Source organism: Methylobacterium sp. yr668, from assembly GCF_900116245.1.
GTDB lineage: Bacteria > Pseudomonadota > Alphaproteobacteria > Rhizobiales > Beijerinckiaceae > Methylobacterium.
The window spans coordinates 161,952-218,883 of record NZ_FOZY01000007.1; the positions used below are offsets into that span (position 1 = coordinate 161,952).

Here is a 56,932-nt window from a genome sequence, read left to right on the forward strand (position 1 = left end):
CCCGGACTACATGAACCTCGACCTGACCATGACGAAGAAATTCGGCTCCTGGCAGATCGGCGCGGTGGCCTTCGGGTCCACGGACCTTCCCACCGGCGTGGCGAGCTACCGTCCGCAGGGCCAGATCGCGGTGGGCGGTCTCGTCGGCTACAATTTCGGGCCCGTGAACCTGCAGGCCTACCTCACGCACGACGTGGTCGAGCGCAATTACGGCGGCCGCGAGGTTCGCGGCTGGCTACGCGCGATCGTGCCGCTGTATCAGGACAAGAACGAAGTCGAGCCGGGCCGCACCCTCGTGACGCGGCGGCAGGCCGAGTAGCCGAGCCGGCTGAAACTGTCGGGGCCGGTGTCATCCCGGGCATAGGCCGCGGAGCCGGGCGGGGGCCTTACGAAAGGGGCCTCCGAGATCGTCGCATCTCGGAGGCCCCTTCGTGCGTTCAGGACGGCGCCGCCGATCCGGCGCGGATCCGCGCCCCGACTGACGGGGCGCGGCGGAAGCCTCAGCCGTGCACCAGCACGTTGCGGAACTGCCAGGGATCGCTGGTGTCGATGTCCTCCGGGAACAGGCCCGGGCGGTCGGTGAGCGGCGTCCAGTCCGTGTACACGCCCACGACCGGGCCGAGATACGGGGTCTGGACCTCCAGGCAGCGGCGGAAGTCCATCTCGTCGGCCTCGACGATGCCGGCCTCCGGGTTCTCCAGGGCCCAGACCATGCCGGCGAGCACCGCCGAGGTCACCTGCAGGCCGGTGGCGTTCTGGTAAGGGGCGACCCGGCGGGTCTCCTCGATGGAGAGCTGCGAGCCGTACCAGTAGGCGTTCTTCGCGTGGCCGTAGACGAGCACGCCGAGCTCGTCGATGCCGTCGACGATCTCGGTCTCGTCGAGGATGTGGTGCTGCTCCTGCACCTGCGCCGCCTTGCCGAACATCTCGTGGAGCGACAGCACGGCGTCGTCGGCCGGGTGGTAGGCGTAGTGGCAGGTCGGCCGGAAGACCGGCTTATCGCCCTCGCGCACCGTGTAGTAGTCGGAGATGGAGATCGCCTCGTTGTGGGTGACGAGGAAGCCGAACTGCGACCCGGCGGTCGGCACCCAGGTGCGCACCCGCGTGTCGGCGCCCGGCTGCAGCAGGTAGATCGCGCAGCGCGACCCCTTCTCCTGCTCGCGGGCGTTGGCGGGCTTCCAGGTCTCGTGCGTCCCCCAGCCCAGCTCGGCCGGCTGGTTGCCCTCGGAGACGAAGCCCTCGACCGACCACGTGTTCACGAAGACGCCCCGCGGCTTCGGATTCTTGGCGCGCTGCGTGTCCCGCTCGGCGATGTGGACGCCCTTCACGCCCAGATCCTTCATCAGGGCGGCCCACTCGGCCTTGGTCTTCGGCTCGGGCCGCTGCAGGCCGGTATCCTGGGCGATGTTCAGGAGCGCCTGCTTGACGAACCACGAGACCATGCCGGGATTGGCGCCGCAGCACGACACGGCCGTGGTGCCGCCGGGCTTCTGCGCGCGGGCGTCGAGGATGTTCTCGCGGAGCGCGTAGTTGGTGCGGTCGCCCTGGCTCTTGGTCTTGTCGAAGTAGAAGCCCGGCCAGGGCTCGGCCACGGTGTCGATGTAGAGGGCGCCGAGCTCGCGGCAGAGCTCCATGATGGCGCGCGAGGAGGTGTCGACCGACAGGTTGACGCAGAAGCCTTGGCCGCCGCCCTCGGTGAGGAGCGGGGTGAGCACGTCGCGGTAGTTCTCCGGCGTCAGGGCCACCTTCTCGAAGCGCAGTCCGTGCTTCTCGGCGAGGGACCGATGCGTGTCGACCGGGTCGATCACGGTGAAGCGGGCGCGGTCGTACTCGAAATGGCGCTCGATGAGCGGCAGGGTGCCCCGGCCGATCGAGCCGAAGCCGATCATCACGATGGGGCCGGTGATGCGGCCATGGATCGGGTGACGCGTCGGCTGGTCGGTCATGCGGGATATCCTCGTCTGGCGGACGCCGGGCGCGTCCGCTCATCTGGCTCGCGGGCGGGTTATGGCGCGCGTGTGACAGTGCGGCGACAGGCCCGCGCCGCCGGAGCGGTGCCGGAGCGGTCCAGGGTCCGAGTCGCCGGAAACGCGCTCAATGGCGGCTTGCCCGTCGCCGGTCAACCGCGCCCGCGGAACCCTTCGTTAACGTCCCCTTACCCGAAAGTCGCGCGGAGTATGAACTCAGCGCATGCGTCCCCCATCATCTGTCCAGTGGCAAGCTCGGGACGCGGGCCTCATATTGCGATGCAGCAAGGTCGCGCAGAGGGCCGCAGAAACTTGGGGAGCTTGGAAACGCCCGGGACCTCGCACCTGGAGTCCGTCATGCTCGCGCTCATCACCGCCCGGATCCCCGGCCCCGCCGTCGAGACCGCCGATCGCGATCCCGGCTTCCTGACCCTCGTCTTCGCGGTCGCCCGCACGCTGCGCGTCGGCGCGGAGAGCGCCTTCGCCCGCCGCTGCGCGCTCGCGCGCTCGATCGGTGGCCCGAATCCTCTCTGAGACGCGCGCAACCCACCGGCGCCGCCTCCGGCGATTGCGTCGCCCCGGCTTGGGCATTAGGCGGCACTGCCGCCCAATGGCTCTCCGGGGGATCGTGATTCCATGTCGACATTTCGTGCGCTTCTGCGTCTCAGCCTGATCGCGACGTCGCTTGCGGCTGTCCCGAACCTGGCGGCGCGCGCGCAGGATGCCGAACCCGATGCCGCTCCGGCCGCCGAGGCGCCCGCGAAGCCGAAGCCCAAGCCGCGGCCGAAGCCGGCTCCCCACAAGGCGGTCAAGCCTACCGAGGCGGCGAAGCCTGAGGAGACCGCGACGCCGGCGGCCGCTGCGGCGCACGCCGTGTGGCCCGCCGGCGCCAGCACCGTCAGCGAGAGCTACGGCGACTGGACGATGACCTGCACGCGCCCGAGCGACAAGGTCACCTGCATCGTGGCCCAGTCCCAGGGCGATTCGCGGACCGGCCGGCGCAAGTTCGGCTTCGAACTGCAGACGCCCGCGAACGGTCGGGCCGAAGGGATCGTGCTGATGCCCTTCGGGCTCGCCATCGAGCCGGGCGTGACCTTCAAGCTCGACGAGCAGACCCTCGGCAAGGGCGCCCCCTACACGACCTGCAGCGCCGAGGGCTGCATCGTGGCGATCAGCTTCCCGACGCTCGCCCTCGACGGCATGCGCACCGCCAAGGCCCTCACCGTGACCGGCGAGAAGGCGGGCGGGACCGAGCCGGCCACCGTCACGGTGCCCCTGACGGGCTTCTCGCAGGCCTTCGATCGCGCCGTCGCCCTCGGCGGCTGAGCCGCGCGGCGGCCCGCGGCCTTTTCCGGTTACGGTTAAGCCAGCGTTAGCCGCGGTCGAGCAGGATCCCGCCGAGAAGTGGCGCCGCGCGCCGCGGTCCCTCGGGTGCCGCGCGCCGGGTTCGGATCGGCGAGGCGATGGGATCGGTGGGCGGGCGACCCCGGAACGGTCGAGGACGCGGCGCGCGGGTGCTGACCGCGGCGCTGGCGCTGCTCGCCCTTCTGGCAGGGATCGCGCCTGCGCTGGCCGCGCGGCTCGTCAGCACCAAGGGCAGCGAGGTCGGCACCGGGGCCGGCGGCTACGGCCGGATCGTGCTCACCTTCGACAAGCCGGTCGCGGTCAAGGCGAAGCTCGCCGGCGGCGTCCTGCTCCTGAGCTACGGCGAGCGGGTGGCGCCCGGGCCCGAGCACCTCACGGACGAGATGCCGGCCTTCATCGCCAGCGTCCGCCGCGATCCCGACGGCACGGGGCTCCGCCTCGCCCTGCAGCGCCCTTACCGGGCCAACGTCCAGTCGGCCGGCGAGCGCGTGTTCGTGGACCTGCTTCCGGAGGGTTGGTCCGGCCTCATGCCGCCGCTGCCGGCCGAGGTGATTGCCGACCTCGCCCGCCGGGCCCGGGCGGCCGAGGAGGCGCTCAGGGCGCGCACGCCGGAGCCGGTGCGCCGGGCGCTGTCGCTCGAGCTCGCGCTGCTTCCGACCCTGACGCGGCTGTCGCTGCGCCTCCCCGCGGAGGCCGTCTCCACGGTGACCGCCGAGGGACCCGTGACGCGCGTGCGGGTGATCGGCGCCTGGACGATCGATCCGAGCGGCACCCGCGGCCGTCCGCGCCCCGGAATCGCCAAGCTGGCGACGGAGACCGACGCGAACTCGGCGAGTCTGCTGATCACGCCCGAGGACGGGTTCAGGATCGGCACCGAGCGCGAGGACGGCGCCATGTACGTGGACGTGGTCCGCCCCAAGCCTCCGGAGCTGGCCGCGACCGCCGTCGACGTGCCGGGTCCCGCCGCCGCGAAGCAGGCGCCGCCGCTGCCGGTCGCGCCGCGCCCGGCCCAGGCCAGTGCGCCAGTCACTGCGCCCGTCGCTGCGCCAGTCACTGCGCCGGCGGTCGCGCCGCGCCCCCCCGAGCCGCCGCCGACGCGCCGGGCCGGCGGCGGCTTGCTCTTCCCGTTTCAGACCCTCCCGCCGGCGGTCCTGTTCGAGCGCGGCGGGATCGCGACGCTGGCCTTCGAGACCGCCGAGCCGGTGGTCGTCCCGCCGGCGAGCCAGGGCCTCGCGCCGATGGGCGCACCCACCCGGACGGGGCCGCTCACGGTCGTGCGGTTCCCGGTTCCGCCGGGTCGGCTCGTCGATCTCAACGCCGTCACCACCGGGACCGGCGTGGCCTGGGAACTCTCGGCGGGCAGTGCGCTCAGTCCGAGCGACACGATCGATCCCGTCCGCAAGCCCGATCCGTCCGGCCGCATCGCCGTCACCCTGACGCTGCCGCATCCCGGATCGGCGACGTGGCTCGCCCTCGACGATGAGCGGATCGCGGTGGTCACGTCGGCCGCGCAGCGCCCCGTCGGCAATCCGAAGAACCGTCGCTTCGTCGATTTCGAGATCCTGCCGAGCCGGCACGGCCTCGCGGTGCTCGCCGGCGCCGACGATCTGGCGGTGCGGCCCGAACTCGACGGCGTCTCGATCGGCCGCGAGGGCGGGCTCGCCGCGTCCATGGCGGCGCGCAAGCCGGACGTGGCGCTCGTCGATGCGGGGGCCCTCGCGATCGCGAAGGAGCCCTGGGAGCGCGCCAGGATGGGCAATGTCCGCGCGACCCTGCGCGGCCTCTTCGACGCGGCCGTCGCGGCGACGCCGACCGAGCGCGGTCCGGCCCGCTTGGCGCTGGCCCGCGCGGATCTCGCCAACGGCCTCGATTACGAGGGCCTCACCGCACTGGAGATCGCGGCCGCCGACGATCCGCTCCTGGCCATCCAGCGCGATACCGCCGTCCTGCGGGGCATCGCCCTGGTGCGGATCGGCCGGAGCGCGGAGGCGCTGAAGGCCCTCAGCGTCCCGCTCCTGAGCGACGATCGCGAGGCCGCCCTGTGGCGCGCGATGGCCTCGGCCGGGGCCGGCGACTGGAAGACGGCGGAAACGGGCTTCCTCAAGGTGCTGCCGCTGGCCGACGGCTATCCCGCGGACGTCGCGCAGACGATCCGGGCCCGGGCCGCCGAATCGGCGATCGAGAACGGCGATGCCGAGACCGCTGCCGCGCGCGCCGAGGCCGAGCGCGACCTGCCGCCCTGGATCCGTGACCGGCTGGCGATGGTCCGCGCCCGCGTGGCCGAGGCGACCGGCCAGACCGAGGCGGCCCTGGACGCCTACGCGCGCCTCGACAACTCGGCCGTCCGCCCGGTCTCGGTCGAGGCCGCGCTGAGAGGGGCACTCCTGGCGCAGGCCTCCGGCAAGCTCGCGCCCGACGCCGCCATCGAGCGGCTGGAGCGGCTCGCCCTGACCTGGCACGGGGGCCCGGTCGAGGACGGTATCACCGCCGGTCTCGCCCGCCTCTATCTCGCCGCCGGCCGGTGGCGCGACGCTTTCACGGTGGTGCGCCGGGCCAACGTCTTCGCGCCGAACGCCCCAGCGACCGCGGCGCTGGCGCGGGACGCGCAGACGGCCTTCGAGAACCTCTACCTCACCGACAAGGGCGACAAGCTCTCCGGGATCGAGGCCGTGTCGCTCTTCTTCGATTTCCGTGAGCTGAGCCCGATCGGGCGGCGCGGCGACGAGGTGGTGCGCCGTCTGGCCGACCGCCTCGTGACCCTCGACCTCCTCGATTCGGCCGCCGACCTGCTGCAGTACCAGATCGACAACCGCCTCACCGGCCCGGCGCGATCCGCGGTGGCGGCGCGCCTCGCGACGGTCCGGCTGATGGACGACAAGCCGATGGAGGCCCTGAAGGTCCTCGACGCCACCGAGCTGCCCGAGCTTCCGGGCGAACTCAAGCGCGCCCGCGGGCTGGTCCGCGCCAGGGCCCTGTCGGACCTGACCCGCACCGACCTCGCGCTGGAAACGATCGAGGACGAGAGCGGTCCGGATATCGAGCGTCTTCGCGCCGACATCTACTGGGGCGCGCGCCGCTGGCGCGAGGCCGGGGAGGCCCACGAGGCCCTGCTGGGCGATACGTGGCAGTCCGGCCAGCCGCTGGACGATCAGGCGCGCGCCGACATCGTGCGCGCCGCGATCGCCTACGATCTCGCGCACGAGGCCGTGGGCCTGGAGCGGCTGAAGGCGAAATTCTCTGAGGGGATGGCGGCGAGCCCGGACGCCCGCACCTTCGCGCTCCTGACCGGAACCGACCCGACCCGGGCACCGGGCTTCCGGGACATCGCGGCGCGCGCCACGAAGGTCCAGACGCTGTCGGCCTTCCTCGCCGAGTATCGCAAGCGCTATCCGGATGCCGCCGCGCCCGCGCGCGGTCGACCCGAGGCGCCGGGTGCGGGCGGCGAGGCGCCCGCCGCCGGTGCCCAGGGCGGACAGCAGCAGAGCAGCGCCGGGACACCCGGTGCGCCGCCCGGGTGAGCGCGGCGGTCGTCGTCGATCGTCCGTTCGAGCCGCCCTCGGCCGCGGAGGGCCGCGCGGCGCCGTCAGCCGCCGTAGCTCTGGACCAGGGAGCCGGCCACCAGGGTCCAGCCGTCGACCAGCACGAAGAAGATCAGCTTGAACGGCAGCGCGACCGTGGCCGGCGGGACCATCATCATGCCGACCGCCATCAGCACCGAGGCGACCACGAGGTCGATGATCAGGAACGGGATGAACAGCAGGAAGCCGATCTCGAAGGCGCGGCGCAGCTCCGAGATCATGAAGGCCGGCGTGACGATCTCCAGGCCGACATCCTCGGGGCCCTTCGGCGTCGGCACCTTGGCGAGGTCGAGGAACAGCTTCAGGTCCTTCTCGCGGACGTTGCGCAGCATGAAGGTCTTGAACGGCGCCGAGGCGCGCTCGAACGCCTGCGCCTGCGTGATCCGGCCGGCGATCAGCGGCTCGATACCGGCGCTGTAGGCGGCGCGGCCGGTCGGGGCCATCACGAAGGCGGTCAGGAACAGCGCGAGGCTGACGAGCACCGCTGTCGGCGGCGCCGTCTGGGTACCCAGCGCCGACCGCAGGATCGACAGCACGACGACGATGCGGGTGAAAGCCGTGGCCATCACCAGCACCGAGGGGGCCACCGCCAGGACGGTGATCAGCGCCACGAGCTGGAGGGCGCGCTCGGTGGTGCCGCCGGCACCGAGATCGAGGGTGACGCTCTGCGCGAGGGCCGGACCGGCGGCGAGCACTCCGCCGGCCAGCGCGACCAGTGCGGCGAGCGCGACCGGCGGCAGGCGCAGATTCGGGACCTGGCGCATCGGGCGTGTCGGCACGGGAAGGTCTCGGGTCACGGACGGTCGCAGGTGGGTGTGGCCGGGCGAACGCCGGCGCGGCGGGCCTCGAGATTCTGCCAGACGAGGAGGGCCGGCAGGCCGAGCACCACGTCGGGCACGCGGCGCGCGAGCGACAGGGCGAGGGCAGTCCCCGGGTCTATGCCGAACAGGCCGCAGACCAGCACCAGTCCGCCCTCCTGGACGCCGAGGCCGCTCGGGACCACGAAGGCGGCGGCCTTGATCGCCTGGCTCAGCGCCTCGATCACGAGAATGTCGGCCCAGCCGACATGGTCCACGCCGATGCAGGCGAGGACGACCGCGACCTCGACCGTGCCGAGCAGCCAGGCCAGGGCGTGGAGCGCGAACGACTGAGCGAGGTGGCCCCGGCGGCCCGGAGACCAGACCGTGTCGAGGGCGCCCTGGATCCGGCGGTTCGGCTCGGGGCGCGCCTCGGCGTCGCGCACGAAGCGCCGGCCGAGGGCGGCGAGGCGATCCTCAAGCACTCGCACGATGCCGGTCCGCTGGAAGGCGAAGAAGGCCGCCACCGCCAGCCCGGCCACGACGAGCGTCCGCAGCGTCCAGCTGGCGAGGGCGGCCGCCTCGGCGCCCTCGACCCGGCTCAGGAGGCCGGCGCCGAGGCCCGCGAACAGGGCGAGCGTTCCCACCTGAAACAGCATGTCGGCCAGCACGGAGGCGGCCGCCAGGGAGCCGGCGACGCCCCAGAAGGTGAGGAGGCGGGCGCCCAGCACGTCGCCGCCCACCGAGGCCACGGGCAGCAGCACGTTGATGCCTTCCCGGACGAAGCGCAGGATCATGCAGGCCGAAGCCGTCGCGGGCGCCAGCCCGTCGAGAATGCGCGCCCAGGCGAGGCCGCAGAGCAGGATCACCACGATCCGCACCAGCGTGACGCCGGCGAAGCCCGCCACGCCGATCCGTCCGAAGGCCGCGGCCACCGCGGCGAGATCGTTGGTCGCCACGAGCCAGACGGCGAGGCCGAGGCCGATCAGGGTGCCGAACAGCGGCAGGCGACGCAGCACGGCGTGGGCCGCCCGCCGCTTCCGGGAAACAGGGTCGCCGGTCACGGTGTGCGGGCCTCGCGTCGAGAGGCGGGCAAGAGCGCGCTCCAAGTTGTGCCAGTCAGCGGACCGGCGGCGATTCGTCGGGTGGTATCGCCGCTAGAGCGGTATTGGGGCCGAATTCGGGGACCCTGCGACGCGGCAGGACGGGCTTGAGCACCGCGGCGAGCGCCTCGGCGGGCCCGGCGGCGGGATCGAGCAGGACGACCCGGCCCTCGGCCAGGCTCGCGCCGGTCGCGACCGCCACGGCGCGCTTCGGACAGGGGCCGAGGCAGCCCGATTCCACGATGCACAACTTCCGCCGGCGTCCGCCGCCGTCGCGGGCGGCCCGCTTCCCGGCCTTCTTCAGCAGCGCGCGGAGGTCCCGCCCGCGCAGGCCCTGCCGCTTCGCGCATTTCGAGCAGACGACGACGATCTCGGAGAGTTTGGTCTTGGCCGTGCGGCCGGTCGGGCAGCCATCAGGGGAGCCATCCGGGGCCGCGGCACGCGGTTCTGTCATCATTCGGAGACTGTAGGACGCGATACCGGCCTCGGGCTACGGCGCCCGTCGCCGCGGTGCAGCAGCCGGGTGGCGGGCGGGCCGGGCGCCATAAAAAGGGCCTAAAAGAACGGGATTCCGGTAACCGCGCACGGGCCGCCCCTCGGCCGGCGCCGCGGCAGCGGAACCGGCGCAGACCCAGGAACAAAGAGCGGATGAGCTTCGACGACGTCAAGGACGACACGCGCGAAGGCGAGATCGTGACGTTCGCCGCTCCGACCATGACGGAGCTGCGGCGCAGCGCGGAGACGATCCGGCCGGTGCCGGAGAAGCGGACCGCCCGGGCCCTCGTGGCGACAGTGCGGCAGCGCCTCGACTGGAGCCGTTTGCCGGGCCTGCGTCCCCGCGAGGAGGACACTTCGACCTACGGCGCGCGGATCATCCGCCGCGTCGGTCTGTTCGTGCTCCTGCCGACCCTGGTGGTCGGCCTGTACCTGTTCGCGTTCGCGTCCAATCAGTACGTTGCGGAAGCCCAGTTCGCGGTCCGCGGCAACGTCGAGCCGATGGAGAACATCTCGCTCGGCCAGTACACGAACCTCATCCAGAAGCACAACAGCCAGGACAGCTTCATCGTCCGCGACTACATCAACAGCCAGACGCTGGTCGAGGCGCTCGAGAAGAGTATCGGCATCTCCAAGATGTTCTCGCGATCCGAGGCGGATTTCTGGGCTCGCTTCGACCCCAGTGATCCGATCGAGGACCTGACCAAATACTGGCGCAAGCACGTCGAGGCGCATATCGACTCGATCTCGGGTGTGATCCGTCTGTCCGTACGCGCCTTCACGCCCGAGGACGCCCTGACCATCGCCCAGGCGGTGGTGTCGCGCTCCGAGGCGCTGATCAACGACATCTCCAAGCGCGCCCAGGCCGACATGGTCGCCCAGGCCGAGGCCGACGCGAAGGTCGCCCAGGACCGGCTGCGCAAGGCGCACGTGGCGCTGCAGGCATTCCGCAATCAGTGGGGTGTGATCGATCCGATCAAGACCGCCGAGGGCACGCTGACCACGCTGACCCTGCTGCGGAAGGACAAGCTCAAGGCCGAGAACGACCTGCAGGTCCTGCGCGGCTCCAGCCTCGACGAGCGCTCGCGCTCGATCCAGACGCTGGTGGCCAACATCGCGGCCATCGACCAGCAGATGAAGTCGCTCCAGGACGAGCTGACGAGCGCCAACGCCGCCGCCGGCGGCCAGAACATGACCGAGGCGCTGCTCCAGTACGAGGGCCTGCTGGTCGAGCGGACCATCGCCGAGAAGCTGGAGGAATCGGCCCACAGCCTGCTCGACCGGGCGCGCATCTCGGCGAGCAAGCAGCACATCTTCCTGGCCACGTTCGTGCCGCCGGTCCTGCCGACAGACAGCCTCTATCCCGAGCGGGGCCACTCCCTCCTGGTGTCGTTCTTCTGCTTCCTGGTGATCTGGAGCTCGTCCGCGCTGCTGATCGCCGGCATCCGCGACCAGAGGATGTAGCGGCATCCGCGGCTCCCGGGATCTGGATCCCGGGCCGCGCGATCTGTAGAGGGAGGCGGCCCGGCCAACCGGGCGCACCTGGATGAGCGAAGTCTAACGGTCCATGTCGGATTTCTCCGATCTCGTCGCGAAGGCGATCCAGCCGTCGATGACCCGTGAGGAGCGCGAGGCGGTCTACACGGTCGTGCGGCAGGCCGTGCTCCGGCTGCAGGAGCGGGAGGCGTTCCCGCCGGACGACCCGCGGGTCGCCCTCCAGCGCCACCTCGTTGAGGAGACGATCCGCGACGTCGAGGGCGACGTCGCCCGCTACGAATCCCTGCGCAAGCTTGACGCGGCTTTCGCGGCCCAGGCCGAAGCCCACAAGGCGGCCCAGAGCGGGCGGCGCTAGGGCGTCACCGCCGGTCCGCCCCCGTTACGGCACGAGTACGCCCTGCCCTTCACATCCGTGACGTTCGCCGTCGTCCGGCGCGTCCGCGCCGGGGCCGCTCCGTGGATGCGCGTCAGCCGCAGGCGACGCTCGCCCGGACGCTGCCGGGCTCGGCCACGTCGAGGCCCGCCGACACGTACTCGTTGAGCTTGTTGCGCAGGGTCCGGATCGAGATGCCGAGGATCTTGGCCGCGTGGGTCCGATTACCGAGGCAGTGGTCCAGCGTGTCGAGGATCAGGTCGCACTCGACCTGCGCCACGGTCCGGCCCACCAGCCCGCGGGTGGCGGCCTCGGCGACCTGGGCGGCGCGCGCGGCCGGCCCCTCGACCGCGAAGGTCTCGCCCTCGGGCGACAGGATCGCCTCCGGGCCGATCGCGTCGCCCGAGGCGAGCAGCACCGCCCGGTGCAGGGTGTTCTCCAACTCGCGCACGTTGCCGCGCCACGGGTTCCGCAGCACGAGCGCCCGGGCCTCCGCGGAGAGCGGGCGGACCGGCATCCCGTTCACCGCGGCGTATTTCCGGGCGAAGTGGGTGGCGAGTTCGAGGATGTCGGCCGGGCGCTCGCGCAGCGGCGGGATCCGCAGGCCGACGACGTTGAGCCGGTAGAGCAGGTCCTCCCGGAACGTGCCCTTGCGGACCTCCTCGGCGAGGTTGCGGTTCGAGGTGGCGAGCACGCGGATGTCGACCCGCACCGGGGCGGTCCCGCCGACCCGGTCAATGACCCGCTCTTGCAGGGCGCGCAGCAGCTTCGCCTGCAGGCGCACGTCCATCTCGGAGATCTCGTCGAGGAGCAGCGTGCCGCCGTTGGCCTCCTCGAACCGGCCGATGCGCCGGGCGACCGCGCCGGTGAACGCGCCCTTCTCGTGGCCGAACAGCTCGGATTCGAGCAGGGCCTCGGGGATCGCCGCGCAGTTCACCGAGACGAAGGGCTTGCCCGCCCGGTTGGACTTCTGGTGAACGTGCCGGGCCAGCACCTCCTTGCCGGTGCCGCTCTCGCCGGTGATCAGCACCGAGGCCTCGGAGCGGGCGACCTGCTCGGCGAGCTTGACCACCCGCTCCATGGACGGATCGCGCCAGACGAAAGCGGCGCGGTCGGTGGCAACCGCCTCCAGCACCGCCGCGATCATCTCGGGATCGGGCGGGAGCGGGATGTACTCCTTGGCGCCCGCCCGGATCGCCGCCACGGCGGCCGAGGCGTCCGCCGAGACGCCGCAGGCGACCACCGGCGTGCGGATCCGCTCTCCCTCCAGCGCGGTGACGAGGTCGCGGATCGGCAGACCCACGTCGATCATGATGAGATCGGCGCCCCGCGCGCGCAGGACGGTGAGGCCCTGCGGCACGGCGTCGGCCTGCGTGACGGCGGCGCCGCGCTGCATCGCGATCTTCGAGGCGGTGATCAGCTCACCGTTGAGCCGCCCGATCATCAGGAGCCGCATGGTTCGTCCCTCTCAAAACCCGCGCGCGGACAGCACACCGGCGTCCGCGGCTGAAAATCACTCACCCTTGACGATCTCGGTCATGGTCACGCCGAGCCGGTCCTCGACGAGGACGACCTCGCCGCGGGCCACGAGCCGGTTGTTGACGAACACGTCGATCGCCTCGCCGACCTTCCGGTCGAGTTCGAGCACCGCGCCGGGCGCGAGCCGGAGCAGGTCGCCGATCGGCATCCGGGCGGAGCCGAGCACCGCCGAGACCATCACGGGCACGTCGAAGAGCTGCTCCAGGTCGGCCGCGGTCTTCGGGGTGGTGGGCGCGTCGCGGATCGAGCCCGCGGCGTAGTCGGTGTCGTGCTCGCCGAGCTGGGGCAGGCTGAAATCGTCGGACATCAGGATCTCCTCACGGGCCCGTCGGCAGGCCGAGGGCGTCGAGCACCGCCGCCTCGATGCGGGCGCGCTCCCGAACGATGCCGCCGTCCGCCCACTCGATGCGGGCGTCGCCCGCCGCCATGTCGGGGTCGCCCAGCACCACGAGCCGGCCCTCGTAGCCGCGCTCGCGCGCGAGGCGCTTCACCAGGGTCTCGGCCTCCTCGACCAGGCCGTCGTGCACCCGCACCACCAAGTGCGGCACGCCGCGCAGGTGCTGGAGCGCCGTCCGGGCCGCCTCGCCGATGCCGGCGAGCGGGGCGGCGTCGAGGGCGTCGCCCGCGACCTTGCGGGCGATCAGCATCGCCACCTCGACCGCCTGCGCCTCGCGCTCGGCGTCGCGCGCGTCGGCCTGGGCGATCAGGCCCGCGGCGGCGAGCGCCAGGCGGGTCATGGCGTCGGCGAGCCGGCCCTGGACCTGCGCCTCGGCCTGGACCCGGCCCTCCTGCATGCCGCGGGCATGGGCCTCGGCCTCGGAGCGGGCCGCGGTCTCGGCGGCGCGCAGGGCCTCGGCGCTGGGGCGGCCGCTGCGGAAGTCGGTCTCGAACAGGAACGGCTTCGCGCTCCGGGCGGATTGGGCGCTCAATAGACCAGCTCCTCCTCGGCGCTATTCTTGGCGATCATGATCTCGCCCTTCTCGGCGAGGTCCTTGGCGATCTCGGTCATCTTGGCCTGCGCCTCATCCACCTCCTTGAGGCGGACCGGCCCGAGCGAGGCCATCTCGTCCGTGAGGTTCTTGGCCGCGCGGGTCGACATCTGCCTCAGGAAGAAGCCGCGGGTCGGCTCGTTGGCGCCCTTGAGCGCGCGGCACAGGGTCTCGTTGTCGATGCTGCGCAGCAAGGTCTGGACGCTGCCCGGATCGAGTTTCAGCAGGTCCTCGAAGGTGAACATCAACTCGCGGATCCGCTTGGCCGAGCCGCGGTTCGCCTGGTCGAGGGCGGCGAGGAAGCGGCCCTCCGTCTGCCGGTCGAAGGCGTTGAACACGTCGGCCATCATCTCGTGGGCGTCGCGGCGCTGGGTCTGGGCGATGGTCGACACGAACTCGACCCGCAGCGTCTCCTCGATGTGGCGCAGCGCCTCCTTCTGCACCGTCTCCATGCGCAGCATCCGGTTGAGGACGTCGATGGCGAAGTCCTCCGGCAGGATGGTGAGCACCTTCGCCGCGTAGTCGGCGCGCACCCGCGACAGCACCACCGCCACGGTCTGCGGGTACTCGTTGCGCAGGAACGACGCGAGGATCTCCGGGTCGACCTGGGCGATCGAGGCCCAGACGCGCTTGCCCGACGCGCCCTTGATCTCCGCCATGATCAGCGAGACCTGATCGCTGGGGAAGATTTTGAGGAGCAGCGCCTCGGTCCGCTCGAAGTTCGACGAGATGCCGCCGCTGTTGCCGAGCTTGGTCACGAACTCGATGATCAGCTTCTCGACGGTCTGCGCCTCCAGCGTGCCGAGCTGGACCATGGCGGCGCTGACCTTCTTGATCTCCTCCTCCTCGAGCATCTGCCAGATCGGGGCGCCTTCCTCCTCCCCGAGCATCAGCAGGAGCGCGGCGGCGCGCTGCGGCCCGGGCATCGACGCGAACGAATCGCCGCCCGCCGTCGCCAGCGTGTTCGCCAGACCCAGTGCCGCACCTGCCGCCATCGTGTTGCCCTCGACGCCCTACGCTTCACTCTTCCTGGATCCAGGTGCGCAGCACCTCGACGGTCTCGGACGGGCTCGCCCGGACCATGTCGACCACGCGCTGGACCGTCTCGGCCTGGACCTGGCCGTTGATCTTGGCGAACTCCATCAGCCGCGCGGTCGGGTTGTCGCGGTCGATGACCGTCACGGTCTGGCCCGGACCCGCGACCGCCGCGGCGTCGCCGGGGAGCGCCATTCCGGACGCCGTCAGGACCGGGGCCTCTGGGACCGGCGCGAGCACCTGGCGCACCAGGGGGCGGACCACCGTGAGCAGGACGATGAGCGTCAGCAGCGCCAGGACGGCGAGCTCGGCCATGCGCAGCACGTCCTCCTTGGTGGGGGCGAGCAGCGACTGGATCAGCGTGGGCTCGGTGAATTGCGGCACGCTCGGCGCCTCCGCGAAGCGCAGGTTCACCACCTCGATCTGGTCGCCGCGGGCCTTGTCGAAGCCGACGGCGCCGCGCACCAGCGCGGTGATCCTCTCGATCTCGGCGGGCGTGCGCGGGCTGTAAGTCTGCTTGCCGTCGGGAGCGGTGGCGTAGACGCCGTCGAGCACCACGGCGACCGACAGGCGCTTGATCCGGCCGCTCTCGGCGATCTCGGTCTTGGTGACCCGGGAGATCTCGTAGTTGGTGGTTTCCTCGTTCTTGTTGGTCGCGTCCTTGGGCGTCGGCGTCTTGTCGCCGCCATTGGCGCCGGGCAACTCGTTGCCGACGCTGACCTGTCCCTCGGCATTGCCGGTGACCGCCGATTCGGTGCGGGTCTGGGCGGAGCGCACGACCCGGCTCTCGGGATCGAAGGTCTCGGAGCGGCTCTCGACCCGGTTGAGGTCCAGTTCCGCGTTGACCTGGACGCGGGCCCGGCCCGGGCCGACGATGCCGGCGACGACGTCCTCGATCTGGCCGCGCAGGCGCCGTTCGAGGCCGACCTGCCGGTCCTCGAACCCGCCGGCGACGTCGGCCGCGGCGTCCCGGGCGCCGTCGGCCAGAAGCCGGCCGCGCTCATCGACGATCGAGATCCGTTCGGGCTTGAGGCCCTCCACCGCGGAGGCCACGAGATGGCGGATCGCCCGGACCTGCCCGGAATCGAGATCGCCCATCAGCTTCAGCACGATCGCCGCGCTCGGGCTCTCCCGGTCCCGCTCGAACAGGCGGCGCTCCGGCAGCACGAGATGGACGCGGGCCGCCTGGACCCGCCCGATCGCCCGGATCGAGCGCGCCAGTTCGCCCTCCAGAGCACGCAGGTGGTTCACGTTCTGAACGAAGTTGGTGGACGAGAACGCGTCGCCCTTGTCGAAGATCTCGTAGCCGACGCCGCCCTGGGTCGGCAGGCCCTTGCCGGCGAGGTCCATGCGCAGCTTGGCGAGGTCCGGGCGGGGGGCCAGGATCGTCTGCCCGGCATCGCCCCGCGTCTCGTAGCGGATGCCGCGGCTGTCCAGCTCCCGGACCACGGAGGCCGAGTCCTGCATCGACAGGTCGGAGAACAGCACGCCCATGTCGGGGCGCGAGACCCGCAGGATGATGAAGGCGAAGAAGCCGATGAGCGTCAGCGTCACCGCCGCCATGGCGGCGATTCGGGCCGGTCCGAACTTCGTGACGAGATCGAGAACCGGCTTCACGGGAGGATTCGCTGCACTCTAACGCTGGCGGACCCCGGCGGCCCGCTCGGCAGAAATTGCCCAGGTCGTGGTTAGCGGGTCGTTAATGCGGGGGCATCCCGCGGGCTCGGATGCGGGCGCCGGAACGACCGAAGCCGCGCCCGGGGTCCGGACGCGGCTTCGTGAGTCCTCGGATACGACCGGGCCAGCCCCTCGGCGCCGTCTGAGGTCGTCGCTGCGGGCGGGTGGCCTTCGCGTCGGTCCGGGGCCGCGAAGCGGGTCCCTCGACCAGAGTCGCTGACGCGCCGGGTCCGGCACCCGCGGCCTCGATGAGACCCGGAAGCGCCGGCGGCGTCCCGGGATAGGGGCGCCCGGCACAGGCGCCGCGGATCAGTGACGGTAGTGCTGGATCCGGGTCGTCCGCAGGCCGGCGAGGCCGTGCTGGTCGATGGAGAACTGCCAGCTGAGGAATTCCTCTGTGGTCAGCGTGTAGCGCTTGCACGCCTCCTCCAGGCTGAGGAGACCGCCGCGCACCGCGGCCACGACCTCGGCCTTGCGCCGGATCACCCAGCGACGGGTGCTCGGGGGCGGAAGGTCCGCGATCGTCAGGGGGCTGCCGTCGGGCCCGATCACGTACTTCACTCTCGGGCGGCTCGGTTCGGTCATGATACGCTCTACACTCGACTGACCTGTCGAGCATTGAAGGTACTTGTGCCCGCTTAAGAGATGTTGAAGCGAGTCACTCGGATGTGATTCGTTAAGTGCCACTTGTGGACAACCCGATGGTCTGGACGCTGGACAGCGGCACGCGCTGCGAACCGATCACCAGCACCGGCGACGTTCCGCTGAGATCGACCTCGTCGACCGTGCCCGTGAGGCTCGTATCGACCGAAACGCTCGAGCCGGTGGCATCCGTGGCCGCCACCTTGATCGAGTAGTTCCCGTCGGGCGCGGTCAGGCCGGCCGAGGTCTTGCCGTTCCACGTGTAGGTCTGGCTGCCGGCATTGAGCGCGGTGGTCTGCGTGGCCACGACGTTGCTCTTCGAGTCCAGGACCGTGATCACCGCCTTCGAGGCGGCCCGGGCCGGGTTCAGCGTCCAGGAGGCGGAGCCGCCGGACAGCTGCGAGGCGCTGCCGTCGGCCGACACGGTCTTCCCGATGTAGCTCGTGGCCGAGGCCGAGCTCGCCGATTGCGAGGCGCTCAGGATGCTGTCGAGGCGGTCGTTGGTCTTGAGCTGCTGCTCGACGCCGGCGAACTGCACCAGCTGCTGCGTGAACTGGTTGGTGTCCATCGGGTCGAGGGGGTTCTGGTTCTTGAGCTGCGTGGTCAGCAGCGTCAGGAACTGCGTGAAGTTGCTGGCGATCTCGGTGGCGTTGCCGCTGCTGCTCGTGGACGAGCCCGTCGTGTTCGTCGTGCTCGTCAGGCTCGATATACCGCTCGTCATGCTGATCTCTCCTGTGCCGCGTCCTGGCGCAGGGGCCGGATGCGCGTCGTGTCTGTGTGGGTCCGCGATGCGGGCGCCGCGTGTACCGCCTAGATCCTCATGTCGAGGCCGCCGTAGCCGCGCAGGACGCGGATCGGGGCGACCTCGTGCGGGGCTTCCGCCTGATCGCGCGAACAGCCCGTGCCGCCCCCGCGCGGGGAATCGCCCGGCTGACCGCCGCTGCCGCCGCTCTGGGCGCTTCCGTCGCCCCGCAGCGACAGGTTGATCCCGCCGGCCGAGGGATCGAAGCCGGCCTGGGTCAGCGCCTGCTGCAGCTGGCCGGCGTCGCGCTGGAGCAGCGCGAGGGTCTCGGGCCGGTCGACCACCAAGTGGGTCATGACGCGGCCGTGCGCCTTGTCGATCTCCAGCTTGACGTCGATGCGCCCGAGCTCGGCCGGGTCGAGCCGGATCTGGAACTCGTTGGATCCGCGCAGCGACCTCAGGCCGATGGTCATCGGTACTTGGCCGATCGGGATGGGTGGGTCGGTCTGGAGCGACGCGGTCTGCGTCGGCGCGGCGGTCTCCTGGGCGGCGCGCGTCGTGTCCACGGCCTGGCCGGATGTCGCGGGCGGCGCCGGACCACCCTGCGCCGCCGCGGGCAGCGTCTGAAGCGGACCTGCGCCCTGGCCAACGTCGGTCAGGGCGGTGAGGAAATCCTGGGCCGCCGCATCGGACGTCGCGGCCGCCGCGCCGCCGGCCGTCAGGCTGTCGACCGGGACGCTGCCCGGTCCGACTTTGCCGGGTTCGTGACCGGCGCCCGCCAATGCCGGAGCGGTCCCGGCGATGCTGGGGACGGCCCCGGCCGCGCGGCCGCCGCCCTGAGCGTTCGTGCCGGAAGGGCCCGCGGCTGCGCCGGTTCCGGAGAGAGCCGCCGAGCCGTCCTGCGCTGGTGCCGTGCCGGTACCCGCATCCGTCTCAGCCTCGGCCTCGGTCTTGACCGTCCCGGTCGCGCCGCCCCCCTCGGACAGCGCGGCGATGAGGGCCAGAAGGGAGGCGGACGGCCCCGAGGCCGCGGGTTGCGCGGGGGCCTCGGCCTTCTGCGGCGGCACCGCCGCGTCGGCCTCGGGGCCTGCGGTGCCGGCCGCCTCGGCGGCCGGATCCTGCCCGGCCGCGACGGCCTCGGAATCCTGCTCCCCGGCGGCTCCCGTTCGGCCGGTCTCGGCGGTGCGCGCCGCGCCCGCCTTCGGAGCCTCGGCGCGCGCGCCCGCGGCGGAGGGCGGTCCCTCGGCCCGCGCGGCCGAGGCCGGCGCATCCGCCGGCTTGGCGAGGCTGACCCTCTTGTCCGCGACCCGGGCCTCGGTCTGAAGCGCCGCATCCCGGGCGCGGTCGCCGGCCAGCCGCGCGGCGTCGGCCTGATCGCGCAGGTCGGCCTGACGGGCGCGGGCCGAGGCGGCGACGTCGCGCTGATCGGCGGCGCTGGCCCGCGCCGTCGCGGCGTCGTCGCGGGCCTGGGCCGCGCTCAGGGCGGCGCCGAAGCGGTCCTGCGCGGAATTGCCGGCGCGGGCCGCCACGCCCGCGGCCTCCCAGCCCGAACGCTGCGCCTGCGCGTTCCGCGCGGACGGAATCCACGTGGTGACATCCAAACGATCCGCCGCGCCGCTCGCCATTCCGGACTCCTCTGGGCCGCACAGCAGCAAGGCGCGCGCCACCGTGCCGGCCGGATAAGTCTCTGAAAAATCTCGTTCTCTGCTTGCAGCACGTGGGTCGGACCTGATCGAAGCTGCCGCCCGCCCGGCAGGATCTGCCGAGTGTCCGATCTCGCTGCCCTGGAAAGCCGGGCGAAGTCCCGCTATAGACGGCCCGTGCAGCCAGGGAGCTTCCGGGCCGGCGGCTGCGGACCCTCGCGATGAACGCCCTCGATCTTCCCAAAGCCCCCCACGAGACGCGCGTCGTCGTCGCCATGTCGGGCGGCGTCGATTCCTCCGTGGTCGCGGGCCTGCTGAAGCGGCAGGGCTTCGACGTGGTCGGCGTCACGCTCCAGCTCTACGACCACGGCGCGGCGAGCCACCGCAAGGGCGCGTGCTGCGCCGGCCAGGACATCCACGACGCCCGGGCGGCGGCGGAGCATCTCGGCATCCCGCACTACGTCCTCGACTACGAGGATCGCTTCCGCGACGAAGTCATCGAGAAGTTCGCCGAGAGCTACCTCGCGGGCGAGACGCCGATCCCCTGTGTCGAGTGCAACCGCACGGTGAAGTTCCGCGACCTGCTGGGCCTCGCCCGCGACCTCGACGCCGACGCGCTCGCCACCGGCCACTACGTGGCCAGCCGGGCGCTCCCGGGCGGCGGCCGCGCGCTCCACCGCGCCCTCGATCCCGCCCGCGACCAGAGCTACTTCCTCTACGCGACCACGGCGGAGCAGCTGGACTTCCTGCGCTTCCCCCTGGGCGAAATGGAGAAGACCGAGACCCGCGCGCTCGCGAAGGATCTCGGCCTGTCCCTCGCCGAGAAGCCGGACAGCCAGGACATCTGCTTCGTGCCGCAGGGCCGCTACAGCGACGTGATCGCGCGTCTGCGCCCCGACGCGGCGCGGCCCGGCGAGATCGTCGACCTCGCCGGCCACGTCCTCGGCCGGCACGACGGGATCGTGCATTACACGGTGGGCCAGCGGAAGGGCCTCGGCCTGTCCGGGCCCGAGCCGCTCTACGTCGTGCGGCTGGAGCCGGACTCGGCCCGCGTTGTGGTCGGGCCGCGCACGGCGCTGGCCACGACCCGGATCCGCCTCTCGGACCTCAACTGGCTCGGCGAGGGGCCGGTGGCGGCCGTGCGCGACCTGCCGGTGGCGGTCCGCGTGCGCTCGACCCGTCCGCCGCGCCCGGCGACGCTGACGGTCGGGCCGGACGGCGCGGCCGAGGTCGTGCTCGCCGAGCCCGAGGACGGCGTGTCGCCGGGCCAGGCCTGCGCGATCTACGCGGATGACGGCCCCCGGGCCCGGGTCCTGGGCGGCGGCACCATCCGGCGTGTCGACGCGTTGTCGGCCCGGCCCCGCGAGGCCGCCTGATCTCAACCTCTGGAACCTTCGAACGATGCTGAGCGAGCCGCAGATGGCCGGGCCGAGCACGGCCCTGATGCGCAAGGCCTATGCCCGCTGGGCCCCCGTCTACGACGTGGTCTACGACAAGCTCACCGAGCCCGCGGCCCGCGCCGCCGTCGAGGCGGCGGCCGAGCACGGGCCGCGGATCCTGGAGGCCGGCGTCGGCACCGGGCTGGCGCTGGGCTACTATCCGAAGGCCAGCTTCGTCTGCGGCGTCGACCTCTCCGAGGACATGCTCAAGCGCGCCCGCGCCAAGGTCCGGCGCCGGAACCTGGCCCACGTGAAGGGCCTCCAGGTGATGGACGTCTGCCACCTCGGCTACGCCGACGCGAGCTTCGACGCCGTCGTGGCCCAGTTCCTGATCACCCTGGTGCCCGACCCCGAGGCCGCGATGTCGGAGTTCCTGCGGGTGGTGCGCCCGGGCGGCGGCATCGTCCTCGCCAACCATTTCGGCCAGAGCGACGGCCCTCTGGCCCGGGTCGAGGAGGTCGTGGCACCGCTCTGCACGAAGATCGGTTGGTCGTCGGACTTCAAGGCGACGCGGATCGAGGCCTGGGCGCGGCGCAACGGCGTCGAGGTCCTGGGATTGAAGCCGACCTTCCCGGGCGGGTTCTTCAAGATCCTGCGGATGCGCAAGCCCGGGTGAGCGAGACCGGCAACGCCCCCGTCGCCGAAGGCCGCGTCGAGAACCGCGAGGGGCGCTGGAAGCGCCTGCGGCGCTGGCTCCCGCTGGCGCTGCTCCTGACGGTGTCGGCGGTGGTCCTGGTCTCGGGAGCCGCGCAACTCCTCAGCCTCGACCGCCTGCTCGCGTCCCGCCTCTGGCTGCGCGGCTTCGTCGAGGCCGGGTATCTCCGCGCGCTGGTCGCGGCATACTGCCTCTATGTCGGGGCCGTCGTCGTGTCGGTACCGGCCACGCTGATCCTCACGATGGTCTGCGGCTTCCTGTTCGGCATCGTGCCGGGGGCGCTCACCGCGGTCTGTGCGGCCACGACCGGGGCGGCCATCGTGTTCGCGATCGGCCGCGGGCCCGGCGCCGACCTGCTGCGGCGCATGGGCGGCACGCGCCTCGCCGGGCTGGCCGAGGGCTTCCGGCGCGACGCCTTCGGCTACATCGCGGTGCTCCGCCTCCTGCCGCTGTTCCCGTTCTGGGTGACCAACCTCGCGCCCGCCGCCTTCGGGGTGAAGATGCGGGTCTTCGTGCTCGCGACGTTCCTGGGGCTGCTGCCGGGCGCGGTCGTGTACGCCACCACGGGCGCGGGCATCGAGGACGTCGTCGCCGCCCACGAGGCCGCCAGGGCCGCCTGCCTCGCGACGGGGGCGGGCGGCTGCGACCAGGCCCTGACCCTGCGCGCCCTGGTCACGCCCAAGATGGTTGCAGGTCTCGCGATGTTGGCCGTCTTCGCCCTGGTCAGCATGCTGCTGAGCCGCCGCGCCCGACGCGGCTGAGATGCGCCGCCGAGACGGGCGATCCGCCGCCGGCTGTGTTTTTCGGTGTCTGTGGGCGCGTGCAACCGCTTGGAGGGGGATGTCGTATAGTGCTCGCCGCCGGGAGCCTGTATTCCCGCCTGCGAATCTGTGGCTTGCGAACATGTATCCCGCGAAGGCCGAACCCGGCTCGAGCTTTCTCAATCCTCTCTCCGCCGATCCTCATCCGCGATGCCGGCGCGGAGCGTGACCGGCGTGTCCCTCGAGTCCCATCAGGCCGCGGCACCGGCGACGCCGGCGCCCGCACCGGCCCGCGACGTCCCCGAGCGGCGGACCGCGCGCCTCGGCCTGTCCGGGCGCCTGTTCCTCGTCACCGTCGCGTTCGTGGTGGTGGCCGAGGTGCTGACCTACGTGCCGGCGGTGGCCAATTACCGGATCGAATGGATGTCCGACCGCCTGGCGGCCGCGCAGGTCGCCGCTCTGGTGCTCGACGGGCGGACCGGCGAGCCGGTCTCCGAGCCGCTCGAGAGCCGGCTCCTGGCCGGCGTGAACGCCCGCGCCATCGCCGTCCGCGGCGGCGGCGCCCAGCGTCTGCTCGCTATCGAGCCCATGCCCGAGCAGGTCGCCGACACCGTCGACCTGCGCGACGTCACCGCCCTGTCGGCGATCCGGGGCGCGTGGCGCACCCTCGTGGCGCCGGTCCACGAGCCGATCCGCGTGGTCGGGGAGGGCGGCATCGGCTTCGACCGGGTCGAGATCCTGCTCGACGAGGCGCCGCTGCGCACCGCGATGATCGACTACGCGCTGCGCCTGCTGGTGTCCTCGCTGATCATCGCGGCGGCCGCCGCCGGTCTCGTCTTCGTGGTGCTGCAGGTGCTGATCGTGCGCCCCGTGCGGCGGCTCGCCACCAGCATCACGGCCTTCGCGGACGATCCGGAGGATGCCGGGCGGATCATCGCGCCGTCCCGCCGCAGCGACGAGATCGGCCAGGCCGAGCGAGCGCTCGGGCGGATGCAGCGCAGCCTCGCCGACCAGCTCCGGCAGAAGCGGCGACTCGCCGAACTGGGCTTGGCGGTCAGCAAGATCAGCCACGAACTGCGCAACCTGCTGACCGGCGCGCAGCTCCTGGGCGACCGCCTGGAGGGGACCGAGGATCCGACCGTGCAGCGCGTGGCCCCCCGCCTCGTCGGGACGCTGGCCCGCGCGATCCGCTTCTGCGAGGCGACCCTCGCCTACGGGCGTGTCTCCGAGCGGGCGCCGCTCCTCACCAGCACGCCGCTGGCACCGGTCTTCGCGGAGCTTCCGGATCTCGCCGCGCTGGCGGCGCATCCGGTCAGCGTCCAAGTCGCGGCGGGCGATCTCTCCGTTCAGGCCGATCCGGAGCAGCTCGGGCGGGCGCTGGCCAACCTCGTGCGCAATGCCGTTCAGGCGCTGGACGGGGCGGCCGTGCCGGAGGCCGCCGTGAGCGTGGTCGCCGCCCGCGCGGCACCGGGCCGGGTCACGATCCTGGTCGCCGATAACGGTCCCGGTCTCCCGGCGCGCGCGCGGGAGAACCTGTTCGCGCCGTTCCAGGGATCCATGCGGTCCGGTGGCACGGGCCTCGGGCTGCCGATCGCCGCCGAGCTGATCGGGATCAACGGCGGCACCCTCACCCTCGACGATTGCGAGGCCGAGGGGCTGAGCGGCGCGCGCTTCCGGATCGTGCTGCCGGAGGGTTGACGGGACCGGACCCGCGAGACGGTGCCCCGCTGCCGCTACTCGGCCGCGGCCCTGACGGGCTCCCCGACCCGGATGCCGAGATCGGCCAGCAGCGCCGCGTCGTCGTCCTGCCCGTTATTGGCGGTGGTGAGCAGCCGCTCGCCGTAGAAGATCGAGTTGGCGCCGGCGAGGAAGCACAGCACCTGGGCCTCGCGGGTGAGGCTCTTGCGGCCGGCGCTGAGCCGCACGCGGGAGCGCGGCATCACGATCCGCGCCGTGGCGCACATGCGCACCAGATCGAACGGGTCGACCGCCGGCTGGTCCTCCAGCGGGGTGCCGGGCACCGCCACGAGGGCGTTGATCGGCACGCTTTCCGGATGGGGGGCGTGGTTGGACAGAACCTGGAGCATCGCGGCGCGATCGGTGACACCTTCGCCCATCCCGACGATACCGCCGCAGCACACGCCGATCCCGGCCTCGCGGACGTTCGCGAGGGTCTGCAGGCGCTCATCGTAGGTGCGGGTGGAGATGATGTCCTCGTAGAAATCCGGCCCGGTATCGAGGTTGTGGTTGTAGGAGGTCAGCCCGGCCTCGGCGAGGCGTCCGGCCTGCGAGGGCGTGAGCATGCCGAGCGTCACGCAGGCCTCCATGCCGAGGCCGCGCACGCCGCGCACCATGGCGAGCACCGCGTCGAATTCGGGGCCGTCCTTCGGCTGGCGCCACGCGGCGCCCATGCAGAAGCGCTGGGCGCCGGCGGCCTTGGCGGCGGCCGCCTCGGTCAGCACCGTCTCCACGGGCATCAGCCGCTCGCGCGCGACGCCCGCGCCCTTGTGATGGGCCGATTGCGGGCAGTAGGCGCAATCCTCCGGGCAGCCGCCGGTCTTGATCGACAGGAGCGAGGCCCGCTGGATGTCGGCGGGGTCGTTGTGCCGGCGGTGCACCTGCGCGGCCCGGAACACGAGGTCCATCAGCGGCAGGTCGTGGATCGCGCGGATCTCCGCCACGCTCCAGTCGTGGCGGATGTCGCCGAGGTCGGGCTGCTGGGAACCGGGGAGGGAAGTCGCGCTCATGCGGTGTTTGAGCCGGATCGGCGGACAGAAATCAAGCGGGCCTCGCGCCCGAACCTCCCATCGAGGGGTCGGTCTGGACGATCATGCCGTACCAGCCCAGCCCGCGATAGGTCTCGTATCCCGGTGTCCGATGGAAGGCCGTGACCGTGCCCGACCGCGGATCCCGCACGACTCCGCTCGTCTCGCCGTCCATCCGGCAGGAGACCCGCTCGGTCAGGAGGCCGACCTGATCCGAGGCGGCCAGCACCCGGCCGCCGGCATCGACCAGCAGGGCGCGGGTGCGCCCTCGATCTTCCGGCGCGACCCGGATCCCCGAAACGATGGCGTGGGCCTGCGGTGCCCAGTCGAAGTGGATCGCCAGGACGCCGAGCGGTGCGCCGGTCGCCTGACCGCCCGCCCGCACGCTCGCCGCGTAGGTGGCGACCTGCGCGCCGCCCAGCACATCCTCCTGCCGCACGTCGGCGCAGACGAAGGCGTCGCCGCTCTCCAGGGCGAGCGCCTCCCGGAACCACGCTTCGCCCGCGACGCTCCGGCCCTGCAGTCCCAGGTAGCGGTCGGCGCGGCCGGTCGCGAGGATGCGGCCGTCCAGGCCGCAGATCCAGAGATCGAGATAGACCGTGTAGGCCGAGAGGATGATGCCGAGGCGGTCGCCCGCGAAGGCCGCCGCGGCCGGGCCGGAATCGGCCGCGCAGGCGACGACGGCGGCGTCGGTCGCCCACCAGCGCACGTCGCAGGTCCGCTCGTAGAGGTTGCGATCGATCAGTTCGACCGCGTTGAGCGCGAGATCGACCAGGCGTTCTCCCTGGACGCGGCCCGCCATCGTCTCGACGGTGCGCTGCAGCTCGACGATGCGGCCGGACAGGTGAAGCTCCAGCTCGCCGGCGATGACGTCCACGGATTCGCCGAGGGCGCGCACTTCCTGGGCGACGACCGCGAAGCCGCGTCCCTCATCTCCGGCCCGCGCGGCCTCGATGAGCGCGTTGAGGGCGAGGATCTTGGTCTGCGCCGTGATCCGCCGGATCCGGCCGGTCTTCTCCTGCGCTGCTTGCTTGACGGCATCGGCCAGGATCTCGATCGACCTGAGCGTCGGCGGCTCGGACTCCGATCCGGAGGTCCGGTCATTGGGGAAATCAGTTTTCGCAGTCATGCCGGGCCCGATCGACGAGGCGGGCATTTTACAGCTAGAATATAATACAGTCTTAACCGATTAAGACCGGCGATATAACTTACAATACTAAAATCAATTCATAATTCAATCGAAAGTATATAGGACCCGCCGGTCGCGGGTGCCGGGCGCTCGCCAATAGCGGTGATCTTGCTTGGACGCGGGGCCGCCGCCCGGGCTCGGGCGGCGGCCCCGACTGTCAGTGCGTCGGCTCGCCGGCCGAGACCTTGGCGGTCCAGTCGTCGAAGGCGATGACCTTCTGCCGCTGCTCGCCGAGCCGGTCGATGCGCAGGACCATCTCGTCTCCGGCCTTGAGGTAGCGCGGCGGCTTCATGCCGAGGCCGACGCCCGGCGGCGTGCCGGTGGTGATCACGTCGCCCGGCTCCAGCAGCATGAAGTGCGACGCGTAGGCGACGAGTTGGGGAACGTCGAAGATCATCGTGGCTGTCGAGCCGGTCTGACGGCGCTCGCCGTTCACGTCGAGGCTCATGGCGAGGTTCTTCAGGTCCGGAATCTCGTCGAGGGTCACCAGCCAGGGGCCGAGGGGGCCGAAGGTCGGCGCGCTCTTGCCCTTGGTCCAGGTCGGACCGCGGTTCATCTGCCACTCGCGCTCGGAGACGTCGTTGCAGATGCAGGCGCCCGCAACGTAGCTCAGCGCCTCGTTGGCGTGGACGTAGCTGGCGCGCCGCCCGATCACCACGGCGAGCTCCACCTCCCAGTCGGTGCTGTGCGATCCCTTGGGGATGATGACCGTGTCGTTCGGCCCGCACAGGCTGGACGGAGCCTTGTTGAAGATGATCGGCTCCGCGGGGATCGGCGAGCCGGTCTCTTCGGCGTGGTCGGCGAAGTTCAGGCCGATGGCGACGACGTTCCGGGTGCCGCCGACGCAGGGGCCGAGGCGCACGTCCGGGGGCAGCTTCGGCAGGGTCTCGGGATCCAGGGCGCGCAGCCGCGCCAGCGAGTCGGGCGCGAGGGCCGGCCCGGCGATGTCGCGCACGATGCCCGACAGGTCGCGCAGCCCCCCGCTGGCATCCACGAGGCCGGGCTTCTCGTCGCCGCTCGGGCCGTGCCGGAAGAGCTTCATGGCCGCACTCCTCATCCTTCCCTGAACCGGTCTGCGCCGGACGCCGGGACCATGGCCGGGCCTCGACCCGGGTGCAAGGCCGGCCGCGTCGGCGTGTCGGTCCGCCGGGTGTCGCCGCAGGGCAACAGGACGGCGGAAAAGTGCAGGGTCGGCGACGTTCGGATATATTGTTCCTGTCGCCATCTCGGTGTGACAGCTCGGATCAAGACTGAAAAATCTCGATCATCACGGGCTTTCGCTCGTGAAGGTGCCGTTTACCGCTCTTTATCTACTACTATTCCTCTCGGTGCCGAAAATGGTCGGGGTCATTGCGGTTCCGCACCCGAAACCGGCACCATGCATGGAAGGTCGCCGCATAACGGGTCTCGAACAATCGACGGCGCCCAGCAGAACGAAGGCTTGGGGGAAGAGATGGGCGGGACGGTTCGCGCTGCGATGCTGGCGGCGACGGCGGTGGTCCTCGGCGCCGGGCAGGTGCAGGCGGGGGCGTTCGGGATCCGGGAGCAGAGCACCGAGGCCCAGGGGCTGGCCTTCGCGGGCGCGGCGTCGGGGTCGGGCGGCGTCTCGTCGATGTTCTGGAACCCCGCGACGATCACGATGAACCCGGGCTTCGTCGCGGAGCAGAACTTCACCTATATCGGCCTCTCCTCGACGATCCGTCCGGATGCCGGCACCAATCCGGGCTTCGCGCGGCTGGGCGGCTCCGGCGATATCGGCCAGGGCGCCGTCGTGCCGGCGGGCGCGACCTCGTACCAGCTGAACGACCGCCTGTGGCTCGGCCTCTCGACCGGCGCCCCCTTCGGCCTCGTCACCAAGCCGCGGGACGTGTGGGCCGGCGAGGTCTACGGTCGCTCGTCGCGGATCTTCTCGCTGGCGATCAACCCGGTCATCGGCTTCAAGGTCAACGAGTGGCTCTCGATCGCGGCCGGCCCGAACATCGAGTATTTCCGCCTGACCCTGCGGCAGGCGCTGCCGATCCCCGGCATCCTGCCGACCTCGTATCCGAGCTCCTTCCTCAAGGGTGAGTCCTGGGGCGCGGGCTTCACCGCCGGCGCCACGCTCACGCCCCGCGACGGGACCGTGCTGGGCATCGGCTACCGCTCCTCGGTGCACCACGACATCGACGGCTCGATCGGCGTCCCGCTCGTCGCCCTGGCGCCGCTGGCCGGACAGGTCCGCGCCAAGCTGAACACGCCCGAGAAGCTGAGCGTCGGCCTGACCCAGGCGGTCTCGCCGGTGGCGCGGGTGAATCTCGGCTTCGAGTGGGACAACTGGTCGAGGCTCGGCACCATCGGCATCGTGTCGAAGACGATCGGCCTGCCGGTGAACAACCTGCCGCTCAACTACAAGGACGGGTTCACCTACGCGGTCGGCGCCGAGTACGACGCGTCGCCGAACCTGACGCTGCGGACCGGCTTCGCCTACGAGACCTCGCCCATCGACTTCCGGAACCGCTCGGTGCGCCTGCCGGACGGCGACCGGTACAACGTCTCGGTCGGCGCCAGCTACCGCTGGAGCCAGCAGCTGACGCTGAACCTCGCCTACTCGCACTTCTTCCTGGACCGCTCGCGGATCCTCGCGGGCATCGGCCGCGACTACAACATCAGCAACATCGCCTTCGCGGGCGTGGTGGATTCCAGCGCCGACATCGTCTCGGTGGGCTTCCGCTACGTCTTCGGCGCGCCGCCCGCCCCGGCCCCGGCGCCGCTCGTGCGGAAGTACTGACGGGCAGCTCCGGTCGCGTCCGTCGCTGCCGCTGTCTTCGCGAGCGGAATGAGGCGATCCAGGGCAGCGCCACGCCGACAGGTGTCGCGCTGCCCCGGGTCACGTCGCTCCGCTCGTGATGACCGGGCGGCTCCGTGATCGTCGCGGCCGTTCACCCATCGATCCGCGTGCGTCGCGCGCCTCAGGCGCGCATCCGCACGTATGTGCCGGGCGCCGGCCCTAAGGATTGCAGCGCGTCGCCGCCCGGCTGCCGGGCCGGCACCCGCTCCGGGGCCTGCGCCTCGATCCACTGGAACCAGTAGGGCCACCACGAGCCCTTGGTCTCGACCGCGGCCCTGATCCACTCCTCGAGCGTCCCCTTCACGGGGCCGCCGGTCCAGTAGCCGTATTTCGGCTTGGACGGCGGGTTGATCACGCCGGCGATGTGGCCGGAGCCGGCGAGGACAAAATCGACCTTCCCGCCGAAGACCTTCGAACCCTCGAAGACCGACAGCGCCGGCGCGATGTGGTCCTCGCGGGTCGCGAGGTTGAAGATCGGCACCTGGACCTTCCTGAGGTCGAGGCGGACGTTGCCGAGCACCATCCGCCCCTGCGCCAGCGTGTTGTCGAGGTAGCAGTTGCGCAGGTAGAATGAGTGGTTGGCCGCTGGCATCCGGGTGGCGTCGGAGTTCCAGTACAGCAGATCGAAGGCCGAGGGTGCCTTGCCCTTGATGTAGTTGTTCACGACGTAGGGCCAGATCAGGTCGTTCGGCCGGAGCATGTTGAAGGCGTTCGCCATGCGGGCGCCCTCCAGGTAGCCCTGCTCGGCCATGCGCGCCTCGACCTGGCGGATCTGCTCCTCGTCGGCGAAGACCTTCAGGTCGCCCGCGTGGGTGAAGTCGACCTGCGTGGTGAGCAGCGTCGCGCTCTTGATCCGCCGGTTGCCGGTGGCCGCCTGCATGGCGAGCGTCACCGCGAGCAGCGTGCCGCCGACGCAGTAGCCCGCCGCCGTGACCTCGCTCTCACCGGTGGCGACGCCGATCGCGTCGATGGCCGCCTCGATCCCCTCGCGCATGTAGGACTCGAAGTCCTTGTCGGCGTGGCGGGAATCGGGATTGACCCAGGAGATGCAGAAGACCGTCAGGCCCTGGTCGACCATCCACTTCAGGAAGCTCTTCTGCGGATTGAGGTCGAGGATGTAGAACTTGTTGATCCAGGGCGGGACCATCAGGAACGGGCGCCGCAGCACGGTCTCGGTGGTGGGCGCGTACTGGATCAGCTCGATCAGGTCGTTGCGGAATACCACCTCGCCGGGGGTGACCGCCATGTTGCGCCCGACCTCGAACCCGCTCGGGTCGGTCTGGCGCACGCGCAGCTGCCCGCCGCCGGCCGCCAGATCCTCCTCGTACATCTTGAGGCCGCGGACGAGATTGGCGCCGTTCTCCTGCAGGGTGTGGCGGATCAGCTCCGGGTTGGTCGGCAGGAAGTTCGAGGGCGACAGCATGCTGGTGACTTGGCGCAGGTAGAACTGCGCCTTGTGACGCGTGTGCGCGTCGAGCCCCTCGGCCTCGTCGACGAGGCTCTCCGCCCAGCGGGTGGCGAGCAGGTAGGCCTGCTTGAGGAAGTCGAAATACGGGTTGGTCGTCCACTCGGCGTGGGCGAAGCGCGCGTCCCGGGGCTCGGGCAGCGCCACCGGATCGGCGGGCTGGCCCTGCAGGCGCAGGTAGGTCGAGCCCCAGAGCGACAGGAACGCCTGCGACAGGCGCGCCTGCGCCTCGGCGCTGCGGTTCGGATCGGCGAGCCAGGTCTCGGCCACCTGACCGAGCACCTTGGCCGCCTCGTTCATCTCGCTGCCGGGTGCGGCCGCCTGGCCCTCGGGCCCGAGGAGGCGGGCGACGTTGCGCCCCATCGCCTCGACGAACTGACCGGCATTGCGGGAAATCGCCTCGAAATCCGGCATCGGGGCGACCGTGCCGTCCGGCATCGCGCCGTTCGAGACCGACTTCGGAGGGGCGGTCCGATCCGGCGCCTGCGGGCTCGTCAAACGTGCCTCCCTGTGCTTCATCTGTTGACCCGATGGCGCGGGCCTCGTTTCCGACAAAATAAGGAGCGAGCCAGAGTTTTCGCCAGCCCGGCTAAGGACGTCGCCGAAACATCCGGCCGATCTTTTCATACGCATGTGACGATGGATCGTGCCATTTTGAACCCCGCTATCCGCCCACATCGCGCCGGTCCGCTGCGCCGCCTGACGCGCGCGGCCGGCCTGGGCGTGCTGGTCGGCGCGCTCGGGGCCTGCTCGGGCGACGTCGTCCGCTCGCTGGCCTCCGATGCAGGCTACGGGCCGCGGGTCGTCGCGGCCCCGGATTTCGTCACGGACACCCGCAGCAAGGCGCAGCCCGACTTCATGCCGGTGGGCGTCGACGCGCCGAAGCGGCCGGTCCGGGCCAAGTCGGTCACGGGCCAGAAGGCCCTGGAGGCGGAGCTGGAGGGTGCCCGCGGCCGCAACGAGGCCCGGGGGCGGGCCGCCGAGAGCGCCGGGCGGGGCGCGGCCGCCACCGTCAAGCCGGCTCCGGCGGCGTCGCAGTAGCGGCCCTTTTTCAGGGTCGGCGGCGGCCCGCAACTCTGCTAGAGCACGTGGTTCGCCCGACCGGCCCAGACGAGAGACGCCGGATCCGGGACGCGCCGATGGACACGCCCATGACCGACTTCCACCGCATCAAGCGACTGCCGCCCTACGTCTTCGAGCAGGTCAACCGGATCAAGGCTGCCGCCCGCGCGCAGGGCGCCGACATCATCGATCTCGGCATGGGCAACCCGGATCTGGACGCGCCGAAGCACGTCATCGCCAAGCTGTGCGAGACGGCCGGGCGGCCGCGCACGGATCGCTACTCGGCCTCCAAGGGCATCGCGGGCCTGCGCAAGGCCCAGGCGGGCTATTACCAGCGGCGCTTCGGCGTGACCCTGAACCCCGACACCCAGGTGGTGGCGACTCTCGGGTCCAAGGAAGGGTTCGCCAACATGGCCCAGGCGATCACCGCGCCGGGCGACGTCGTGCTGGTGCCGAACCCGAGCTACCCGATCCACGCCTTCGGCTTCCTGATGGCCGGCGGCGTCATCCGCTCCGTGCCGGCCGAGCCGACGCCGGCGATGTTCCCCGCCCTGGAGCGGGCCATGCGCCACTCGATCCCGAAGCCGGTGGCGCTGGTCGTCTGCTACCCGTCGAACCCGACCGCCTACGTGGCGAGCCTCGACTTCTACCGCGACCTCGTGGCCTTCGCGAAGCAGCACGAGCTGATCCTGCTGTCGGACCTCGCCTACGCGGAAGTCTATTTCGACAACAACCCGCCGCCGTCGGTGCTGCAGGTGCCCGGCGCTATCGACTGCACGGTGGAGTTCACCTCGCTGTCGAAGACCTACTCGATGGCCGGCTGGCGGATGGGCTTCGCGGTGGGCAACGAGCGCCTGCTCGCGGCGCTCACCCGGGTGAAATCCTACCTCGATTACGGCGCCTTCACGCCGATCCAGGTCGCCGCGACGGCCGCCCTCAACGGCCCGGACGACTGCATCCACGAGATGCGCAGCATCTACAGGAAGCGTCGCGACGCGCTGGTGGAGTCCTTCGGCAAGGCCGGCTGGACCATCCCGTCGCCCGCCTCGTCGATGTTCGCCTGGGTGCCGATCCCCGAGCGGTACCGGGAACTGGGCAGCCTCGAATTCTCCAAGCTGCTCCTAGAGAAGTCCGACGTGGCGGTCGCGCCCGGCATCGGCTTCGGCGAGTTCGGTGACGAGTACGTCCGCATCGCGCTCGTGGAGAACGAGCAGCGCATCCGGCAGGCGGCGCGCAATATCCGCCGGTTCTTCGACGGCACCGACAAGACGCTGCACAACGTCCTGCCGATGGCCCGGACCGGCTAGACCGGCCCGCGCAAATTGTTGCCGCGGGGCGACAGACGCCGTCAAAGGTGTCGGCGCCCCGCGCCGGCGCTTGTCAGCGCGGGGCGCGATGGCCAGGGTCAGGTGCGGGGGTCTTCCCGCGTCCCGAGTCTCGCATGCGCCGCCTGAACCTCATCGCCGCCCTGCTGCTCGCCGCCGCGGCCTCGGCCTGCGCGCCGAACCCGATCATCGCCCGGGACCCGATCCCTGCGCCAGGGCCGGCGGACGTGTACGCGTGCGACTCGAAGCCGTTACCGGTCAACGCCTTCACGACCGATTGCCGCCCCGTCCCGGCGAGCCCGCAGGTCGTGCTGCGCGCGCGGGGCTGAACCCGCCCGGAATTTCGGTAACCGGTCGATTCGGACGGGCCGGACAAGCCGCCCGCGATCAGCTAGACTGTAGGCCAGATGCCGGCCCGCCCGGCCCCCTGACGGAGCATCGCGTGAGCACCAAGACCCTGATCGCCGCCGGATTGCTCGCCCTCCTGGCGGGGCAGGGCGCCTCGGCCTCCGACGCCGCATACCCGCCGGCGCCCTACCAGCCCCGAGCCTTCGTGTTCACCGCCCCGAACGGCCCGACGGTCCTGCAGACCGAGGGCTGCTGCCAGGTGGTGGTGCCGCCGGGCCGGCCCGATCTCGCCCAGCCCGCCGTGCCGGTGGCCGAGGTGATGAACGGCGGCGGCTTCGGCTACACCGGGTTCGACTACTACAACGACCAGATCACCGAGGGGCGGTTCGGCGCGCGCAAGCGGCCGCGGGAGTACGTGATCGCTCCGTCCTACATCGTGCCGCCGCGCTACTGAGCCGCCGGGCGTTCCGGGGCCTCAATCCTTCTGCGGCTCGTGGCCCCAGTTCATCAGCGACATCCGCCACGGGGAGTCGGGGTCCTTCCGGGCCTCGCCGCCCTGCTTGAGATGGCGGTGGACGTAGCCCACGACCTTGCGCATGGCGGCGTAGTCGTCGTCCGTCAGGTCGGCCTTCTTGGTGTCCTTGATCGCCAGGATCCGCCGGCCCATCTCGTGCCCGGTCGACTCGCCGCCGTCCTTCTTCTGGCCGACCTCCCGGCTCGCCGCGCTGTCGAGGTGCTTCTTCAGCGCCGCCGGCGTCATGTTGACGGCCTCGTTGAAGTCCTTCCACGTCGCCGCGTGATCGTCCGCCATCCGCCTGCCTCCCGGGCCGTGTCGCTCGTCCCCGACAACGCGCCCGAGGCTCGCCGGCTCGCCGCCATCCCTGCGGTCGGGCGCCGCACGGGCAACGGGCGACGCGGCGGGCGACGTGGCGGGCGACGTGGCGGGGAAGCGTTTACAGGCCGGGTCCCGGGGGGTATCACCCCGACCCGACGAGCTTCCATTCTCTCCCCACACCCCATTCCCGAAAAGCCAGATGCGCGCCGAGATCGAGCAAGCCTCGGATGCCGCCAAGCAGTCTATAGGGCTGCTGAGGAGGCATCTTTGACTGGGATACAGTCGATAAACGCCTCGCGGAGCTGAACGCGGCTTCCGAGGACCCCGACCTCTGGAACGACGCCGAGGCCGCCCAGAAGGTCATGCGCGAGCGCCAGCAGCTCGACGAGGCCGTCACGGCGATCAAGAAGCTCGAGCGCGACCTCGAGGACGGCGCCACGCTGATCGAGCTCGGCGAGATGGAGGGTGACGAATCCTCGATCCGCGAGGGCGAGGCGGCGATCCTGGCCGTCGAGAAGGAGGCCGCGAGCCGGCAGGTCGAGACGCTTCTGTCGGGCGAGGCCGACGGCTTCGACACCTATCTCGAGGTCCATGCCGGGGCCGGCGGCACCGAGAGCCAGGACTGGGCCAACATGCTCCAGCGCATGTATGCCCGCTGGGCCGAGCGCCGGAAGTACAAGGTCGAGGTCGTCGAGATGACCGACGGCGAGGAGGCCGGGATCAAGGGCGCCACGCTCCTGATCAAGGGTCACAACGCCTATGGCTGGCTCAAGACCGAGTCCGGCGTGCACCGTCTGGTGCGGATCTCGCCCTACGATTCCAGCGCCCGGCGGCATACCAGCTTCGCCAGCGTCTGGGTCTACCCGGTGATCGACGACCGGATCGAGATCGAGATCAAGGAATCCGACTGCCGGATCGATACCTACCGGTCGTCCGGCGCCGGCGGCCAGCACGTCAACACCACCGACTCGGCGGTGCGCATCACCCACAACCCCACCGGGATCGTGGTGGCGTGCCAGCAGGAGCGCTCCCAGCACAAGAACCGGGCGACCGCCTGGAACATGCTGCGCGCCCGCCTGTACGAGCTGGAGCTGAAGAAGCGCGAGGAGAAGGCCAACGCCGAGGCCGCCGCCAAGACGGATATCGGCTGGGGCCACCAGATCCGGTCCTACGTGCTGCAGCCGTACCAGCTGGTGAAGGACCTGCGCACCGGCACCCAGTCCACCGATCCGGACGAGGTGCTCGACGGCGACCTCGACCCGTTCATGGAGGCCTCGCTCGCGCAGCGGGTCTACGGCGGCGTTGAGGCGGTCGAGGATATCGACTGAGGCGGCGTGAGCTGCCTCCCCGTCATCACGAGCGCAGCGAAGTGACCCAGGGCGGCGCGCGATCGATCAGCGTGGCGCGACCCTGGATCGCTTCGCTCCGCTCGCAATGACGGCGGTGCTGACAGAGAGCGCCGTTGAGGCCAAAGGATGAGCGCCGGGGGCGCCCATCCTCCCACGCCTCTCAATACCCCAGCGCCGCCCCGTCCTTGCGCGGGTCGGATCCGGCCGCCAGCGTGCCGGCCTTGCGGTCGATCCAGATGACCTGCCCCCCGCCGAGCGGCAGCGGCGCGCGGATCGCCGGGTGGCCGCGCTCGACCAGCCCCGTCATCACGGCGTCGGAGATCCCGCCCTCGACCTCCAGGCTGCCGCCGTAGGCGAAGCTGCGCGGGGCATCGAGGGCCTCCTGCACGTCGAGGCCCCGGTCGAGGAGACCGGAGAGCAGCTCGACATGGCCCATGGCTTGGTAATGGCCGCCCATGACGCCGAACGGCGCGACGGCCTGCCCGTCCTTCATCAGCATGCCGGGGATGATCGTGTGCATCGGCCGCTTGCCCGGCCCGACGCTGTTCGGGTGGCCGCCCTCCGTGCGGAACGACAGGCCGCGATTGTGCAGCAGCACGCCGCTCTCGGGCGCCAGGATGCCGGAGCCGAAGCCCTGGAAGATCGAGTTGATCAGCGACAGCGCGTTGCCGTCCCGGTCGACCACGCAGAGGTAGACCGTGTCCTTATGGGCGCGGCCCTCGGCCATCTCGCGGGCGATCTCGGGATAGATCTCCGGCTCGCGGGCCCGGCCCATGTCGATCGCGCCGTGGGCGGCGGCCTTCCAGGCGTCGGAGAGCAGGTGCTCGACCGGCACGTTGGCGAGGGCCGCGTCGCCGAACAGCACGTCGCGGTGATGGTAGCCCTGCTTGCAGACCTCGGCGAAGAGGTGGAGCCGGTCGAGGTCGGAGAGCGCGCCGACATCGTAGTGCGACAGCACGTTCAGCATCATCAGCGCCGCCAGACCCTGGCCGGCGGGCGGGCACTCGTAGACGTCGTAGCCGCGGTAGCGGGTCGAGACCGGCACGACCACGTCGGGCCGGGCGGCGGCGAAGTCGTCCAGCGTGTGCAGGCCGCCGAGGGCGTTCAGCCGGCTAACCATGTCCTCGGCGACGGGGCCCGTGTAGAAGGCGGGCGCGCCCGCCTCGGCGATCTTCCGGAGCGTCGCGGCGAGCTTCGGCAAGCGGACGACGCTGCCGATCGCCGGCGCCTGCCCGCCGGGCAGGTAGGTCTCGGCGGCGTGCGGATCCGCGGCGACGCGCTCGGCGCCGCGCAGCCAGTCCCATCCCACCCGCTGCTGGACGACGAACCCGTCCTCCGCGTAGCGGATCGCCGGCTGGAGCAGCTCGCCCAGCGACCGGGTGCCATGCTCGCGCACCAGCAGGTCCCAGGCCGCGACCGCGCCCGGCACCGTCACGGCGTGGGGGGAGGTGGGCGTGATCGCGACGCCGTGCTCGGCGTACCAGTCGGGCGTCGCGGCGGCGGGCGCGCGGCCCGAGCCATCGAGGGCGATGGGCTTGGTGGCGCCCGCGGGGGCGTAGAGCGCGAAGCAGTCGCCGCCGATCCCGGTCATCAGCGGGTCGACCACGCACTGCACGGCCACCGCCGCGATACCGGCATCGACGGCATTTCCGCCCGCGCGCAGCACCTCGATGGCGGCGAGCGTCGAGAGCGGGTGCGAGGTCGCGACCGCGGCGTTGGCGGCGTAGACCGGGGAGCGGCCGGGGGCGGAGAAGTCTCTCACGGGATGTCCTGCTCTGCTGGGTGACTTAAAGAATCACCGCTCGATGCATATCGCCACCTCGGGATGAGGCGGTGATGGAGATGAAGGCGCGGCCTCGTCCATGACGGATGGCTTCGCCGCCTCGTCTCTGCGAGCGCAGCGAAGCAATCCAGTCGGCGCAACGCTGAGCAACCTCGCGCTGCCCTGGGTCACTTCGCTGCGCTCGTGATGACGGCGGAGGCCGGGCTGACCGGTTGTTCCGATCGAGGATCGCCTGGACGATCACGCGTGCTGCCCTCTCGGCAGCGCCACCCAGTGCCCAGGCGCCACCTCGGTGAGCGGCCCGTCGGGCGGCTGGTCGTGGCCGGCGAGGTCCCGCGCGGCGAGGCGGGCGCGCTCCTCGGCCGGGTGCGGCACCGGCACCGCGGCGAGCAGGCGGCGCGTGTAGGGGTGGCGCGGATCCTCGTAGAGCGCGTCGGCCTCGGCCAGCTCGACGATCCGCCCGCGCCAGAGCACCGCGACCCGGTGGCAGAGGTAGCGCACCATCCGCAGGTCGTGCGAGATGAACAGGTAGGACAGGCCCATCTCGTCCTGCAGGTCCTGCAGCAGGTTCACCACCTGCGCCTGGATCGAGACGTCGAGCGCCGCGATCGGCTCGTCGGCGACGATGAAGCTGGGCTTCAGGGCGATCGCCCGGGCGATGCAGATGCGCTGCCGCTGGCCGCCCGAGAACTGATGCGGGTAGCGGCCCATGAAGCGTGGATCGAGCCCGACCCGCTGGAACAGGGCCGCCACCGCCTCCCGCCGCTCCGGGCCGCGCATATCCCGCCGATGCAGCTTGAACGCCTCCGCGACGTACTCGCCGGCGCTCATCCGCGGGTTGAGGGCCGCGTAGGGATCCTGGAACACGGTCTGGATCCGCGCGCGCATCTTGCGCATGGCGCCCGCCGAGAGCTTGGCGAGGTCGGTGCCCTCGAAGGCGATCGTGCCCGAGGTCGGCGGGTTGAGCATGGTCACGGCCCGGCCGATGGTGGATTTGCCGGAGCCGGACTCGCCCACGAGGCCCAGGGTCTCGCCGGGGCGGATGTCGAAGCTCACGCCCTCGACGGCGCGGAACACCGCGCCCTTGCCGCCCCACCAGGAGCGGAGGGGATAATGCTTGGACAGGTCGCGCACCGAGACGACCGGCTGCTGCGACGCGTTCATCGCGCGGCCTCCTCACCCAGGAGTTTTGGCAAATCGTACCAGGCGGCGACGAGGTGGCCCGGAGCGGCGCCGGGCGCCTGCGCCAGGGGCGGCATCTCGGCCCGGCAGCGCGGCGTCGCGTAGGCGTTGCGCGGCGCGAACGGGTCGCCCGGCGGGAGATGGCGCATGTCCGGCGGCGCGCCCTCGATCTGGTGGAGGCGCCGCCGCCCGGCGCGGCCGCCGGAGAGATCCGGCAGGGACCGCAGCAGGCCGAGCGTGTAGGCGTTGCGGGGATCGGCGAAGATGTCGTCGACCGGGCCGCGCTCCAGGATCCGGCCGGCATACATCACCTGCACGGTGTCGCTGATGCCCGCCACCACACCGAGATCGTGGGTGATCCAGATGATCGCCATGCCGAGCTCACGCTTCAGCTCCTGCACCAGGGCGACGATCTCGGCCTGGACGGTGACGTCGAGCGCCGTGGTCGCCTCGTCGGCGATCAGCAGCTTCGGCCGGCAGCTCAGGCCGATCGCGATCATCACGCGCTGGCGCTGGCCGCCGGAGAACTCGTGCGGGTACTGGTCGAGGCGCGCGGCCGCGTTCGGGATGCGCACGAGGTCGAGCAGCTCCCGGGCCCGGGCGCGGGCCGCGCGGGCGTCGAGGCCGAGATGGATGCGCAGCGGCTCGACGATCTGCGCCGCCACGGTCATGCCGGGGTTGAGCGAGCTCATCGGGTCCTGGAACACGAAGCCGATCGCGCCGCCGCGGATCTTGCGCAGGTCCCGCTCCTTCAGGGCGAGGAGGTCACGTCCCTCGAACAGCACCTGCCCGCCGGTGATGCGGCCGGGCGGGCGCGGGATCAGGCCCAGCATGGCCAGCACGTGCACGCTCTTGCCGGAGCCGGACTCGCCGACGATCCCCAGCGTCTCGCCCTCGTGCAGGGTGTAGGACACGCCGTTGACCGCGTGGACCGCGCCGCCGTCGGTGTCGAAGGCGACCGCGAGGTCGCGGACGTCGAGGAGGGGCTTCGTCATCGCGGCCGTCATGTGCGCTGCCTCGGATCGAGGGCGTCCCGCAGGCCGTCGCCGAACAGGTTGAAGGCGAGCACCGCGAGGAAGATCGACAGGCCGGGCCAGATCGCCATCCAGGGCGCCTCGTCCATGAAGTTCTTGGCGGTGTTGAGCATCGCCCCCCAGGACGGCTCGGGCGGCTGCTGACCGAGGCCGAGGAACGACAGGCTCGCCTCCGCGATGATCGCGGCCGCGATGGTCAGCGTCGCCTGCACGAGGATCGCCGGGACGATGTTGGGCAGGATGTGGACCCGGGCGATCCGCCAGGGCGGGTTGCCCATGGCGCGCGCGGCCTCGACGAACTCCTCCGCCGCCACGGCGCGCACCTGCGCCCGGGTCAGCCGGATGAAGGTCGAGGTCGCCGAGAGGCCGATCGCGATCATCGCGTTGACGAGGCTCGGGCCCAGGAAGGCGGCGAGCGCGATCGCCAGGATCAGGAACGGGATCGCCAGCAGCGCGTCGGTAAGCCGGGAGATCGCGCCGTCGATCCAGCCACCCGCGTAGCCGGCGAGCAATCCCAGGGGCAGGCCGAGGGACACCGCCAGCGCCACTGAGACGAGGCCGGCGCCGAGCGAGGCCCGGGTGCCGAAGATGATCCGCGAGAGCACGTCGCGCCCGACCTCGTCGCCGCCGAACGGGTGCGCGAGGCTCGGGGGCCCGCGGACGTTGCCCCAGTCGGTGGCTGTCGGGTCGTAGGGAGCGATCCAGGGCGCGAACACCGCCATCAGCACCAGCAGGCCGACGATGACGAGGCCCACGACCGCGCTCCGGCGCGCGCGCAGGCGTCGCCAGAAGGCCGCGAGGGTGCCGGGCTCTTGGAGGATGGCGTGGGCGGGGGTGCCGGACGGGGCGGCCTCCAGGCCGACCGCCTCGGCGCGGGCGATCTCGCTGCCGGTGCTCATGCCCGCCTCAGCTTCGGGTTCACGGCCGCCGCGAGCAGGTCGGCGGCGAGGTTCAGGGCGATGTAGGTGGCGGCCGTGCAGATCACGACGCCCTGCACGGTGGCGAAGTCCCGGTTGAACACCGCATCGACCATCAGCTTGCCGAAGCCCGGCACGGAGAAGACCTGCTCGGTGAGCACCGCTCCGGAGAGGAGCTGGCCGAATTCCAGCGCGCCGAGGGTGATGATCGGGATCGCGGCGTTGGGCAGCGCGTGCCGCAGGGTGACCCGCAGCGGCGAGACGCCCTTGGCGCGCGCGGTGCGGACGTAGTCGGAGCCGAGCACGCCGAGCATCGCCGCGCGGGTGTGGCGCATCATCACCGCCGCGATGGCGTTGCCGAGCACGAAGGCCGGCATCGCCATGGCGGCGAGGTTCTCCGACAGGCTCTCGAAGGGCGAGACGTAGCCCGAGGCCGGCAGCCAGCCGAGCTCCACCGAGAACAGCAGGATCAGCAGGATCCCGAGCCAGAAATTCGGCACCGACAGGCCCCAGAGGGCCACGCCGTTCGCGATCGTGTCGGCGGCCTGCCCGCGCTTGACCGCCGAGAGCACGCCCATCGGCACGCCGATGGCCAGCGCCACCAGCATGGCGAGGCAGGCGAGTTCGAGCGTCACCGGCAGCTTCTCGACGATCAGCTCGGAGACCGGCTTCTGCAGCCGGATCGACTCGCCGAGATCCCCCCGCAGCACGCCGCCGGCCCAGTAGGCGTAGCGCACCGGCAGGGGCTCATCGAGGTGGTATTTTTCCCGGATGAACGCGATCACCTGCGGATCACGCTCCTCGCCGGTGAGCGCCGTGGCGACGTCGCCCGGCAGCAATTGCTGCAGGGCGAAGATGATCATCGAGGCGAGGATCAGGGTCGGGACCGCCAGGGCAAGGCGCCGTGCCAGAAACCGCAGCATCAGTTCAGCTTCAGCCCGGTGAAACGCACGAGCCCGTCCGGGTAGGGCACGAAACCCGTGATCTTCTGGCTGTAGGCCCAGAGCAGCTTGCGGTGCAGGATGTAGATGCCCGGCCGGTCCTTCAGGACCTGATCGGCCAGGGCCTTCCAGGCGGCCTTGCGCTTGGCCGGATCCACCGTCCCGCGCTCCGCCTGGAGGGCCGCGTCGGCTTCCGGGCTGCAGTACTTGGGATAGTTCAGCGCCGCCTTGCAGGCCAGGAAGCTGAACGTGTTGCCGTCCGGGTCCGAGCGGCCGCTCCAGGAATAGAGCTGCGCCTCGTAATTACCCTTGTCGGCGGCATCGAGCGCCGTGGTGAAGTCCACGGCCTGGATCTTCACGTCGAAGCCGGCCTCCTTGGTCATCGCCTGGATCACCTGACCCACCTGGGGCGACTCGCTGTTGGCGTAGACGGTCAGCGTGATCTGCGGGTTCGGCTTGCCGGCCTCGGCGAGCAGCGCCTTGGCCTTGGCGACGTCCCGCTTCGGGATCGGGTACTCGGCCACGTAGTTCGGGTTCTTCGGGTTGACCCACTGGTTCCCGGCCAGGAACTCGCCGTTGTAGACGACCTGATTGATGGCGTTGCGGTCGATGGCGGCCTCGAAGGCCTCGCGCACCTTCGGGTCGGAGACCGGCGAGCCGGCCTTGTGGGGATTGAACAGGATCTCCTGGAAGCCGAGTTCGGTGGTCGAGTCGAGCTTGAGCTTGGCGTCGCGCTTCACCTGGGGCACGTCGGTGGGAGCGAGGCGCTCCAAGAGGTCGAGCTGTCCGGCGCGCAGGTTGGTGAGCCGCACGGTGGCGTCGGGGATCGGCCGGAACTCGATCCGCTGGATGTGGATCGCGTCCTTGTTCCAGTAGTCGGGGAAGCGCTCGACCACGATCCGGTCCTGCGGCACCCGCTCGACGAACTTGTACGGACCGGCGCAGACCGGCGCGGAGGCGAACTTGTCGCCGAGCCGCTCGGCGGCCTTGGGCGAGACCATCATGCCGGCCCGGTCGGTGAACTGCGCCAGCAGCGGCGCGAACGGCTGCTTCAGGTTGATGCGGAAGGTCAGGTCGTCGACCACGTCCACGGAGTCGATCGGCGCGATCTCCGAGCGGCGCTGCGAGCCCGGCATCTTCATGTGCCGCTCGATCGAGAACTTGGCGGCGGCGGCGTCGAGCTTCTCGCCGTCGTGGAACAGCACGCCCGGACGCAGGTGCATGGTCAGCGCCTTCTCGTCGGGCGACAGCTCCCAGGAGGTGGCGAGCTGCGGCACCGGTTTCAGGTCCGGGCCGATATCCACGAGCTTGTCGCAGAGCGCGGCGAACACCATCCGGCTCGCGAAGGTCCGGGCGAGCGTCGGGTCGAGGGCGTCCGGATCCTCCATCATGCCGTAGCGCAGGGTCTGCGCGGCGGCGGGCCCGGTGAGGGCGAGCCCGGCGAGGAGACAGGCGGCGTAACGCAACATGAGACCGATCCGGGTGGAGGCGGGAGAAGCGGAGCGGACCGGCCGGTCCGTTCCGGAGGCGGCCGGCAGTGTTGCGCGGCCGTTTGGCATGCACAATCCCAGGCAGCATCCATGCCATACAATCAGGATGCATCTTTTATTCAATCCGCGCCGCGAGCCTCTGAGGCCGCCGTTTCGAGCCGGCCGGCGGCCTTCGATGACGGCGCGACCGCGCCCAGCGTCGAGATCGGCCTTCGACAGCTCCGTGAGCGCCGGATCTGAGGTGCGACTTAGATCGGGATAAGTCCAATTTTACGCATTGCTTGAACAGGCCAGAAGAAACTCCGGCCCCAGAAGGTCGCCGATGTATTCTTTATGATGATGCGGGTGTGATGGTCCGGCGGCACATCGTCATGTTGCCCGCGTTGTGCTGGAACCAGCGGCGTCGCGATTTCTACGCCGTGACCGCCGACGTCTCGACCGAGGGCATCCGGTTCCGCTCCTCGTCGCTCCTGGTGCCGGGTGAGCATCTCACCTGCAGCATCCGCCATATCGGCACGCTCGAGGCCCGCATCGCCCGCGTGGCCGGTCAGGAGTTCGTTGTCTGTGTCCGTGGCGGGCGCGCAACTCTCACTGACGTTGCCCGTCAGTTCGTGACGTTGGCAAAGGCCCAGGACCTGCAACCCGAACCGATCCGCGCGCACCGTCGGATCGTGCCGAAGCAGAAGATCGTCCAGATCACCACTTCATCGGGCGAGGCCCTCCAGGGACACGTCCTCAACGTTTCGGCCTCCGGCGTCGCCCTGCTCGTCGATCACGCGCTGGAGATCGGGGCGATGATCCGCGTCGGGCGAAAGACCGCCACCGTGATGCGCCACTTCACCCACGGTGTCGGGGCCGCCTTCTCGGAGCCGTTCGCGCCGTCCGCGGTCCACGAGGCGATGTCGCTCTGAGGGCCGCCCGCGGATCCGGGCGCCGCCGCGGAGCGTCGATCGTTGGCCACCGGCCCCTCGCAGAGGCGGCGGAAGGGCGCTACAACTTCGCGGGTCCAGCGAAGGATCACCGATGAAGCGACCGCTCTCCGCCCGTTCCGCCACATCCCTGGCGCTCCTGCCGGCCGCACTCGTCCTGCTGCCCCAGGCGGCCTTCGCCCATCCGGGGCACGGCACCGCGACGGGCGCGGAGGCGGGGTTCCTCCATCCGCTCCTGGGCGCCGACCATGTTCTCGCGATGGTCGCGGTCGGCCTCCTCGCCAGCCTGCGCGGCGGACGGGCGCTCTGGGCGCTGCCCCTGTCGTTCCTGGCGTTGATGAGCGTGGGGGCGGGGCTGGGCATGGCCGGCGCGGTGCTGCCGCATGTCGAGCTCGGGATCGCGCTGTCCATCGTCGTGTTCGGCCTCGCCGCCATCGTCGGCCTGCGCGCGCCGGTGGCCCTGCTGGCTGCCCTGGTCGGGGTCTTCGCGGTGTTCCACGGCTACGCCCACGGCGCCGAGATGCCCGAGACCGCCTCCGGCCTGTCCTTCGGCCTCGGGTTCCTCGCGGCCACCGCGCTCCTGCACGCCGCGGGGATCGGACTCGGCGCCGCAGCGTCGCGGATCGGAGCGACGCTGGCCGCCCCGGCCCTCGGTGCCGGCCTCGCCGCGGCCGGTCTCGCGCTGCTGGCGCTCCCCGCCTGAGCGCCGTACCCGACCCGCTCCGGAGCCCCGCCCGGGCCGCGGGCGCGGCGCCCCGGCTGAGCATCCGCATCGATCTCGGGCCGGGGCACCGCCTCGGCCCCGGCAAGGTGCGGCTCCTGGAGATGATCGCCGAGCACGGTTCCATCGCGGGCGCCGGCCGCGCGCTGGGCATGTCGTACCGCCGGGCCTGGCTGCTGGTCGAGGCGATGAACACCGGCTTCGGTCGCCCCGTGGTCGAGGCGCAGACCGGTGGCCGGGCCGGCGGGGGCGCGCGCCTCTCGGCCTTCGGCGCCGACGTGGTGCGGCGCTACCGGGCCGTGGAGGCGGCCGCGGAGGCGGCGGCCGCGCCGTTCCTGATCTGTCTGGGACAGGCCGGGGACGCGTAACCGGGCCGGGCACGGGCGCGAACCCGGATGCGATGTCACAGGCCCTCGTGGGCTGACATCCCATCATCCCGCCCCACGTCCAGCCGGTCGCGACAATCCCGGCACCAGGAAGAGAACCCCCATGGCAAAACTCACGACGCTCGCCCTGATGGGGCTGCTGGCCGTCACCACCGGTGCGCAGGCGGCGCCGAAGGTCGAGCGCCTGCGCGGGACCGTCGAGGCGGTCGCGGGCGGCGGCTTCACGCTGAAGACACGGGACGGCGCGTCGGAGACCGTGGCGCTCGCCCCCGACGCCAAGGTTTCCTGGGTGGTCCCGTCGAGTCTCGACGCGATCAGGGACGGGGTCTTCATCGGCACGGCCACGAAGGGCGAGCCGCCGGTGGCCCTGGAGGTGGTGCTGTTCCCCGAGGCGATGCGCGGCACCGGCGAGGGACACTACGACTGGGACATGATCCCCGACCACACCGCGGGCGGGGCGCCGGTGCGGAGCGCCATGACCAACGGAACCGTGAAGGCGGACGTGCGCTCGACCGCTCCCGACGCGCCCCGTGTGAAGAGCGCGATGACCAACGGGACGGTCAAGGCGAGCCGCGGCGGGGCGGAGCGGACCCTCACGGTCGATTACGGTCAGGGCCAGTCGCTGCAGATCCTGGTACCGCCACAGGCGCCGGTCGTCAGCTTCGAGCCCGCCAGCGCCGCGGCCGTAGCGCCCGGCGCCAAGGTCTTCGTGATCGCCGCGCGCGGGGACGACGGCCGCATCACGGCGCGGCGCGTCGCCGTCGGAAAGGACGGGCTGACGCCGCCCATGTAAGGCGCCCGTCCGGCGCTGGCGAATCGGCTGGGACGGCGTGAGCCGCCCGGTCCCGGGTCGGGGCCGGGCGAAAGGCTGCCCGTCGGCGCGGCAGCTCAGCCGCTCAGGACAGCATTCGTGCACATTCGGCGGACCGTTGCCGACTAAAGCGCCCCGAGAATGTTGCCAGGCCGCAACATCGCGCTGGAACTGCCAAGGCAGCCGCGAATCCTCGTTGCTCGCGGAAACCCGTTCGCACATGGTGATCGTGCACGGGGGCATCGCCAAGCGAGAGCCCGCAGGAGCCTGCCACCTAAGACGCAGGCCAAACCTACAGAACGTGCGGCTAGACCCGGATAACCGGGCAGGTCCGCATCATTGGGTCTCGAAGCTTTGGAGATGTCTATGAAGCTCTTGAAGAGCTCATTGCTCGGGTCTGCTGCTGCGTTCGCGGCGGTAGGCGCAGCCCACGCCGCCGACCTGCCGGTCAAGAAGGCGGTCCCGATCGAGTACGTCCGCGTCTGCGGCGCCTACGGCGCCGGCTTCTTCTACATCCCCGGCACCGACACCTGCCTGCGCATCTCGGGCCGCGCCCGGTTCGAGGGCGGCTACATGACCAGCTACTCGCGTCAGGGCACCAACGGCGACACGTCGGGCTACCAGGGTCGCCTGCGCATCAACCTCGATGCCCGCACGCAGACCGCCTACGGCACGCTGCGCGCCTTCGTCCGCCTCGATGCCGGCTCCCGCACCGGCTACTCCGGTGTCGGCACCTCCGGCACCCAGCAGCGCATCGCCCAGGCCTTCCCGGGCCTCGGCATCGACCAGTTCGGTCGCGCCCAGCAGTTCGTGAACGTCGACAAGGCGTTCATCCAGTTCGCCGGCATGACTGCCGGTCGCGCCTCGTCGTTCTTCGACTTCTACGCCCACGACTTCGAAATCATGGGCAGCACGCTTGGCTCGGACGTCGCCTCGACCAACCTGCTCGCCTACACGGCCACGCTCGGCAACGGCCTGTCCGCCACGATCTCGCTCGAAGACCCGGTCTTCCGTCGCAGCCCGATCTTCTCGCAGACGAACAACCCCTCCGGCGCCACGGTCAACGGAACGATCCAGAACTTCGCGCAGACGAGTGCCCCGGCTGAGGTGTTCATCGGCTACACCGGCGGCGTGCCGACCCGCTTCAGCTTCGTCGACGCCATCCAGCGCTCGCGCATGCCCGACTTCGTCGGCGCCCTGCGCCTCGACCAGGCCTGGGGTTCGGCGCAGCTGTCGGCGGCCGTCCACGAGCTGAACGTCGGCAACGTGGCCAACGGCGCCGGCACCGGCACCGGCTCGAACATCAGCATCCCGCACACCAGCAACTCGTACGGCTGGGCGGTGCAGGGCGGCCTGAAGATCAACACGCCGTTCATCGCGCCGGGCGACGCCCTCTACCTGCAGGGCGCCTACGGCTCCGGTGCCCAGATGTACACCGGCTACTGCGCGTTCAGCGGCTGCTACGCGCAGAACCCGGCCACCATCCAGGGCCAGAAGTTCGCGCAGTACATGGTTGACGCGACGATCAACCCGTTCTCGGGCCGACTCGAGCAGTCGACGAGCTTCACCGCGACGGCCTCGTACCTTCACTACTGGTCGCCGGAGTGGCGCTCGGCCTTCTTCGGCTCGTACGGTGAAATGAGCTACAGCAGCGGCGCTCGTCTCGCCCAAGGCGCGGCGTTCTCGCTCGCCAACCCGGGCGGTACCAACTCGTTCGGCGTGAACGCCGTCGGCGTGCCGGGCTCCCGGTTCTACCAGCTCAGCGAGGCGCTGCGCGACACCTACCAGTTCGTGGCGGGCGGCAGCGTGATCTGGTCGCCGGTGAAGGACCTCGATATCGGTGTCGAGGCCTACTACACCCAGATCGGCCTCAAGAACGGCCGCGTGATCGACCGCGACAAGAGCCCGACGGCCTACGCGAACGTCGCCGGCATCAACGCCGGTACCTTCGTGCCGCGGACCACGACGACGGACAGCGTTTCCACCCTCCGCTTCCGCGTCCAGCGCGACTTCTAAGCCACTCCACCGGCGCCGGGGCCTCGGCCTCCGCGCCGGTCCCCGTGCTTCAGGAACCTCAAGGCTCGGCTTCGGCCGGGCCTTTTTCGTTGTGCCGGGCCGCCCTGGATCCGTAACGCCTCCGGCCGCCAGCGCGCGGTCGGCCACGCGACCCGGTGCGTTCCGCGCCGCGATCCCGCCCGCTCCCGGCCGGTCCGTTGACCGACCCATGATAGGGTCCGGCGATGCGCCGCCCCGCGCGCAGGGCGCCGCCGGTGCGCGCCATCGTTCGTTCGGACCCGCTTTCCGGGCGCGCGCCGCGTCCATCGAGCCGGGCAAACGCCGCCGCGCCGTGCGACACGTGCCATCCCGCAAATGAGCCGAGCCTCCGGCCGACGCGTCGGACGGGCAGGACCCGCGCGTCGAATCGCTCGCCGGCGACCGCGTGCCGTTCGCGGGGCACCCAGGCGGTTCTGACTGCATCCGCCACGCCTGTCCGGTCAGAGACGGCCCGCACGACAGCTCCGAGTCGACTTCCGGGCCATTGCCTCTCGATTGGTGCTGGTCGTTCGAACGAGCCGGTTTTATCAATATTTCATCCGTTCGGCTAACCTGATAATATATAGATATACTGAGTAATTATCTCAGATTTTGTATTATTGGATAACAGTTTGTTGCGTACGCGCAACGTTAATCTGCAGGATTGAAGATAAATCCGAATCTTTGTTGCATGCGGTGGTGCCGCTGCACATCGTCGCCGGGCAAATGGGCCTCAAAACCGCCGTGGCGAGCGAGAACATGCCAACGATCTGCGAATAAATCGTGGATTATATTTGGTGTGTCAGGTCTTGCTCATCCGTTTGCGAGAATTGAGCTTCAAATTCCGGAGACATCGATGACATTACTGAGATTATCGCTGCTGGCGACTGCCGCCGCGTTCGCGACAATGGGCGCAGCGCACGCCGCCGACCTGCCGGTCAAGAAGGCTGTCCCGGTCGAGTACGTCCGCGTCTGCGGCGCGTACGGCGCCGGCTTCTTCTACATCCCCGGCATCGACACCTGCCTGCGCATCTCGGGCCGCGCCCGGTACGAGGGCGGGTACATGACGGCGTCGACGCGGCAGGCCGGCACCAACGCCGGCGACAGCGCGGGCTATCAGGCGCGTCTGCGCATCAACCTCGATGCCCGCACGCAGACCGCTTACGGCACCCTGCGCGCCTTCGTCCGCCTCGATGCGGGATCCCGCACCGGCTACGCGCGCTCGGGGACGCAGGCGCGCATCGGGCAGGCCTACGACGCCACCGGCGTCGACCAGGCCGGGCATGCGCAGCAGTTCATGAACGTCGACAAGGCGTTCATCCAGTTCGCCGGCCTGACCGCCGGTCGCGCGGCGTCGTTCTTCGACTTCTACGCCCACGACTTCGAGATCTACGGCGCGACCGCGGGCTCGGACGTCTCCTCCACCAACCTCCTCGCCTACACGGTGACGGCCGGCGCCGGGCTGTCGGCCACGCTGTCGGTCGAGGACCCGGTCTTCCGGCGCAGCCCGATCTACGCGCCGGCCGGCACCGCGTCGCCGGTCAGCCCGGTCTTCGTCGGCTACTTCAGAGGCGCACCGATCGGGGTCAGCGGTGTCGACAGCATTCAGCGCGAGCGGCTGCCCGATGTCGTCGGCGTCCTGCGCGTCGATCAGGGCTGGGGCTCGGCGCAGCTCTCCGCCGCGGTTCACGAGCTGAACGTCGGCAACATCGCGGCGACGCCCGCGGCGGGCGCCAATGTCAGCGTCGCGCACACCAGGAGCGTCGAGGGCTGGGCCGTGCAGGGCGGCCTGAAGATCAACGCACCCTTCGTCGCGCCGGGGGACGCCCTCTATCTCCAGAGCGCCTACGCCGACGGCGCGCAGATGTATACGGGATACTGCGCCTTCACCGGCTGCTACACGCAGCTCAACAACGGCTTCCAGGGCCAGAAGATCTACCAGAGCTTCTCGGACGCGACGGTCAACCCCTTCACCGGACGGCTGCAGACATCGCAATCCTTCTCGGCGGTCGCGTCGTTCCTGCATTACTGGACGCCGGAATGGCGCTCGGCGGTCTTCGGCGCCTACGGAGAGCAGGACTTCTCCCGCAACGCGCGCCTCGCACAGGGCGCGCTCTACAATGTCCTGAGCTTCAACGGCGCCGCCAATCTCGGCTCCAACGCGGTCGGCGCGCCCGGAACCCGCTTCTACCAGTTGAGCCAAGCGCTGCGCGACACCTATCAGTTCGTCGCGGGCGGCAGCATCATCTGGTCGCCCGTGCGCGACCTCGATATCGGCGTCGAGGCCTTCTACACCCAGATCGGCGTGAAGCACGGTCGCGCGATCGACTCCGACAAGAGTCCCACCGCCTACGCCAACGTCGCCGGCATCAACAGCGGCACGTTCGTCCCGCGCACCGTGACGCAGGACTCGGTCTCGCAGGTCCGCTTCCGCGTCCAGCGCGACTTCTGATCGACGATCCCGGCGGCGGGGCCTCAGTCCCGTCGCCTGTCCCCGTCCGATGCCGTCATGGCCCGGTCGGCCGCTTGGCCAATTCTCTGAGCTGTGATCACGACGGAGACGGGATCTTAATCCCGGCCGACGGGACAGGTCGCGTCCTTTGTTCCCTGGATCGCGTTGCCGCCCTTCATCCGCGCTGATACGCCGGATGTCACTTTATCGCCGCCGATCGTGCGCGACCCGATGGATCGCGGCCCGGCGCGCGGTCGCGAGGGCGCGGCGAAGCGGCCCGCGAGCGGTCAGAGATCCGGGGGGACGCCATGACCAGCACCGTTTCACCGAGCCCGATCCCGTCGCCGGCGGAGGGCCGGGCTGAGGACGGGCGCGCGGCCCGGTTCTGGCCGGACGTCTGGTGGCGGCTGATCGACTTCAAGATCGGCATCATACCGCTCCCGATCTTCGTCGTGCTGGCGATCCTGCTCACCGTCTTGGTCCAGGAGGGCGAGATCAAGCCCGACGGGCCGACCATGATCGCCGTGCTGGTGATGGGCGGCTTCACCTGCGCGGAGATCGGCAAGCGGATCCCGATCCTGAAGAACATCGGCGCCGGGGCGATCTTCGCGACCTTCATCCCCTCGGCGCTGGTCTACTACGCCCTGGTGCCGCCGCAGATGGTCAAGGCGATCACCGATTTCACCAAGTTCACCAACTTCCTCTACATCTACATCGCCACGATCATCGTCGGCTCCATCCTCGGGATGGACCGCGAGGTCCTGATCAAGGGCTTCCTCAAGATCTTCGCGCCGCTCGCCCTCGGCTCGGTGGCGGCGGCCCTGGTCGGGACGCTGGTCGGCACGCTCCTCGGCCTCGGCCCCTACAAGACCTTTTTCTTCATCGTCGTGCCGATCATGGCGGGCGGCGTCGGCGAGGGGGCGATCCCGCTCTCCATCGGCTACGCGGCGATCCTGGGGATGCAGCAGGGCGTGGTCTTCGCCCAGGTGCTGCCGCCGGTGATGCTGGGCTCCCTGACCGCGATCATCCTGTCGGGCACGCTCAACTCCGTCGGCAAGCGCTACCCGCACCTCACCGGCGAGGGCCGCCTCCAGCCCGATTCGGACGGCATCAAGTCGAGCGACGCCCAGGCCAAGGCCGAGGCGGCCAAGGGCCAGATCGATCCCGCCACGATCGGTGCGGCCGGGCTCACGGCGATCACCCTCTACCTGCTCGGCGTCATGGCCCACCACCTCGTCGGCCTGCCGGCGCCGGTGGCGATGCTGTTCCTCGCGGTCCTGGCGAAGCTCGCCAGCGCGGTGTCGCCCCATCTCCAGGCCGGCGGCTTCGTGGTCTACAAGTTCGTCCAGATCTCGATGACCTACCCGCTGCTCTTCGCCATCGGCGTCGCGCTGACGCCCTGGCACGAGCTGATGGCGGCCTTCACTCTGGTGAACCTGATCACGATCGTGTCGACCGTCGTGACCCTGATGACGGTCGGCTTCTTCGTCGGCCGCTGGCTCGGCATGTATCCGATCGAGACCGCCATCGTGAACGCCTGCCACAGCGGCCAGGGCGGCACCGGCGACGTGGCGATCCTCACGGCGGCGAACCGCATGGCCCTGATGCCCTTCGCGCAGATCGCCACCCGCATCGGCGGCGCGCTGACGGTGACCGGCACGATCGTCGCCATGAAGTGGATCGGTGCCTGACGGGCACCCGGAAAGGACGTTGTCATGGCCGGTGATCCCGGGGCCGTCGGGGCCACGCTCAAGTCGCGGATCGGCGCGATCCTCCGCTCGACGAGCGGCAACTTCCTGGAGATGTTCGACTTCTTCCTGTTCGGGTTCTACGCCACCTACATCGCGCGGGCGTTCTTCCCCTCGGGCAACGAGACCACCGAGCTGCTCCTGACCTTCGGCACCTTCTGGCTCGGGGCGCTGATGCGGCCGCTCGGGGCGATCGTGCTCGGCGCCTATATCGACCGGATCGGCCGCCGGAAGGGCCTGATCATCACCCTCGCCATCATGGCGAGTGGAACGGTGCTCATCGCCTTCTGCCCGGGCTACGACACGATCGGGGTCGCGGCCCCGCTGATCGTGCTGGCCGGGCGCCTGCTGCAGGGCTTCTCGGCGGGCGTCGAGATCGGCGGCGTCTCCATCTACCTATTCGAGATCGCCACGCCGGGCCGGCGGGGCTTCTACACGTCGTTCCAATCGGCGAGTCAGCAGGTGGCGATCATGTTCGCCGCCCTGATCGGCTACGGGCTGAACGCGTTCCTGACCAAGCAGCAGCTCGGCGATTTCGGCTGGCGCATCCCGTTCTTCATCGGCTGCCTGATCGTGCCGTTCATCTTCTTCATCAGGCGGTCGCTCCAGGAGACGCAGGAATTCGCCAAGCGGACCCGCCACCCGACCACCCGCGAGATCCTGACCACGGTGGCCGCCAACTGGCGGATCGTGCTGCTCGGCATGATGCTGACCACGATGACGACGGTGACGTTCTACATGATCACCGTCTACACCCCGACCTTCGGCAAGAACGTCCTCAAGCTCACCGAGACCGACAGCCTGATCGTGACGCTGTTCGTGGCGATCACCAACTTCGTCTGGCTGCCCGTGGGCGGAGCGCTGTCGGACGCCATCGGCCGCAAGCCGGTGCTGCTGACGATCTCGACCCTGTCGCTGCTGACGACCTACCCGGCGCTGCACTGGCTCGTGGCCGATCCGACCTTCGGCAAGATGCTCGCTGTCGAGCTGTGGTTCTCGTTCTTCTTCGGCGTCTACAACGGCGCGATGGTGGTCTCGCTCTCGGAGGTCGTGCCGGCCCATGTCCGCGCCAGCGGCTTCTCGCTGGCCTACAGCCTCGCCACCGCGCTGTTCGGCACGGCGACGCCCATGGTCTCGACCTTCCTGATCGAGAAGACCGGCGACCGGGCGGCGCCGAGCTACTGGCTGATGGCGGCAGCCGCCTGCGGCATCGTCGCGACGCTCGCCCTGTTCCGCGGCCGGCCCAGTCTGGAGCGCGTGCCGGCTCACGCCTGAGGGTCGGGGGGCCCTCAGCTCTCCTGCCAGATCCGGATCCGCGCCTTGAAGGCAGCGCGGATATGGGCCCGGGCCGCGGCCTCGGCGGCATCCCCGTCGTGGGCCCGGATCGCCGCCACGATCGCCGCGTGCTCGGCGAGCGATTCCGCGGCGCGGTCGGGTGCCGCCAGCGTGGTGGCGCCCGGGAGCAGCACCAGGGACAGGCGCATCGTCTCCAGCGTGGCCTGCAGGAAGCGGTTGCGCGCCGCCCCGTGGATCTGGCGGTGGAACAGCCGGTTGGTCCGTGCCAGCGCGGGCGCGTCGCCGAGCAGCGTCCGGTCCCGGGCGACCATCTCCTCCAGGATCTCGGTCTCGACCGTGCTGGCGTGGATCGCCGCGAGGCGCGCGGCCGTCCCCTCCAGCACCTCGCGCAGGTCGTAGAGCTCGCTCACCTGCCCGTAATCGAGCTGCGCCACGCTGGCGCCCCGGTGCGGCTCGTGGGCGACGAGTCCCTGCGCCTCCAGCCGGCCGAGCGCCTCGCGGACCGGCGTGCGGCTGATCTGGAACCGCTCGGCGAGCTCCGCCTCGCGCAGGCGGCTGCCAGGGGCGAGCTCGCCCTCCTCGATCGCCCGCAGCAGCCGCTCGTAGGCGCCGGCGCCGCTGGAGCGCTCCGCTTCGCTGGCCTTCATGTCCGGCTCTCCTCGGCTCGGCCATAGCGCGAAACCGTGACGCCTGAAACGCTTGCGAGAAATTGCATGCAGACGTATACAATGCGCTGAGATCAGCCACTGGAGAGGAGGCAGGCATGCAGCGTCCCGACGATGCGCCGTGGGATGTGGTGGTGGTCGGCTCGGGCAACGCCGCCATGAGCGCCGGTCTCGCCGCCCTGGAGCGCGGCGCCTCGGTGCTGATAATCGAGAAGGCCGAGCGGGACCTCGCCGGCGGCAACACCGCCTACACGGCCGGGGCCATGCGCTTCGTCTACGCGGGCAACGACGACCTGATCCCGCTGCTGGTCGATCCTGAGGACCCGCGCCTGCCGCGGACCGATTTCGGTGCCTACACGGCACAGAAATTCGAGGCGGACCTGCTCGGCTTCAACGACGGGCGGCCGCTCTCGCGCGAGCAGCGCATCCTGATCGACGAGAGCGGCGCGGCCCTGCGCTGGCTGGCGACGCAGGGGGTGAAGTTCGAGCCGATCTACTCCCGTCAATCGTTCGAGAAGGACGGGCGCTTCGTGTTCTGGGGCGGCCTGACGCTCGCCACCCACGACGAGGGCTTCGGCCTCGCCCGGGCCGAGCTGGAGGCCTTCACCCGGGCCGGCGGCGAGATCCGCTACGGCTGCCCGGCCCGGGGCCTGATCGTGGAGGACGGGCGCGTCGTCGGCGTGGAGACGCCGCAGGGTCCGGTCCGGGCGACGTCCGTGGTGCTGGCCTGCGGCGGCTTCGAGGCGAACGCTGCCCTCCGGACACGCTTCATCGGCGAGGGCTGGAACAAGGCCCGGGTGCGCGGCACACCCCACAACCAGGGCGACGGGCTGCAGATGGCGCTCGACCTCGGTGCGAAGGCCCACGGCTTCTACGGTGGCTGCCACGCCACGCCGATGGACCTGCACACCCCCGATTACGGCAACCTCGAGCTGCCGCACGGCGAGCGCAAGCACTACCGGAAGATCTGCTACTTCCTGGGCCTCATGCTGAACGCGGACGGCGAGCGGTTCGTCGACGAGGGCAAGAATTTCCGCAACTACACCTACGCCCAGTTCGGCCGCTCGATCATGGAGCAGCCCGGGCACGTGGCGTGGCAGATCTTCGACGCCAAGGTCGATCACCTGCTCTACAGCGAATACCGGTTCCACGACGCGCACTTCGTCGAGGCCGACACCCTGGACGGGCTCCTCGACAAGCTCGAGGGCATCGACCGCGCGGCGGCGCGGCGGACCATCGCGGCGTTCAACGCCGCCGTGGACGAGAGCGTGCCCTTCGACCCGACCGTGAAGGACGGGCGCGGCACGAAGGGGCTCGCCCTGCCGAAGTCGAACTGGGCGCAGAGGATCGAGACCGGGCCGTTCAAGGCCTACCCGGTCACGGGCGGCATCACCTTCACCTACGGCGGCGTCGAGGTCGGCGACGACGGCGGCGTGAAGCGCGCGGACGGCGGCGCGATTCCCGGCCTCTACGCCTGCGGCGAGATGGTCGGTGGCGTGTTCTTCAACGGCTATCCCGGCGGCTCGGGGCTGACCTCCGGCGTCGTGTTCGGCCGCCGCGCCGGCTACGGCGCCGCCGCGAGGGCGAAGGGCTGAGGTCAGCGGCGGAGCGCGACCGAACTCCTCCGATGCGGGGAGGGAAGCCGCGCGATCGTTCCCCAGCGGCCCATCGTCCCCTGTCCGCCGCCCCGGCGCGGGCGTAGAAGCCCAGCCATGCCCGCCCGACAGGCCGTTTTCACCATCTCCCGCGGCGTCCCGTTCCTGCCGACGCTCGCCGAGGCGCTGCTCTCCGGCCGCCTGGTCGGGCCGGTGGCGGACGATCCGCTGGCGCTCGCCTCCGTCACGATCTACCTGCCGACCCGCCGCGCGGCCCGGGCGCTCGGCGCGATCCTGGCCGAGAGGCTCGGCCGGGACGCGCCCGGCCAGGCGACGCTGCTGCCGCGGATGGTGCCGCTCGGCGAGGCCGACGAGGCCGAGCTCGACCTCGCCGCCGAGCCGCTGCTGGAGGAGAACGCCGACCCCCTGAGCATCCCGATGCCGCCGCTGGAGCGCCGGCTGATCCTGGCCCGCCTCGTCCAGGCCTGGGCCAGGACCGTTGACCGGACGCTGCTGCCGCTGGACGCCGAGGTGCCGTTCCTGGTGCCGTCCTCCCCCGCCGACGCGGTCGGGCTCGCCGGCGATCTCGAGCGCCTGATGGACGCGCTCACCGTCGAGGGCCTTCCCTGGTCAGAGATCGGCGCGGCCGTCGAGGCCGAGTATTCCCGCTACTTCGGCCTGACCCTCGACTTCGTGAAGATCGCCGCCGAGAACTGGCCGAAGCTCCTGGCCGAGCGGGGCCTCGCCGATCCCGTCGCCCGCGCCCGCGGGCTCGTGCTCGCCGAGGAGAGGCGCCTGTCGCGCGGCGCGACGCCGGACCCGGTGATCGTCGCCGGCTCGCTGGGCTCCGTCCCCGCCACGGCCCGGCTCATCGCCGCCGTGGCCAAGCTGCCCCACGGCGCCGTGGTCCTGCCCGGGCTCGATCTCGACCTCGACGGGGCCGGCTGGGACGGCATCGACACCGGCGAGGGTTTTTCCCGCGTGATCGCGCACGGCCATCCGCAGGCGGTGCTGCACCGGTTGCTCGGACCGGAGAACCTCAACCTCGACCGCGCCGAGGTCGTCGCCCTCGGCGAGCCCGACCCCGGCCAGGCGGCGCGAGCCGCGCTCCTGTCGCAGGCCCTGCGGCCGGCCGATACCACCGACGCGTGGGCCGCCCTCGACCCGGCCGAGCGCGACACCGTCGCCCGCCTCGGCCTCGAGGGGCTCGCGCTCGCCGAAGCGGCCGACGAGCGCGAGGAGGCGCTGGTCGCAGCGCTGGCGCTGCGCGAGACCCTGCAGACCCCCGGCGCCACTGCGGCGCTCATCACGCCCGACCGCGGGCTCGCCGGCCGGGTCGCCGTCGAGCTGCTGCGCTGGGGCATCGTGGCCGAGGATTCCGCCGGGCTGTCCCTGGCCGTGAGCCCGGCCGGGCGGCTCGCCCGGCTCGCGGCGGAACTCGCCGCCGACCTCGCCCGCGATCAGGCCGACGCGATCCCGGCCCGGC

The 56,932-nt window shown here is 71.0% G+C and carries 50 protein-coding genes (2 of these 50 only partly in view); 26 read left to right on the forward strand and 24 right to left on the reverse strand.

The features are described from left to right. Nucleotides 1-319, forward strand: partial view of a transporter gene (locus tag BM419_RS11500; RefSeq protein ID WP_091926498.1) — the 3' end only. It extends 575 nt beyond the left edge of the window; the window shows 319 of its 894 coding nt (coding positions 576-894); the start codon falls outside the window, past its left edge; the stop codon is at nt 317-319. 181 nt (nt 320-500) lie between these two features. Here BM419_RS11500 and BM419_RS11505 read toward each other — a convergent pair whose 3' ends face one another. Further along, entirely contained in the window at nt 501-1,946 is a 1,446-nt protein-coding gene (locus BM419_RS11505) for a homospermidine synthase (protein WP_091926499.1), read from the reverse strand. 378 nt (nt 1,947-2,324) lie between these two features. Here BM419_RS11505 and BM419_RS32360 point away from each other — a divergent pair, with 378 nt between their 5' ends. The 3 genes from BM419_RS32360 to BM419_RS11515 all read left to right on the forward strand — a co-directional run bounded on the left by BM419_RS32360 (nt 2,325) and on the right by BM419_RS11515 (nt 6,850). Continuing rightward, nucleotides 2,325-2,501, forward strand: coding sequence for a hypothetical protein (locus tag BM419_RS32360; RefSeq protein WP_020090845.1), 177 nt, complete (start codon nt 2,325-2,327; stop codon nt 2,499-2,501). A 102-nt stretch (nt 2,502-2,603) separates the two neighbouring features. Continuing rightward, complete coding sequence (locus BM419_RS11510) at nt 2,604-3,293, forward strand: invasion associated locus B family protein (RefSeq protein ID WP_091926500.1); 690 nt, start codon at nt 2,604-2,606, stop codon at nt 3,291-3,293. A gap of 188 nt (nt 3,294-3,481) precedes the next feature. Further along, complete coding sequence (locus BM419_RS11515; RefSeq protein ID WP_244540757.1) at nt 3,482-6,850, forward strand: hypothetical protein; 3,369 nt, start codon at nt 3,482-3,484, stop codon at nt 6,848-6,850. A 65-nt stretch (nt 6,851-6,915) separates the two neighbouring features. Here BM419_RS11515 and fliP read toward each other — a convergent pair whose 3' ends face one another. The 3 genes from fliP to BM419_RS11530 are packed head-to-tail and all read right to left on the reverse strand — an operon-like array spanning nt 6,916 to nt 9,267. Next, nucleotides 6,916-7,674 carry a flagellar type III secretion system pore protein FliP gene (gene fliP / locus BM419_RS11520; RefSeq protein ID WP_020090841.1) on the reverse strand — a complete coding sequence of 253 codons (759 nt, stop codon included), beginning with the start codon at nt 7,672-7,674 and terminating at the stop codon, nt 6,916-6,918. Between the two features lie 29 nt (nt 7,675-7,703). Further along, the gene (locus BM419_RS11525) at nt 7,704-8,771 is read right to left on the reverse strand and encodes a lysylphosphatidylglycerol synthase domain-containing protein (RefSeq protein WP_091926502.1); all 1,068 of its coding nucleotides are present in this window, start codon (nt 8,769-8,771) and stop codon (nt 7,704-7,706) included. 55 nt (nt 8,772-8,826) lie between these two features. Further along, nucleotides 8,827-9,267, reverse strand: coding sequence for a hypothetical protein (locus tag BM419_RS11530; RefSeq protein ID WP_091926503.1), 441 nt, complete (start codon nt 9,265-9,267; stop codon nt 8,827-8,829). A 191-nt stretch (nt 9,268-9,458) separates the two neighbouring features. On the opposite strand from BM419_RS11530, the gene BM419_RS11535 reads away from it, so the two are divergent. Further along, complete coding sequence (locus tag BM419_RS11535) at nt 9,459-10,769, forward strand: KpsE/RkpR family capsule polysaccharide export protein (protein WP_020090838.1); 1,311 nt, start codon at nt 9,459-9,461, stop codon at nt 10,767-10,769. 103 nt (nt 10,770-10,872) lie between these two features. After that, the gene (locus tag BM419_RS11540) at nt 10,873-11,157 is read left to right on the forward strand and encodes a hypothetical protein (RefSeq protein WP_020090837.1); all 285 of its coding nucleotides are present in this window, start codon (nt 10,873-10,875) and stop codon (nt 11,155-11,157) included. Nucleotides 11,158-11,269: 112 nt separating this feature from the next. Here the strand turns inward: BM419_RS11540 and BM419_RS11545 are convergent, their stop codons facing one another. From BM419_RS11545 to BM419_RS11580, 8 genes are all read right to left on the reverse strand, one after another. Continuing rightward, nucleotides 11,270-12,631, reverse strand: coding sequence for a sigma-54-dependent transcriptional regulator FlbD (locus BM419_RS11545; RefSeq protein WP_091926504.1), 1,362 nt, complete (start codon nt 12,629-12,631; stop codon nt 11,270-11,272). A 57-nt stretch (nt 12,632-12,688) separates the two neighbouring features. Next, entirely contained in the window at nt 12,689-13,021 is a 333-nt protein-coding gene (gene fliN / locus BM419_RS11550) for a flagellar motor switch protein FliN (RefSeq protein ID WP_012321962.1), read from the reverse strand. A 10-nt stretch (nt 13,022-13,031) separates the two neighbouring features. Further along, complete coding sequence (locus BM419_RS11555; RefSeq protein WP_020090835.1) at nt 13,032-13,643, reverse strand: FliH/SctL family protein; 612 nt, start codon at nt 13,641-13,643, stop codon at nt 13,032-13,034. After that, complete coding sequence (gene fliG / locus BM419_RS11560) at nt 13,640-14,698, reverse strand: flagellar motor switch protein FliG (protein WP_020090834.1); 1,059 nt, start codon at nt 14,696-14,698, stop codon at nt 13,640-13,642. The genes BM419_RS11555 and fliG overlap by 4 nt, the downstream gene beginning before the upstream one ends. A gap of 25 nt (nt 14,699-14,723) precedes the next feature. Next, nucleotides 14,724-16,355: a flagellar basal-body MS-ring/collar protein FliF gene (gene fliF, locus BM419_RS11565; protein ID WP_091926505.1), complete on the reverse strand. Its 1,632-nt coding sequence runs from the start codon at nt 16,353-16,355 to the stop codon at nt 14,724-14,726. A gap of 369 nt (nt 16,356-16,724) precedes the next feature. Then, complete coding sequence (locus tag BM419_RS11570) at nt 16,725-17,000, reverse strand: CtrA inhibitor SciP (RefSeq protein ID WP_007569077.1); 276 nt, start codon at nt 16,998-17,000, stop codon at nt 16,725-16,727. A gap of 91 nt (nt 17,001-17,091) precedes the next feature. Then, nucleotides 17,092-17,778, reverse strand: coding sequence for a flagellar hook assembly protein FlgD (locus BM419_RS11575; protein ID WP_020090831.1), 687 nt, complete (start codon nt 17,776-17,778; stop codon nt 17,092-17,094). Between the two features lie 89 nt (nt 17,779-17,867). Further along, nucleotides 17,868-19,424, reverse strand: coding sequence for a flagellar hook-length control protein FliK (locus tag BM419_RS11580; protein ID WP_091926506.1), 1,557 nt, complete (start codon nt 19,422-19,424; stop codon nt 17,868-17,870). Between the two features lie 239 nt (nt 19,425-19,663). Between BM419_RS11580 and mnmA the strand changes: the two genes are divergently transcribed. The 4 genes from mnmA (at nt 19,664) to BM419_RS11600 (ending at nt 23,995) form a co-directional block, all read left to right on the forward strand. Continuing rightward, the gene (gene mnmA, locus BM419_RS11585; protein ID WP_020090829.1) at nt 19,664-20,818 is read left to right on the forward strand and encodes a tRNA 2-thiouridine(34) synthase MnmA; all 1,155 of its coding nucleotides are present in this window, start codon (nt 19,664-19,666) and stop codon (nt 20,816-20,818) included. Between the two features lie 25 nt (nt 20,819-20,843). Further along, a complete protein-coding gene (locus BM419_RS11590) occupies nt 20,844-21,497 on the forward strand; it encodes a class I SAM-dependent methyltransferase (protein WP_056531444.1) in 654 nt (217 codons plus the stop codon). After that, complete coding sequence (locus BM419_RS11595; protein ID WP_020090827.1) at nt 21,494-22,297, forward strand: TVP38/TMEM64 family protein; 804 nt, start codon at nt 21,494-21,496, stop codon at nt 22,295-22,297. Before BM419_RS11590 ends, BM419_RS11595 begins: the two co-directional genes overlap by 4 nt. Nucleotides 22,298-22,507: 210 nt before the next feature. Continuing rightward, a complete protein-coding gene (locus BM419_RS11600; protein WP_020090826.1) occupies nt 22,508-23,995 on the forward strand; it encodes a sensor histidine kinase in 1,488 nt (495 codons plus the stop codon). A 35-nt stretch (nt 23,996-24,030) separates the two neighbouring features. Here BM419_RS11600 and bioB read toward each other — a convergent pair whose 3' ends face one another. From bioB to BM419_RS11615, 3 genes are all read right to left on the reverse strand, one after another. Next, nucleotides 24,031-25,044, reverse strand: coding sequence for a biotin synthase BioB (bioB, locus tag BM419_RS11605; protein ID WP_091926507.1), 1,014 nt, complete (start codon nt 25,042-25,044; stop codon nt 24,031-24,033). 31 nt (nt 25,045-25,075) lie between these two features. After that, nucleotides 25,076-26,191 carry a methyl-accepting chemotaxis protein gene (locus BM419_RS11610; protein ID WP_280141962.1) on the reverse strand — a complete coding sequence of 372 codons (1,116 nt, stop codon included), beginning with the start codon at nt 26,189-26,191 and terminating at the stop codon, nt 25,076-25,078. Between the two features lie 217 nt (nt 26,192-26,408). Next, complete coding sequence (locus BM419_RS11615) at nt 26,409-27,293, reverse strand: fumarylacetoacetate hydrolase family protein (RefSeq protein WP_056531450.1); 885 nt, start codon at nt 27,291-27,293, stop codon at nt 26,409-26,411. A 411-nt stretch (nt 27,294-27,704) separates the two neighbouring features. Here BM419_RS11615 and BM419_RS11620 point away from each other — a divergent pair, with 411 nt between their 5' ends. Then, nucleotides 27,705-29,018, forward strand: a complete 1,314-nt coding sequence (locus BM419_RS11620) for an OmpP1/FadL family transporter (RefSeq protein WP_091926509.1) — start codon at nt 27,705-27,707, stop codon at nt 29,016-29,018. A 181-nt stretch (nt 29,019-29,199) separates the two neighbouring features. Here the strand turns inward: BM419_RS11620 and phaC are convergent, their stop codons facing one another. Continuing rightward, complete coding sequence (phaC, locus tag BM419_RS11625) at nt 29,200-30,981, reverse strand: class I poly(R)-hydroxyalkanoic acid synthase (protein WP_026604563.1); 1,782 nt, start codon at nt 30,979-30,981, stop codon at nt 29,200-29,202. Nucleotides 30,982-31,197: 216 nt separating this feature from the next. On the opposite strand from phaC, the gene BM419_RS11630 reads away from it, so the two are divergent. The 4 genes from BM419_RS11630 (at nt 31,198) to BM419_RS11645 (ending at nt 33,732) form a co-directional block, all read left to right on the forward strand. Continuing rightward, nucleotides 31,198-31,584, forward strand: coding sequence for a hypothetical protein (locus BM419_RS11630; protein ID WP_244492163.1), 387 nt, complete (start codon nt 31,198-31,200; stop codon nt 31,582-31,584). A 110-nt stretch (nt 31,585-31,694) separates the two neighbouring features. Continuing rightward, nucleotides 31,695-32,912, forward strand: a complete 1,218-nt coding sequence (locus BM419_RS11635; RefSeq protein ID WP_026604561.1) for an LL-diaminopimelate aminotransferase — start codon at nt 31,695-31,697, stop codon at nt 32,910-32,912. 134 nt (nt 32,913-33,046) lie between these two features. Continuing rightward, nucleotides 33,047-33,259, forward strand: coding sequence for a hypothetical protein (locus tag BM419_RS11640; protein ID WP_020090818.1), 213 nt, complete (start codon nt 33,047-33,049; stop codon nt 33,257-33,259). A gap of 113 nt (nt 33,260-33,372) precedes the next feature. Beyond that, complete coding sequence (locus BM419_RS11645; RefSeq protein ID WP_020090817.1) at nt 33,373-33,732, forward strand: hypothetical protein; 360 nt, start codon at nt 33,373-33,375, stop codon at nt 33,730-33,732. A 21-nt stretch (nt 33,733-33,753) separates the two neighbouring features. On the opposite strand, the gene BM419_RS11650 is transcribed toward BM419_RS11645, so the two are convergent. Beyond that, on the reverse strand, nt 33,754-34,089 hold the full coding sequence (locus tag BM419_RS11650; RefSeq protein WP_091926510.1) for a DUF3140 domain-containing protein: 336 nt from the start codon (nt 34,087-34,089) through the stop codon (nt 33,754-33,756). Between the two features lie 223 nt (nt 34,090-34,312). Between BM419_RS11650 and prfB the strand changes: the two genes are divergently transcribed. Then, a protein-coding gene (gene prfB / locus BM419_RS11655; RefSeq protein WP_100250568.1) for a peptide chain release factor 2 occupies nt 34,313-35,441 on the forward strand; the annotation gives its coding sequence in 2 pieces (ribosomal slippage) (nt 34,313-34,381 and nt 34,383-35,441; 1,128 coding nt in all). Between the two features lie 181 nt (nt 35,442-35,622). On the opposite strand, the gene BM419_RS11660 is transcribed toward prfB, so the two are convergent. The 6 genes from BM419_RS11660 to BM419_RS11685 all read right to left on the reverse strand — a co-directional run bounded on the left by BM419_RS11660 (nt 35,623) and on the right by BM419_RS11685 (nt 42,788). Then, nucleotides 35,623-37,224, reverse strand: coding sequence for a gamma-glutamyltransferase family protein (locus BM419_RS11660; protein WP_091926512.1), 1,602 nt, complete (start codon nt 37,222-37,224; stop codon nt 35,623-35,625). Nucleotides 37,225-37,485: 261 nt separating this feature from the next. After that, complete coding sequence (locus BM419_RS11665; RefSeq protein WP_091676312.1) at nt 37,486-38,409, reverse strand: ABC transporter ATP-binding protein; 924 nt, start codon at nt 38,407-38,409, stop codon at nt 37,486-37,488. Continuing rightward, the gene (locus tag BM419_RS11670; protein WP_244534798.1) at nt 38,406-39,422 is read right to left on the reverse strand and encodes an ABC transporter ATP-binding protein; all 1,017 of its coding nucleotides are present in this window, start codon (nt 39,420-39,422) and stop codon (nt 38,406-38,408) included. Before BM419_RS11670 ends, BM419_RS11665 begins: the two co-directional genes overlap by 4 nt. 8 nt (nt 39,423-39,430) lie before the next feature. After that, the gene (locus BM419_RS11675; RefSeq protein ID WP_091926514.1) at nt 39,431-40,360 is read right to left on the reverse strand and encodes an ABC transporter permease; all 930 of its coding nucleotides are present in this window, start codon (nt 40,358-40,360) and stop codon (nt 39,431-39,433) included. Further along, on the reverse strand, nt 40,357-41,301 hold the full coding sequence (locus BM419_RS11680) for an ABC transporter permease (protein WP_091676321.1): 945 nt from the start codon (nt 41,299-41,301) through the stop codon (nt 40,357-40,359). The genes BM419_RS11675 and BM419_RS11680 overlap by 4 nt, the downstream gene beginning before the upstream one ends. Further along, nucleotides 41,301-42,788 carry an ABC transporter substrate-binding protein gene (locus BM419_RS11685; RefSeq protein WP_091926515.1) on the reverse strand — a complete coding sequence of 496 codons (1,488 nt, stop codon included), beginning with the start codon at nt 42,786-42,788 and terminating at the stop codon, nt 41,301-41,303. Before BM419_RS11685 ends, BM419_RS11680 begins: the two co-directional genes overlap by 1 nt. A 392-nt stretch (nt 42,789-43,180) precedes the next feature. On the opposite strand from BM419_RS11685, the gene BM419_RS11690 reads away from it, so the two are divergent. The 8 genes from BM419_RS11690 (at nt 43,181) to BM419_RS11725 (ending at nt 53,165) form a co-directional block, all read left to right on the forward strand. Continuing rightward, nucleotides 43,181-43,720 carry a PilZ domain-containing protein gene (locus BM419_RS11690; RefSeq protein WP_106735895.1) on the forward strand — a complete coding sequence of 180 codons (540 nt, stop codon included), beginning with the start codon at nt 43,181-43,183 and terminating at the stop codon, nt 43,718-43,720. 112 nt (nt 43,721-43,832) lie between these two features. Next, nucleotides 43,833-44,441, forward strand: coding sequence for a HupE/UreJ family protein (locus BM419_RS11695; protein ID WP_091926516.1), 609 nt, complete (start codon nt 43,833-43,835; stop codon nt 44,439-44,441). Between the two features lie 62 nt (nt 44,442-44,503). Next, nucleotides 44,504-44,827, forward strand: coding sequence for a winged helix-turn-helix domain-containing protein (locus BM419_RS11700; RefSeq protein WP_210186914.1), 324 nt, complete (start codon nt 44,504-44,506; stop codon nt 44,825-44,827). Between the two features lie 121 nt (nt 44,828-44,948). After that, nucleotides 44,949-45,638, forward strand: a complete 690-nt coding sequence (locus tag BM419_RS11705; protein ID WP_056531477.1) for a hypothetical protein — start codon at nt 44,949-44,951, stop codon at nt 45,636-45,638. Between the two features lie 384 nt (nt 45,639-46,022). After that, nucleotides 46,023-47,672 (forward strand): porin, encoded by a 1,650-nt coding sequence (locus tag BM419_RS11710; RefSeq protein WP_091926517.1) that lies wholly within the window; start codon nt 46,023-46,025, stop codon nt 47,670-47,672. A gap of 874 nt (nt 47,673-48,546) precedes the next feature. After that, a complete protein-coding gene (locus BM419_RS11715; RefSeq protein WP_091926518.1) occupies nt 48,547-50,142 on the forward strand; it encodes a porin in 1,596 nt (531 codons plus the stop codon). 308 nt (nt 50,143-50,450) lie between these two features. Further along, nucleotides 50,451-51,833: a 2-hydroxycarboxylate transporter family protein gene (locus BM419_RS11720; RefSeq protein WP_091926519.1), complete on the forward strand. Its 1,383-nt coding sequence runs from the start codon at nt 50,451-50,453 to the stop codon at nt 51,831-51,833. A gap of 24 nt (nt 51,834-51,857) precedes the next feature. Next, nucleotides 51,858-53,165 carry an MFS transporter gene (locus tag BM419_RS11725; RefSeq protein ID WP_091926520.1) on the forward strand — a complete coding sequence of 436 codons (1,308 nt, stop codon included), beginning with the start codon at nt 51,858-51,860 and terminating at the stop codon, nt 53,163-53,165. 14 nt (nt 53,166-53,179) lie between these two features. On the opposite strand, the gene BM419_RS11730 is transcribed toward BM419_RS11725, so the two are convergent. Continuing rightward, a complete protein-coding gene (locus BM419_RS11730; protein ID WP_091926521.1) occupies nt 53,180-53,833 on the reverse strand; it encodes a GntR family transcriptional regulator in 654 nt (217 codons plus the stop codon). Nucleotides 53,834-53,949: 116 nt separating this feature from the next. On the opposite strand from BM419_RS11730, the gene tcuA reads away from it, so the two are divergent. Both tcuA and addB read left to right on the forward strand, forming a co-directional pair. Further along, a complete protein-coding gene (gene tcuA, locus BM419_RS11735; protein ID WP_091926522.1) occupies nt 53,950-55,446 on the forward strand; it encodes an FAD-dependent tricarballylate dehydrogenase TcuA in 1,497 nt (498 codons plus the stop codon). Nucleotides 55,447-55,563: 117 nt separating this feature from the next. Then, a protein-coding gene (addB, locus tag BM419_RS11740) for a double-strand break repair protein AddB (RefSeq protein WP_091926523.1) crosses the window boundary here: on the forward strand, nt 55,564-56,932 show its start. 1,796 nt of this gene lie beyond the right edge of the window; 1,369 of the gene's 3,165 nt are visible here — the first part of the coding sequence; its start codon is at nt 55,564-55,566; its stop codon lies off the right edge, out of view.

Excerpts from the sequence above, each read along its gene's own strand:
- BM419_RS11505 (WP_091926499.1), bottom strand. The coding sequence starts at position 1,946 with ATGACCGACCAGCCGACGCGTCACCCGATCCATGGCCGCATCACCGGC.
- BM419_RS32360 (WP_020090845.1), top strand. The coding sequence starts at position 2,325 with ATGCTCGCGCTCATCACCGCCCGGATCCCCGGCCCCGCCGTCGAGACC.
- BM419_RS11510 (WP_091926500.1), top strand. The coding sequence starts at position 2,604 with ATGTCGACATTTCGTGCGCTTCTGCGTCTCAGCCTGATCGCGACGTCG.
- fliP (WP_020090841.1), bottom strand. The coding sequence starts at position 7,674 with ATGCGCCAGGTCCCGAATCTGCGCCTGCCGCCGGTCGCGCTCGCCGCA.
- BM419_RS11530 (WP_091926503.1), bottom strand. The coding sequence starts at position 9,267 with ATGATGACAGAACCGCGTGCCGCGGCCCCGGATGGCTCCCCTGATGGC.
- BM419_RS11535 (WP_020090838.1), top strand. The coding sequence starts at position 9,459 with ATGAGCTTCGACGACGTCAAGGACGACACGCGCGAAGGCGAGATCGTG.
- BM419_RS11540 (WP_020090837.1), top strand. The coding sequence starts at position 10,873 with ATGTCGGATTTCTCCGATCTCGTCGCGAAGGCGATCCAGCCGTCGATG.
- BM419_RS11545 (WP_091926504.1), bottom strand. The coding sequence starts at position 12,631 with ATGCGGCTCCTGATGATCGGGCGGCTCAACGGTGAGCTGATCACCGCC.
- fliN (WP_012321962.1), bottom strand. The coding sequence starts at position 13,021 with ATGTCCGACGATTTCAGCCTGCCCCAGCTCGGCGAGCACGACACCGAC.
- fliG (WP_020090834.1), bottom strand. The coding sequence starts at position 14,698 with ATGGCGGCAGGTGCGGCACTGGGTCTGGCGAACACGCTGGCGACGGCG.
- BM419_RS11570 (WP_007569077.1), bottom strand. The coding sequence starts at position 17,000 with ATGACCGAACCGAGCCGCCCGAGAGTGAAGTACGTGATCGGGCCCGAC.
- BM419_RS11575 (WP_020090831.1), bottom strand. The coding sequence starts at position 17,778 with ATGACGAGCGGTATATCGAGCCTGACGAGCACGACGAACACGACGGGC.
- BM419_RS11580 (WP_091926506.1), bottom strand. The coding sequence starts at position 19,424 with ATGGCGAGCGGCGCGGCGGATCGTTTGGATGTCACCACGTGGATTCCG.
- mnmA (WP_020090829.1), top strand. The coding sequence starts at position 19,664 with ATGAACGCCCTCGATCTTCCCAAAGCCCCCCACGAGACGCGCGTCGTC.
- BM419_RS11590 (WP_056531444.1), top strand. The coding sequence starts at position 20,844 with ATGCTGAGCGAGCCGCAGATGGCCGGGCCGAGCACGGCCCTGATGCGC.
- BM419_RS11600 (WP_020090826.1), top strand. The coding sequence starts at position 22,508 with ATGCCGGCGCGGAGCGTGACCGGCGTGTCCCTCGAGTCCCATCAGGCC.
- bioB (WP_091926507.1), bottom strand. The coding sequence starts at position 25,044 with ATGAGCGCGACTTCCCTCCCCGGTTCCCAGCAGCCCGACCTCGGCGAC.
- BM419_RS11610 (WP_280141962.1), bottom strand. The coding sequence starts at position 26,191 with ATGACTGCGAAAACTGATTTCCCCAATGACCGGACCTCCGGATCGGAG.
- BM419_RS11615 (WP_056531450.1), bottom strand. The coding sequence starts at position 27,293 with ATGAAGCTCTTCCGGCACGGCCCGAGCGGCGACGAGAAGCCCGGCCTC.
- BM419_RS11620 (WP_091926509.1), top strand. The coding sequence starts at position 27,705 with ATGGGCGGGACGGTTCGCGCTGCGATGCTGGCGGCGACGGCGGTGGTC.
- phaC (WP_026604563.1), bottom strand. The coding sequence starts at position 30,981 with ATGCCGGACGGCACGGTCGCCCCGATGCCGGATTTCGAGGCGATTTCC.
- BM419_RS11635 (WP_026604561.1), top strand. The coding sequence starts at position 31,695 with ATGACCGACTTCCACCGCATCAAGCGACTGCCGCCCTACGTCTTCGAG.
- BM419_RS11640 (WP_020090818.1), top strand. The coding sequence starts at position 33,047 with ATGCGCCGCCTGAACCTCATCGCCGCCCTGCTGCTCGCCGCCGCGGCC.
- BM419_RS11650 (WP_091926510.1), bottom strand. The coding sequence starts at position 34,089 with ATGGCGGACGATCACGCGGCGACGTGGAAGGACTTCAACGAGGCCGTC.
- BM419_RS11665 (WP_091676312.1), bottom strand. The coding sequence starts at position 38,409 with ATGAACGCGTCGCAGCAGCCGGTCGTCTCGGTGCGCGACCTGTCCAAG.
- BM419_RS11670 (WP_244534798.1), bottom strand. The coding sequence starts at position 39,422 with ATGACGAAGCCCCTCCTCGACGTCCGCGACCTCGCGGTCGCCTTCGAC.
- BM419_RS11675 (WP_091926514.1), bottom strand. The coding sequence starts at position 40,360 with ATGAGCACCGGCAGCGAGATCGCCCGCGCCGAGGCGGTCGGCCTGGAG.
- BM419_RS11680 (WP_091676321.1), bottom strand. The coding sequence starts at position 41,301 with ATGCTGCGGTTTCTGGCACGGCGCCTTGCCCTGGCGGTCCCGACCCTG.
- BM419_RS11685 (WP_091926515.1), bottom strand. The coding sequence starts at position 42,788 with ATGTTGCGTTACGCCGCCTGTCTCCTCGCCGGGCTCGCCCTCACCGGG.
- BM419_RS11690 (WP_106735895.1), top strand. The coding sequence starts at position 43,181 with ATGTTGCCCGCGTTGTGCTGGAACCAGCGGCGTCGCGATTTCTACGCC.
- BM419_RS11695 (WP_091926516.1), top strand. The coding sequence starts at position 43,833 with ATGAAGCGACCGCTCTCCGCCCGTTCCGCCACATCCCTGGCGCTCCTG.
- BM419_RS11705 (WP_056531477.1), top strand. The coding sequence starts at position 44,949 with ATGGCAAAACTCACGACGCTCGCCCTGATGGGGCTGCTGGCCGTCACC.
- BM419_RS11710 (WP_091926517.1), top strand. The coding sequence starts at position 46,023 with ATGAAGCTCTTGAAGAGCTCATTGCTCGGGTCTGCTGCTGCGTTCGCG.
- BM419_RS11715 (WP_091926518.1), top strand. The coding sequence starts at position 48,547 with ATGACATTACTGAGATTATCGCTGCTGGCGACTGCCGCCGCGTTCGCG.
- BM419_RS11720 (WP_091926519.1), top strand. The coding sequence starts at position 50,451 with ATGACCAGCACCGTTTCACCGAGCCCGATCCCGTCGCCGGCGGAGGGC.
- BM419_RS11725 (WP_091926520.1), top strand. The coding sequence starts at position 51,858 with ATGGCCGGTGATCCCGGGGCCGTCGGGGCCACGCTCAAGTCGCGGATC.
- BM419_RS11730 (WP_091926521.1), bottom strand. The coding sequence starts at position 53,833 with ATGAAGGCCAGCGAAGCGGAGCGCTCCAGCGGCGCCGGCGCCTACGAG.
- tcuA (WP_091926522.1), top strand. The coding sequence starts at position 53,950 with ATGCAGCGTCCCGACGATGCGCCGTGGGATGTGGTGGTGGTCGGCTCG.